We start from the raw sequence: 57,671 nt of genomic DNA on the forward strand, positions 1-57,671 counted from the left end.
GGGCAATCACCGCCACCAGGCTGCCGCCCACAGGTCTCCGGACCACCGGCATCGGCCACCACGACCACGCCATCGACCACGATCACCGTCCTCCGGGCAGGTGCCGCCGATCACGGCCACCAGGCCCCGGCCACCGGCCACCGGCCATCGAACGGCGGCCCGACCACCCGGCCACCGCCCACCCACCAGCAGCCACCGGACCACCAGGCCACCCACCCGTGCCGCCCAGCACGGACCACCAAGCACGGACCACCAGCCCGTACCCGAAAGGAACCCCACGTGGAACCGCAGCAGTTCACCCTCGACGACCTCAAGCGCATCCTCATCGAGGGCGCCGGCGCCGAGGAGAGTGTCGATCTTGACGGCGACATCCTCGACGCGGACTTCGAGCACCTCGGCTACGAGTCGCTGGCGTTGCTCGAGACCGGCGGACGGATCGAGCGGGAGTACGGGATCGTCCTGGACGACGACGTCCTGTCGGAGAGCAACACGCCGCGCGCCCTGATCGACGCGGTCAACGCCCAGCTGGGCGACGGAACCCAGGCCGCCGCCTGACGTCTCGTCGTACCCGACATTTCATGATCTCGCCGTCGCCGTCGGCGCATCCAGGATGTCGCCCGGCGGCGGCGCACCCCCCACACACAGTCCTCGTAGTGCTCCACCTTCAAGGGAGTTGGAAAAGCATGCCGCAGCACCAGACGCAGCGCGTCGCGCTGATCACCGGAGCCACCAGTGGCATAGGCCTGGCCGCCGCCCGGCAGCTGGGCGCCGCCGGGCACCGCGTGTTCATCGGGGCGCGTGACGCCGACAACGTGGCCGCGACGGTCAAGCAGCTCCAGGAGGAGGGCTTGGAGGCGGACGGCGCCGCCGTGGACGTCCGTTCGGCGGATGCCGTCCACGCCTTCGTGCAGGCGGCCGTCGACCGCTTCGGCGCCGTCGACGTCCTCGTCAACAACGCCGGCCGCAGCGGTGGCGGAGTGACCGCCGACATCGCGGACGAGTTGTGGGACGACGTCATCGACACCAACCTCAACAGCGTCTTCCGGATGACCCGCGAGGTGCTCAACACCGGCGGCATGCGCGGCCGCAGCTGGGGCCGGATCATCAACATCGCGTCCACCGCCGGCAAGCAGGGCGTCGTCCTCGGCGCCCCCTACTCCGCCTCCAAGCACGGAGTCGTCGGCTTCACCAAGGCCCTCGGCAACGAACTCGCCCCGACCGGCATCACCGTCAACGCCGTGTGCCCGGGCTACGTCGAGACCCCCATGGCCCAGCGCGTCCGCCAGGGCTACGCCGCCGCCTACGACACCACTGAGGACGCGATCCTCGAGAAGTTCCAGGCCAAGATCCCGCTCGGCCGCTACTCCACGCCGGACGAGGTCGCCGGGATGGTCGGCTACCTCGCCTCCGACACCGCCGCCTCCGTCACCGCTCAGGCGATCAACGTCTGCGGCGGCCTGGGCAACTTCTGACCCCGCCGGCTCCTGACGCCGACGCCCGCCTGCCGGACCAACACAGGAAGATGAGGACGAGGACGTGACCACGACGGAAGAGACAACCCGCGAGGTGGCGCACGAGATCACCGTCTCGGCCCCCGCCGACGCCGTCTACCGGCTGATCGCGGAGGTGGAGAACTGGCCCCGGATCTTTCCGCCCACCATCTACGTGGACCACCTGGAGAAGGGCGAGCGCGAGGAGCGCATCCGCATCTGGGCCACCGCCAACGGCGCCCCCAAGAGCTGGACCTCGCGCCGCACCCTGGACCCCGAGAACCGCCGGATCACCTTCCGCCAGGAGGTCTCCGCGCCTCCGGTCGCCGCGATGGGCGGCGCCTGGGTGATCGAGGAGCTGCCGGGCGGCGAGTCGCGGGTACGGCTGCTGCACGACTACCGCGCCATCGACGACGACCCCGAGAGCCTCGACTGGATCGACGAGGCCGTGGACCGCAACTCCCGCTCGGAGCTGGCCGCCCTGAAGGAGAACGTCGAGAGGGCCCACGCCACCCGCGAGCTGACCTTCTCCTTCGAGGACACGGTACTGATCGAGGGCTCGGCCAAGGACGTCTACGACTTCATCAACGAGGCCCACCTCTGGGTGGACCGGCTCCCGCACGTGGCCCGCGTCGGCTTCGAGGAGCCCACGCCCGGCCTCCAGGTGCTGGAGATGGACACCAGGGCCAAGGACGGCTCGACCCACACCACCAAGTCGTACCGGGTGACCTTCCCGCACCGCGCGATCGCCTACAAGCAGGTCACCCTGCCGGCCCTGATGACGCTGCACACGGGCCTGTGGACGTTCGAGGAGTACCCGCGCGGGGTCGCCGCCACCTCGCAGCACACGGTCGTGCTCAACCCGGACAACATCGAGCGGATCCTCGGCCCCGACGCGACCGTCGAGGACGCCCGCGAGTACGTGCAGGGCGCCCTGAGCACCAACAGCCGCGCCACGCTGGGCCACGCCAGGGACCACGCGGAGAAGAGCCGCTGACCATGGCCGACGACACCTCCCGGGCCACGGCGGACCGCACCTCCCGGGTCCCGGGCGACAACCCCTCCCCGGCCACCCGGGTCATCGTGGTCGGCGCGGGCCCCGTCGGCCTCTTCCTCGCCGGCGAGCTCCGCCTCGGCGGCGCCGACGTGGTCGTACTGGAACGGCTGCGCACCCCCACCACCGAGTCCCGGGCCTCGACGCTGCACGCCCGCACGGCGGAACTCTTCGACTGCCGTGGGCTCCTGGACGCGCTCGGCGACCCGCCGCGGGAGCCGCGCGGTCACTTCGGCGGCGTACCGATGGACCTGACCATGCCCGGCCCGTACTCGGGCCAGTGGAAGGTGCCCCAGACCAGGACCGAGGAACTGCTCCAGGACTGGGCCGGCGCCCTCGGCGCCGACGTCCGGCGGGGCTGGGAGATGCGCGAACTCGTCCAGGAGGACGGGTACGTGGAGGTCACGGCCGACACCCCGGACGGCGTACGCCGGCTGCGGGCGGCGTACGCCGTCGCCTGTGACGGCGAGGACAGCACCGTGCGGCGGCTGACCGGGGCGGCCTTCCCCGGCAGCCCCGCCGGACGGGAACTGCTGCGCGCGGACATCGCCGGGATCGACATCCCGAACCGGCGTTTCGAGCGCCGGGAGCACGGGCTCGCCATCGTGTCCCGGATGCCCGGCGGCGTCACGCGGGTGATGGTGCACGCCTTCGGACGGCCGGCCCGGCCGCGGACGGGACCGCCGGACTTCGCGGAGGTCGTGGACGTATGGCGAAGCGTCACCGGCGAGGACCTGAGCGGCGGACGCCCGGTGTGGCTCAACGCCTTCGGCGACGCCAACCGGCAACTGGAGCGGTATCGGCACGGGCGGGTGCTGTTCGCCGGGGACGCCGCCCACCGTCAGATGCCGAGCGGCGGCCAGGCGCTCAACCTCGGCCTCCAGGACGCGGCCAACCTGGGCTGGAAGCTGGCCGCGGTGGCCTGCGGCCGGGTCCCGGCGGGGCTGCTCGACACCTACCACGACGAACGGCACGCGGTCGGGAGCCGGGTGCTCGCCAACATCAGGGCCCAGGCGCTGCTGCTGCTCGGCGGGCCGGAGGTGGAAGCGGCGCGCACCCTGCTCGGCGAGCTCATCGCCGCGGGGCCCACGCGGGACCACCTCGTGTCGATGATCACCGGGCTCGACATCCGCTACCCCACGGGCGGCGGCACCCACCCGCTGCTCGGCGCCCGGCTCCCGCTCGGCACGCTGCCGACGCCGGACGGCCCGGTGGGCGTCGCCGAAGCACTGCGCGACGGACGCGGACTGCTGCTGGTCGCCGACTCCGCCCGGGCGGAACTGCGCTGGCTCGGCAAGGTCTGGTCCGACCGTGTCACTCCGGTGGCGGTACGACCGGACTCCGTGGAGCCGCTGCACGGGGCCGACGGGCTGCTGGTCCGTCCCGACGGCCATGTCGCCTGGGCGGGGGACGACCCGTGGGCGGCGTCGGCGGCGATCCGCCACTGGTTCGGACGGCCCGATCCCGGGCTGTGACCGGATGACGCGACACCGGACACCACAGTATTGGCAATTCAGATGAAATCATCTCAATTCAGGTTCAGAGAGGGAAGCGCTGTGGACACGGATGTGACGGACGTGATCGTCGTCGGCGCGGGGCCGACCGGCCTCATGCTGGCCGGGGAACTGCGCCTGGGCGGCGCCCGGGTCGTCGTCGTGGAGAAGCTGGCACGGCCGACCGGGCAGTCCCGGGGGCTGGGGTTCACGGCCCGCGCGATGGAGGTGTTCGACCAGCGCGGGCTGCTGCCGCGGTTCGGCGCGCTGGAGAAGAGCCCGATGGGCCACTTCGGCGGGGTGCAGTTCGACTACACCGTCCTGGAGGACGCCCACTTCGGCGCGCGGGGTGTCCCGCAGTCGCAGACGGAGGCCGTCCTGGAGGAATGGGCGGCCGAACTGGGCGCGGACATACGGCGCGGCTGGGAACTGGCCAAGCTGGCCGAGGACGGCGACGGCGTCGAGATCGTGGCGGTCACGCCCGAGGGCGAACAGCGGGTGCGCGGGGCGTACCTGGTGGGCTGCGACGGCGGGCAGAGCGTCGTGCGCAAGGCGGCCGGGTTCGACTTCCCCGGGCTCGCGGCCACCCGCCGGATGTACCTGGCCGACGTCACCGGCTGCGAGATCCGGCCCCGCTTCCTGGGGGAGCGGCTGGACAACGGCATGGTGATGGCCGCGCCGCTGGCCCCGGGCGTCGACCGGATCATCGTGTGCGAGGACGGCACGCCGGCCGGGGACCGCCCGGAGGAGGTGGAGTTCGACGAGGTCGCGGCCGCCTGGGAGCGCATCACCGGCGAGTCGCTGGCCGGTGGCGGCGCCGACTGGGTCAGCTCCTTCACGGACGCCACCCGCCAGGTCTCCGCCTACCGCAGGGGCCGGGTGCTGCTCGCCGGGGACGCGGCCCACGTCCATCTCCCGGCCGGGGGACAGGGGCTCAGCACGGGCGTGCAGGACGCGGTCAACCTCGGCTGGAAGCTGGCCTCGGTGATCCGCGGGGAGCTGCCGGACGCCTTCCTCGACAGCTACCACGACGAACGGCACCCCGTCGGCGCCCGGCTGCTGATGAACACCCGCGCGCAGGGGATGATCTTCCTCGGCGGCGCCGAGGCCGACCCGGTGCGCAAGGTGTTCGGCGAGCTGATGGAGCTGGAGGACGTCCGCCGCCGACTGGCAGGCGTGGTCAGCCACCTCGACATCACCTACGACCTCGGCCCCGGCACCCACCCCCTCGTCGGCCGCCGCCTGCCCCCGCGCCCGCTCCACCTGTCCGACGGCACCCGGACCACCACGACCGCCCTGCTGCACCCGGCCCGCGGCGTCCTGCTCGACCTGACCGACGACGCCACCGTCCGCGAGGCCGCGGCCACCTGGGCCGACCGGATCACCGTCGTCACGGCCACCCCCGAGCACTTCGGCGTCTTCGCCGGCGCGACGGCCCTGCTGGTCCGCCCCGACGGCCATGTGGCCTGGGCGGCCACCGGCGAGAGCACCGAAGCCTCCACGCGGCGCCGGGCGGCCACCGTGGGCGCCCCCGCCTCCGGCTCCGTGACCGCCGACGGCCGTGTCTCCGGTCCCGTGGCCGCGGACACTCCCGCTCCCGCTTCCGGTCCTTCGCCCGTCGCCGGTCGCATCCCCGGCCCCACGGCTGCCGACGGCCCCGTCGTCGGCGCCGAGGTCACGACACCCGAGGCCGACTGGCCGTTCGCCGACGACCCGACCGGCATCGAGGCCCTCGTCATCGCCCTGCACCACTGGTTCGGCACCCCGGAGGTGGCGTAGCACGATGGTCACGTCCCTGTCGGCCGGCCCGCGCGTGCGGCGGATCACGCTCGACGCCGCCGGGCACACCCTGTCGGCCCTGCTGAGCGCACCGCAGAGCACGCCGCCGCGTGCCACCGTGGTCGCGCTGCACGGGGCCGGGATGAGCGCGGGGTACTTCGACGGCGGGGCCCAACCGGACGCCTCCCTGTGCGCGTTGGGGGCGCATCTGGGGTACGCGGTCCTCGCCGTCGACCGGCCCGGCTACGGCGACTCCGCCGCCGGGCTCCCCGAAGGCCTGGACCTCGCCGGGCAGGCCCGCGTCCTGCGGGCCGCGCTCGACCACTTCGACGCCGAGTACGACATCGGCATCGGTACGTTCCTGCTGGCGCACTCCTTCGGCGGCAAACTCGCCCTCACCCTGGCCGCCGAAGCCCCGCCCGCCGAGCTGCTGGGCCTGGACATCTCCGGCTGCGGGCACCGCTACGCCCCGCGCTCCGCGGAACTGCTCACCGGCCCGGACCGGGCCCGCTGGAAGCACAACTGGGGCCGGCTCGGCCTCTATCCGCCCGCCACCTTCAAGCGCAGCGCCGCCTTCGTGAAACCCATCCCGGAACTGGAGCTGCGGGCCGCCTCCGACTGGCCGGACGTCTTCGACGCGCTCGCCCCGCGCGTGCGCGTCCCCGTACGTCTGACCTTCGCCGAGCACGAACTGTGGTGGCGGCACGACGCCGACGCCCTCGATGACCTGCGGACGAGGCTGAGCGCCGCGCCGCGCGTGGTCGTCGACCGGCAGCCGGACGCCGGGCACAACATCAGCCTGGGGCTGACGGCCCGCGCCTACCACCTGCGCGCGCTCGCCTTCTTCGAGGAGTGCCTGTACTTCGAGGAAGGCATGCCGGAGCGGGACGGTCCATGACCCCGGCCAGGACACCGCGCAAGACACCACGCAGGACGCCGCGCAAGCACCGACGACGACCCCGCCGACTGCTCGCCACCAGCCTGCGCTCCCTGACCGTACGCAACTTCCGTCTCTTCGCCGGCGGTCAGATCGCGTCCGCCACCGGCACCTGGATGATGGTCGTCGCCCAGGACTGGCTCGTCCTCGAACTGACCGGAGACTCCGGCACGGCCCTCGCCACGGTCACCGCGCTCCAGTTCACGCCGATGCTGCTGCTGACGCTCTACGGCGGCCGTATCGCCGACCGGTACGACAAGCGGGCCCTGCTGACCGGGGCCAACGTCGTCTCCGGCGTGCTGGCGCTGCTGCTCGGCCTGCTGGTCACCGGCGGCGCGGCCGAGCTGTGGCACGTCTACGTCTTCGCACTCGCCCTCGGCGTCGCGAACGCCGTGGAGGTCCCGGCCCGGCTGTCCTTCATCGCCGAACTCGTCGGACCCGACCTGGTGCCCAACGCCTCCGCGCTCAGCGGCGCCTACTTCAACATCGCGCGGGTGCTGGGCCCGTCACTGGCCGGGCTGCTGATCGAGGCAGCCGGCACCGGCACCGTGATGCTCCTCAACGCGGCGAGCTACGCGGCGACCGTGGCCGGGCTGCGCGCCATGCGGCCCGGCGAACTGCACCGGCCGCACCGCCCGGCGGCGGGCCCGGCCCGGGTCACCGAAGGGCTGGCCCATCTGCGGTCCCGGCCCGACCTGGTGGCGACGCTGGCCCTGCTCGCGGCGGTGTCGCTGTTCGGCCTGAACCTCCAGCTGACCCTGCCGCTCATGGCCCGTACCGTTTTCCACACCGACGCCGCCGCCTTCGGCCTGCTCACCGCGGCGCTCGCCGCCGGATCGCTGCTGGCCGCCTTCACCGGCACCCTGCGCCGGGGGCGGCCCCGGGCCCGCCTGGTCATCGGCTGGGCCTGCGCCTTCGGCGCCCTCGTGGCGGCCACCGGGTGGGCGCCGAACCTGGCGACGGCGCTGGTCCTGCTGGTACCGACCGGCTTCGCCTCCCTGTACTTCGCGCAGGCCGCCAACCACCGCGTCCAGCTCGGCAGCGACCCCGCCTACCGGGGCCGGGTCATGGCCCTCTACACCCTGATCCTGCAGGGCAGCGCCCCGCTCGGCGCCCTGTTCGTCGGCGCCGTCACCTCGCACCTCGGCACCCGTTCCGCGCTGTGGGCGGGCGGCCTGCTCTCCCTGACGGCCGCCCTCGTCGCGGCGGTGGCCGACCGCAGCGACGCACGGGCCGCGGCCACCACCCCGGCCGACCGGCCCCGGGAACACCCGCACCCCACGGACCTCACAACCGACCCCGAAACCGGACCAGCAACCGTCGACGAGCCCACATCCGAACCCACGCCCGGCACCGGGAGCCGCCCATGAACCTCCCCCACATACCGAACACCCCGCGCGGCACCCGGGAATTGGGCCCGTCGGACCTGCACATCTGGCTGCTGCCGCCCCCCGCCTCGCCCCGCGACGTCCCGGACGGCGAACTCGACGAGCACGAGCGGCGCCGCGCCGCCGCCTACCGCAGGCACAGCGACCGGCAGTTGTACGTCGCCGCGCACGTGGGCCTGCGCCGGGTGCTGTCGCTCTACACGGGCGTCGCACCCCGGAGCCTGCCCCTCGGCCGGGAGTGGTGCGAGGAGTGCGGGGAACGGCACGGCCGGCCGGTCCTGGTGGATCTGCCGGGCGCCCCCGAGTTCTCGCTCTCGCACAGCCACGGCCTGGCGCTGGTCGCGGTGGCCCGCACCCGGGTCGGCGTCGACGTGCAGGCCCTGCCGTCGCCGGAGACCGTCGACGCCTGTCTGCCCCTGCTGCACCCGGCCGAGCGGCAGGAGATCACCCGGCTCCCGGCCGACCGGCGCCGGACGGCCTTCGCGCGGCTGTGGTCCCGCAAGGAGGCGTATCTGAAGGGCCTCGGCACCGGGCTCGCCCGCGCCGCCGACCTCGACTACCTCGGCGAGGCCGCCGAGTCCTGGCGCCCGACCGGCTGGACGGTGCGCAACATGCCCCTGTGCGACGGCCATGTCGGCGCCGCGGCGCTGGCCGGCGACAAGGACTGGCGGACCGCCCTGCACCCGGTGCCCGCCGAGTGGCTCCACACCCGGGACGCCGGCCTGCGGATCTCCGCCGTCCAGCCGGCCCTGCGCACGGTGCTGCGCGCCCACGACCCGTCCGCCGTCCGGACGCACGCCCTCATCGACACCAGGAACAGGAAGGAAAGGGCCCAGGCATCATGACCGTCACCGTCACCGAACCCCGAGCTCCCGAAGCTCCCGTGCTCGACACCGCCCCGGACGCCACCGAGGCGGACCGGCTCACGGAGCTGCGGACCATCAAGGAACGCGCCCGCAACGGCCCCGACCCCAAGGCCACCGAACGGCAGCACGCCAAGGGCAAGCTGACCGCCCGCGAACGCATCGAACTCCTACTCGACCCCGGCTCGTTCACCGAGGTCGAGGCCCTGCGTCGGCACCGCGCCCAGGGCTTCGGCCTGGAGGCGAAGCGGCCGTACACCGACGGCGTCGTCACCGGCTGGGGCACGGTGGAGGGCCGCACGGTCTTCGTCTACGCCCATGACTTCCGCATCTTCGGCGGTGCCCTCGGCGAGGCCCACGCCCAGAAGATCCACAAGCTGATGGACATGGCCATCGCGGCGGGCGCACCCCTGGTCTCCCTCAACGACGGTGCGGGCGCCCGCATCCAGGAGGGCGTCTCCGCCCTCGCCGGCTACGGCGGCATCTTCCAGCGCAACACCAAGGCGTCCGGCGTCATCCCGCAGATCAGCGTCATGCTCGGCCCCTGCGCGGGCGGCGCGGCCTACTCACCCGCCCTGACCGACTTCGTCTTCGCCGTACGCGACATCTCCCAGATGTTCATCACCGGCCCGGACGTGGTCAAGGCCGTGACCGGTGAGGAGATCACCCAGAACGGCCTGGGCGGCGCCGATGTGCACGGCGGCATCTCCGGAGTGGCCCACTTCGTCTACGACGACGAACGCACCTGCCTCGAAGAGGTCCGCTACCTCCTGTCGCTGCTCCCCTCCAACAACCGCGAACTGCCCCCCGCCCACCCCACCGACGACCCCGCGGACCGCCCCGGCGACACACTGCTCGACCTGGTCCCCGAGGACGGCAACCGCTCCTACGACATCCGCAAGGTGATCGAGGAACTCGTCGACGACGGCGATTACCTGGAAGTCCACGCCGCCTTCGCCACCAACATCGTCTGCGCGCTGGCCCGTCTCGACGGCCATGTCGTGGGCATCGTCGCCAACCAGCCCGCCTCCATGGCCGGCGTGCTCGACATCCGGGCGAGCGAGAAGGGCGCGCGGTTCGTGCAGTTCTGCGACGCGTTCAACATCCCGCTGATCACTCTCGTGGACGTGCCCGGCTTCCTGCCCGGGGTCGACCAGGAGCACGAGGGCATCATCCGCCGCGGGGCGAAGCTCCTGTACGCGTACTGCAACGCCACCGTGCCCCGCGTCTCGGTCGTCCTGCGCAAGGCCTACGGTGGCGCCTACATCGTCATGGACTCCCGCTCCATCGGCGCCGACGTCGCCCTCGCCTGGCCCACCAACGAGATCGCCGTGATGGGCGCGGAGGGCGCGGCGAACGTCGTGTTCCGCCGGGAGATCGCGGCCGCCGACGACCCCGAGGCGATGCGTCGCCAGAAGATCGCGGAGTACAAGGACGAACTCGTCCACCCCTACTACGCGGCCGAGCGCGGCCTCGTCGACGACGTGATCGACCCCCGCGAGACCCGGCAGATCCTCAGCCGTGCCGTGGCGATGCTCGCCACCAAGTCCGCGGCCCTGCCCACCCGCAAGCACGGCAACCCGCCCCAGTAGGAGCCCACATGACCACGACCCGGACCCCGGCCACGCGCCCGTCCGCCTCCGACCTGCTCGCCGCCACGTCCTTCAAGGTCCTGCGCGGCGAGCCGAGCCCCGAGGAACTCGCGGCGTTCACAGCCGTCCTGACCCTGCGTCTGACCACCCCCGACGCCCCCACCCCGCAACGCCCCACCACGGCCCACTGGACCCGCCCGGAACGTCTGCGCACCTACGCCTGCCCTCGGGCCTGGCACAGCTGAGGCCTCAACTGGCCGCCCGTCGCTGTCCGTTGTCGCACGACAGCACGCCGTAGCCGGTATGGTTGCCCCCGTGACGCACCCGATGGGTGCGTCCTCCCTTCATTCCGGGCCCCACCTCGTCGGGGCCCGGCCCGACGAGAGCGGCTCCGGGACCGTGGCTGGCCGCCTCACGTCGAAGGGAGGACGCCCCCGGATGGGCGGTCACGAGGAGCAGAAACTGACTTTCGTCATGCGGCTGATCCGGCTTCTGCCGGAGCGAGCGGCAAGGCACGCGAGGAGGTGGCTGCTCTGGTGGTACAGCAAGTAGCCGGATATCCCCACAGCCACTGGGGACATCCGACAGGCTCTTGCTGAGCCGGGCCTCGCTCGAAGTACCCGCTTCGGGCGGGGCCCACTTTCATTGGTGGTACCGCAGGTAGCCGGATATCCCCAAAGCCACTGGGGACATCCGACGGGCTGTTGCTGAACTCGGGCCACCGTCCGTCCACACGGCCGGGCGAGGGCCCTTCTGCACCCAAGTACAGCACAACAGCCCCCCACCCGGCAGCACGATCACCCACTGTTCACGCGACCGCGCACCGAGCCGACGGCCCCTGTCGCGAGGGCGATGAGCAGTGCCGCGGCCGCCGCCGTGACCGACACGCCGTAGGCCGTCGCGGGGGAGAGGTGCTCCGCCAGCCAGCCGCCGGTCGCGCTGCCGCACGCGATGCCGCCGAGCAGGGCGGTCACCGCGAGGGTCATGCCCTCGTTGAGGCGGCCGTCCGGGGTGCGCCGCTGGACCAGGGCCATGTTGGTGATCATGGTCGGAGCCGTGGCCATGCCGGCGAACAGCAGCGCGACGCACAGTAGCGGGAGCGAGCCGGTGAGGGACGCGGCGAGCAGGGGCAGCGTCAGCAGCGCGGTCATCGCCGCCAGGCACCACGCGTAGCGGTACTCGGCGGGACCGGAGAGCCGCAGCCGCCCGTACAGCAGACCCGCCGCACAGGAACCCGCCGCCTGGAGCGCGAGCACCGCACCCGCCGCCGCCCGGTGACCCTGGGCGTCCGCGAACGCGATCGTGACGACCTCCGTCGACCCGAACACCGCGCCCATGGCGAGGCAGACGGCCAGCAGCGGGGGCATCCCGGGCGCGCGGAACAGCGAGGTGTCGGCCGTCCCGCCGGCGGGGGCACAGGGCGGCGGTTCCGTCGAGCGCTGGGCCGCGAACGCCAAGACGCCCGTCACCAGGAGCACCACCCCGACGAGCGTCCCCGCCTCCGGGAAGAACGTCCCGCACAGGAACGCCGCGAGCACCGGGCCCAGCATGAAGCACAGCTCGTCCGCGGCCTGCTCGAAGGAGTTCGCGGTGTGCAGGGCCTCGGCGTCGCCCTTGAGCAGGTGCGCCCAGCGGGCGCGGGACATGCCGCCGGTGTTGGGGGTCGTCGCGGTGGCGGCGTACGCGGCGAAGAGGGTCCAGGCAGGGGCGTCGTAACGCACGCACAGCACCAGCGCGAGGCTGCCCAGTGCCGCGCAGAGCGTGGCGGGTACGGCGACCCGGGCCTGGCCGTACCGGTCGACGAGCCGCGCCGTCCAGGGGGCGACCAGCGCCGTCGCCGCGAGGCCCGTCGCGGTGATGGCGCCGGCGAGGGCGTACGAGCCCCGGGCACCGGCGATCATCACGACCGCGCTCACGCTGAACATGCCCATGGGGAGGCGGGCGGCCAGGTTGGCGAGGGTGAAGGCGCGGGTGCCGGGGTGGGCGAAGAGCCGGCGGTACGGGTGGGAGGTGTGACCGGCGGAGGGTGTCGGGGTGTTCGTGGACGGCGATTGCGGCATGGCTCCACCGTCGCCCGCAGTGGATCAAGGGGTCCAACACCTGTTCGGGACGGATTCACGCACCTGTGTTGTGAGACGCGCGCGGGCTGTAGATTCCCCGCATGCCCGCTGCCGCCCCCGCCCACCTCGACCCCCGTCTCCTGCGTGCCTTCGTCGCCGTGGCGGACGAGCTGCACTTCACGCGCGCCGCGGCCCGTCTGTACGTCGCCCAGCAGGCGCTGAGCCGGGACGTACGGCGGCTGGAGCGGGAGTTGGGCGCCGAGCTGTTCGTGCGGACGACCCGGCACGTCACGCTGACGGCCGACGGCGAGCGGCTGGTGCCGTACGCCCGCCGTGCCCTCCAGGCCCAGGACGATCTGCTCGCCGCCTTCGGCCAGGCGCGGCCCCTGCTGGTGGACCTGAACTCGCCGGGCCTGGCCACCGGCCGCCGGGTCCTGCACCGCGCCCGCGAACTCGCCCCCGAGCACGAGCTGATGGCCCGCTACGAGAGCGGTCTGGCGGGAGCTGCCGCGGAGCTGGTCGCGGGGCGGCTGGACGCGTCCTTCGGACGGTTCGCGGGACTCGCCCCGGCGTTGCGGGCCGGCCTCGACCATCAGCCCGTCCGCTACGAGCCGATGGCGATCGTGCTGCCCGAGGACCATCCGCTGGCCGACCTCGAACGGGTGCCCCTGGCCGCGCTGGCCGGGGAGACCGTGTACGCCGGTGCCGGCAACCCCCGTACCCCGGAGTGGACCGACCTCGCGCACCGGCTCTTCGACGGGCGGGGCATCGAGGTCGCCCCGCCCGCGCCGCTCGCCGTCGGCGACGAGGAGTTCCAGCGGATCATGGCCAAGTTGCGCCACCCCGTCCTCGCCGTGGTCGACTTCCCGGCCATGCCCGGGACCGTACTGCGCCCCCTGACCGACCCCGTGCCCCTGTCGCCCGTGTCCCTGGTGTGGCGAAAGGGCCTGGCGCACCCCGCGTTCGACGCCCTGCGACACGCCGCGGCGCGACTCGCGGCCGAGGAGGGGTGGCTGGAACCGCCCGTCGATGGCTGGGTCTCGGATGTGGATTCGGCATCCTGGGCGTATACAACCAACGGCCCGACGTGCGCGTCTAAGGGGCTGGCGTGAGCGTCCGACGGCCCGAACGTGAGCGTCATCACTTGTACGCCAATGTCCCTTATTCGCCAATGTGCTGGGTCACATAACACTTTCCTCCGTGGAGAGTTTGTGAAGGGCGCTGGTAATTTGTAGGCGCGCTGGACTGTGAGGTCGGCATATATCGAATGCGAGGGGGAGGCAGTGGCGCTGAGGGGGCAGGGGGAGGAGCCTCAGGAGCGGGACGCCACCATGCAGCTGAAAGTGTCCGGTTTGTTTCCGGTGGACCAGACCGTTCAGTTGCGGGTGCCGTCACAACGCATATCCGATGGCGACAGTGAATCTGCGATATCCGAAATATCCGCTTCCGCGGAGGCGGACTCATCGCAGCGAATACCCGGCGATGACTCGCCCGACCAGCAGCATCGCCGCGGAAACCGGAACCGCCGCAAAGCCCCCAGCCCGCGCCTGGGCCCCCGCCTCGTAGCAGCGCTCCATCTGGCGCCCGTGCTGGCCTTCCTCGCCCCCCTGTCCGCTCGCCTCGCCTCCCTGGTCGCCCCCCTGGTCGCCCGCCTCGCGCCCTACGCCCGCCGGATGCGGCCGGAGTACCCCCGGCCCGGACGCACCGGCTGGCGCCGGTGGCTGCCCTCCTGGCGGCAGTGGCTCGGCGGCTCACTCGCAGGCGTGGGCCTCAGCAGCCTCCTCCTCGCCGTCGCCTACGCGGCCACCGACATCCCGGACAACCTCAACTCGTACGCCACCCAGCAGGACAACGTGTACTTCTGGGCCGACGGGACGCCCATGGCCCGTACCGGCTGGGTGCAGCGGCAGGCGATGCCGCTGAAGGACATCCCGGACGACGTGCGCTGGGCGGTCCTCGCCGCGGAGAACGCGTCCTTCTACAGCGACCCCGGCATCTCCGTCCAGGGCATCACCCGCGCCCTGTTCCGCACGCTGGGCCAGGGCGACACGCAGGGCGGCTCGACCATCACCCAGCAGTACGTCAAGAACGTCTACCTGAACCAGGACCAGACGCTGCGCCGCAAGTTCAGCGAGGCGATGATCGCCCTCAAGCTCGACAACCGGATGAGCAAGGACGAGATCCTCGAGAGCTATCTGAACACCAGCTGGTTCGGCCGGGGCACCTACGGCATCCAGCGCGCCGCCCAGGCCTACTACGGCAAGGACGTCAGCGAGCTCAACGCCAGCGAGGCCGCGTTCCTGGCCGCACTGCTCAAGGGCGCCGGCCTGTACGACCCGACCCTCAGCGGCGCCAACCGCGCCCGGGCCGTGGAGCGCTGGACGTGGACCCTCGACCGGATGGTCCAGATAGGCAAGCTCTCGCAGGCCGAGCGGGACACCTACAAGAAGTTCCCCGAGCCGCTGAAGCGCAACCCGCTGTACGACACCGGTGAGCAGAGCGACTACCTCGTCGAACTCGCCTCCCAGTACACCAAGAAGGCCGCCGAGATCTCCGACAAGGACTTCGACCTCGGCGGCTACCAGATCTACACGACCTTCGACAAGCGACGGGAGGACCAGCTCACCGAGGCTGTCACCGAGGCGCGCAAGAAGGCTCTGAAGGACGACCCGAAGGCCGCGAAGAGCGTGCACTACGGCGCGGCCTCGGTCGCCTCGGACGGCCGGATCCTCGCCATGCACGGCGGGCCCGACCACCGCAAGCAGGGCTACAACGAGTCCAACGCCACCACCGTCCCGGCCGGTTCGGCCTTCGCGCCGTTCGTGTACGCGGCCGGTCTGGAGCACGGTGTCCGCAAGACCCGCGGCGGGGAGACGACCTCCGTCACCGGGGACTCGATCTACGACGGCGACGACGACGTGCCGGTGACCACGCCGGAGGGGCCGTACTGGGACCGCAGCGGCCGTAAGGTGGCCGCCAGCAACGACGGCAACAAGTCGTACGGGCAGATCTCCCTGCACCGGGCGATGGCGCTGTCGGTGAACACGCCCTTCATGCAACTCGGCATGGACACCGGCCTGGACAAGGTGCGCTCCACCGCCGAGGCCGCGGGTCTGCTGAGCTCCAGCATCGGGGCCCAGGTGCCGGCGCTGGCCACGGGCAGCTCCACACCCAGCGCCATCCGCATGGCCAGCGGCTACTCCACGTTCGCCGCGGCCGGGAAGCACACCGAGCCGTACTCGGTGCGGCGGATCACCCACAACGGCGACAAGATCTCCCTGAACCTGCCTGACCCGCGCCGGGCGTTCGGCGCCGACGTGGCCGAGGAGGTCACCTCCGCGCTCACGGACGCCTTCCGGACCGCCCACCCCGACGCGGCGCCCGCCACCGCGCAGGTGGCCGGGAAGGCCGGGACGACGCCGAAGGACACCGCCTCCTGGTACGTCGGCACGCACAAGTCCGTCTCCACGGCGGTCGTCGTCTACCGCATCGACCTCGCCAAGAGCCTCGAACCGCTGCCACTGAAGGGCCTCGCCGGCACCGCCGACGACAGCGTTCCCTACGGCATCTGGTCCGGTGCCATGAGACCCCTCGGCTGACCACCGACCCGGTACCGCAGTCCAACCGTCAGGAGAATGAGCCGCACATGAAGCCACCGTCTGGGCGTCGCCGCAAGGCCCGGGCATCGCGCCGCACCGCCGCCGCCCGCCGCCCGGGGTTCCTGGCCCTCGCGGCGCTCCTCGTCGTCGCCTCGCTGACGGCGGGCTACCTGGTGCTGAACCGCACGGGCCACACCGAGCCCACCGCGTCCTCCGGGGAGCAGCGCAAGGGGGGCGGGTCCGCCGCCAAGGAGCCGCAGTGGGACGGCAGGACCAAGGTCCTGGGGGACGGTTCCACTTCCTACACCGGTCCGCAGAAGGGCCAGTTGAAGCCGGAGCGGCTCAAGCCCGGACAGAAGCCCCCGCAGTTCGTCGTCTTCTCCTGGGACGGCGCGCTGGAGGGCGATGACCGGCTCTTCTCGCACTACCGCGAGGTGGCGAAGAAGTACGACGCCCACATGACGTTCTTCCTCACGGGGATCTACCTGCTGCCGAAGGACAAGAAGGCGCTGTACGACCCGCCCCAGCACGACCGGGGAGCCGCGGCGATCAGCTACCCCACGGACGAGCACATCCTCACCACGGTGGAGCAGCTCGGCAAGGCGTGGCAGGACGGCAACGAGATCGGCACCCACTTCAACGGCCACTTCTGCGGCGAGAAGGGCGGCGGCGACTGGAGCGTCGAGGAGTGGAAGAGCGAGATCGACCAGTTCAACTCGTTCGTGTCGAAGTGGAAGACCAACACCGGCGCCACGGATCTCCCCCCGCTGCCGTTCGACGTCTCCAAGGCGATCACCGGCGGGCGTGCCCCGTGCCTGGAGGGCCAGAAGAACCTGCTGGAGGCCGCCAAGGACTACGGCTACCGCTACGACGCCAGCTCCGCGGGCGACTTCCAGATATGGCCGACCAAGAAGAACGGCATCTGGGACTTCCCGCTGCAGATGCTCCCCTACGAGGGGGGCAAGTACCAGGGCCTCTCCATGGACTTCAACTTCCTCTACAACCAGTCCGACGGCGAGACCGAGGGCGACCCGGCCCGGTACCCGGAGTGGGAGGAGCAGACCGTCGGCACCTACAAGGCCGGCTTCGACCGCGTGTACTACGGCAGCCGGGCCCCCCTGTTCATCGGCAATCACTTCGAGGACTGGAACGGCGGCATCTACATGCGGGCCGTCGACCGGATCATCGAGGAGGTGTGCACCAAGAAGGACGTCAAGTGCGTGTCCTTCAAGGAGCTCGCCGACTGGATGGACGTGCAGAAGCCGTCGACGCTGGAGCGGCTGCGCACCCTCGATCCGGCGCAGTCCCCGGACTGGTCGACCGTGGTGCAGTGACGTTCGCATAACTTCCTTGAATCACGCACGCATCCCCCTTCACAACAGCCACACATGTCATGCGAAGATGCGCTGCCCCCGGCATCCGTCCGCCGGGACAAGAGGGGAACCATTCAGTGAAGACAAGGAAATTGAGCCGTACGCGGCGACGCGCCACCATACTCGGCGCGGCGGCCGCCTCGGTCGTCGCCGGAGCGGCGATGCTGCCCAACTGGAGCGCGGGCGCCGCGGTCGTCGACGACCCCACGGTGGACGCCAGGACCAAGGCCACCTTCCAGCGGCTGGCGGACGCGGTCTTCACCGACCGCACGGACGCGCTGGTCGACGGCGGGCAGGGGAACCGGGAGAAGCCGCTGACCGACGGCTTCTCCGGGGACGTCCGGATGTCTGCGGGCACGGCCCGCAGCGAGGACGCCGCACTGTCCGCGCTGGACCGGCGCAAGGACAAGCTCGCCAAGCTGGGCGAGAAGTACAGCAAGGGCAGCACCACCGTCACTCTGGACGCCACCAGCGTGAAGGGCCGCAAGGCGAAGGTCGCGGTCACCGAGACCACCACCCTCACCTACGAGAAGGTCCGCGGCAGCGAGCCGGGGACCACCGGCTTCCAGGCCCACCACGAGCTGACCTTCAGCGCCGACCGGCGGGGCGACTGGCAGCTGACCGGGATCCGCGCGACCGACGAGGGCGACCTCGCCGTGAACTCGACGGCCAGGCCGGCCGTCGAGCCCATGACCGCGAAGGCCGCCAGCACCACGCCGTCGGCGCCCAAGGCATCGACCTCGTACCCCGGCCCGGCCAACCCGAAGAACTTCACCGCGTCCGGCCTGGACTACCCGGCCATGGCCACCTACGCCAAGCAGTACTGGTCCAACTACAACCCGGCCTACCCGAACTTCAACGGCCAGGGCGCGGGCGGCGACTGCACCAATTTCGTCAGCCAGTCCCTGAAGGCGGGCGGCTGGAAGCACGTCCCGGGCTACGTGTACGACTACACCAGGTGGTTCGGCAACGCCGACATTCAGTCGCACTCGTTCATCGGCGTCAACGAGTGGTCCTGGTTCGCCCAGAACTCGAAGCGCACGACCAGCCTCGCGAACGTCTACCAGATGGACGTCGGCGATGTCCTCCAGCTCGACTTCGACAAGGACGGCTCGAAGGACCACACCATGATCGTCACGTCCCGCAACCGCGGCGTGCCGTATCTGACGTACCACTCCACCAACACCTACAGCAGGTCGGTGGCGAGCATCATCGCGTCGTACCCGAACGCTCTGTATTACGCGTACCGCACCTGATCCGTGCCACCCCCCTGGCCGCCGGTGTCGTCCACCGGCGGCCAGGGGCCGGGTCATCCGATGGCGATGCGGGTCTTCCAGTAACTTGCCGAGCCGATGATCTCTGTGCCCGGCCCCGGCGCGACGGTGGCCTTGCCGCCCGCGTAGAAGCGCACGGATCCGTCGGACCGCACGCCCCATATGTCCGGGACGGCGTCACCGTTGGCATCGGGGGTGCCCATCAGCAGCGGGAAGTTGCTGACCGCCCACCCCGAGGCGCCGTACTCACTGTCATCGCCCCCGGCCGAACTTCCGGCATTGCCCAGTGACGTCAGGCTCACCCCGCCACCGGATGCGGCGATGCCCTTGCGCAGCAGGAGCCTGCCCGACGAGTCGGACCGGTAGACGAGGTCGGTGACCCCGTCGCCGCTGATGTCCAGCGCGCTGACGATGTCCCGGCTGGTCCAGCCCGAGGCCCACAGCCGGGTCGCCTGGTCGATGGTCGCTCCGTGGTATCCGGTGAAGACCCACAGCTCGTCGCCGATGGTGGCGAAGAAGTCGGTCCGGCCGTCCCCGGTGGCGTCGCCGGCCGACACGAACTGGGTCAGGTCGGCGGGGCTTGGGGCACCCTCCGGGAGGAGGATCTCGCGGCGCTTGTCGATGTTGACGGCGCCGTATCCGTCACCGGGGTACACCCACAGCTTGCCCCCGACGCGGACGACCAGGTCCTGGAGGCCGTCGCCGCCGTAGATGTCGCCGTTGTGGGTGATCAGGGCGCCCTTGAAGTGGCCATTGGGCGCGGCTGCATAGGGCGGCAGCTCGTCGCCGTTGGGGTCCTTGTCGGGGTTGGCCCGGTAGGCGCCGGGCATCGAGTAGTCCAGGTCGCCACTGCCCTTGGCGAGGTCGGTGGCGGTGGCCTGCGAGGGATACATGCCCAGATTGCCGGCCTCGGTGACCACCATCATGTCGGGCAGCTTGTCGCCCGTGAAGTCGCCGGGCGAGTCGGCCTGGTCCCGGGGAGTGACGTAGAAGAAGTACTTCGTGGCATCCGAGGGGTTGCCCGCGCTGTCCACGGCCCTGACGTAGAGCACGTTGGGCCCGGCCGTCGGCGGTTTGGCGTTGGAGATGATCGCGCTGACGCTGGTGGCCGTGCCGGCGTTGCGGGGGAGGCTGCCGGTGTAGCTGGCCGAGTTGAAGCCGTACTCGTAGCGCACGACGTCGCTGTTGAGCGCGCGAACCGTGAACGATCCGGGTGTACCGAACTTCTTCGTGGACCAGTTGGCGTCCTCGGCGTCGTTGCCGAACCCGTTCTCGCCGCCGTCGGCGTTGGGGAAGTCGGTGGAGCTGACCTTCGGCGGCTTCGGCACGGTGGTGTCGAGGACGAAGCGGCACGGCGTCTTGGCCGGTGCGAAACTCGAACTGACACCGGTGTCGTCGACGGCGCGCACCCGCCACGAGTACAGGGTGCCGTTCGTGAGCTTGCTCGTGGAGAAACCCGATGTCGTGCGCAGTGCGGTGCCCTTGTCACCGCCGACGGACACCTTGCCGGTGGAGCCCAGCAGATCGCCCTTCGTCTCCCACTTGCCGTGCGGCCACAGGTCGAAGTCGAGGTAGTCGAGGTTGTTGTCCTTGTCGGACGCCCGCGCGGTGAACGTCAGGTCGCCCGAGCCCATGCGGACGTACGGCTCGGTGGTGGTGCACTTGGCGTCGGGGCCGAGGTCGAGCGACTTCGAGTCGATGGTGGGCTTGCGGTTGTAGACGAGTTCGAGGACCGGCGCGTTGTCGCCGTTCGCCTGGAACTTCTTCCACGAGTACTGCGAGTGCTCGTCCCGTGCCCGCAGGCCGAAGGTGATGGTTTCCTTGCCCTGGTCGGCCCGCTTCTGTGCCGCCTTGCGCACGTCGAACGTCTCGTACGCGTCCCGGCATCCGGACTTGTACCCGTGCGCGAAGCTCTTGGTCGCGAACTTGTTGCCGTCGTGCAGTTTGGGGGCGTTCTTCCAGTTGGTCTTGCCGTTGATGGACCCGGTGAGGTGCACACTCATCGAACGGGCGCTGCAGGACCAGGAGTAGGTCTCCAGCACGCGCAGCTTCGCGCTGGTGATCTTCGTGCCCTTGAGGTCCTTGTCGAAGGCGATGTTGAAGTACGAGCGGGAGGTGCCCCAGGTGTCCGACTCGAAGCCGACACGGGCCTCGTGCGTGCCGCCCTTGTTGAAGCCCTTGCCGTTGTAGAACGTGGCGTTCGGATGACGGCTGTAGGCGGTGGTCCAGTTCTGCGTGTGCTTCTTCACCGACGGGTCGATGAAGACGGGGTAGGTGGTGGCCGGGTCGTCGAGGAAGGCCAGGTCGGGGGTGAGCTTCCAGTTCGGGCCCGTCAGGCTGGGCTCGACCAGCTCGCCGCGCGAGTCGGGCGAGGGACCGTCGAGCCCCGGAAGGCTGAGCGTGGCCGCCGAGCCGGTCTGCGAGGGCGCGGGCGTCGGTTCCGCCGGGGCGGACGGCAGCGGGGACTCCGGCACCGAGGGCTCGGGTCCGTCGGTGGCCGCCGGCAGCGTCTCGGGGGCGGTGTCCGCCTGCTCGTCGGTCTCGATGAGCTCCTCGGTGGGGCTCGGACTCCCGCTCGGCCCGTCGGTGGCCGATTCGGCCGGTGCGGGGCTCTCCGGCGCGGTCGGCTGGGCGGTGGCGCCGACCGATCCGTCGGTGACGGCCGGCCGGCCGCTGCTGTCCCACATCAGCGGGGTCGGCGACATCGCGACCTCGTTGCCGAAGACGTCCTCGGCGGTGAGGATGCCCGTGATCGGATCCAGCCGGAAGTTCAGCGTCGGGGAGGTGATGCCGTACGAGATCTGCCGGGCTCGCGGATCGGCCGCGGCCTGCCGGTTCTTGAGGACCAGCAGTTGGGCGAACCCGTCGTCGTCGGCCGTCAGCACCAGGTCGGCACCCGGGAAGATCTCGGGGTACAGGGCGCGCGAGCCGTCGATGATCGGAGCCGGGATCGTGCCCGGCCAGGTGAGCTGGATCTCCTGGCCGTCGGCGGTCAGGGTGACCAGGGGGCTCGCGGTCTCGTCAGCGGCGGCCCCGTTCAACCCCTGCACCAGAGAGGCCCGGCGCACGGTGGAGCGCGAGGCGCGCTGTTCTCCGCCGCCCGCCGCGGAGCCGGCCGAGAAGACGACTCGGGTGTTCGTGGCCCGGGGCTGCCAACCGGCCTTCGTGCGGTGGAGGTCGTAGTCGATCTCCCTCCATTCGCCGCCCACTTTGGCCCGGACCGGTGACGAGTACAGCTTCTTGGCCATCAGACCGTCGGGCCGAGCCCACGTGCTGGAGTGCGCGGTGCGCAGCGCGGTGACCTCCACGGACTTGCCGGTCTTCACCGCCCGCGCGACCGCGGCGGCCTCGGCCACGGGCTTCGCCTTCGCCTCTCGGACGGACGCGTCACGCGGACCTGGGTCGTCCGGGCCGAGGCCGACGAAGGCGATGCCGGTAGCGGCGAGGGCCGCGGTCACTATGGCGGCGGTGGTCCGCCGTCCGGGCGCACGGCGCCAGTTACGCGTCTTGCGCGTCATCGGGCGAGCTCCCCTTCCCCCTTGGAACCGGCGGCGGGACAGGGCGCGGCCGGGCGAGCCGATGATGACCCATGACCGGGCAGTCGTCACGCTTCGCGAGCGGTGAAGGGGTTTGAGCCGATCAACCTCGTGGGCCGTAAGGGTGGTTGTGCGTGGAGAGCAGTAACTCGGCCATGGCAGCACGGACTTGTGGATAAACCACCGCGAATCATTGATTAACGCGCTTGATTTGACTGCCATTTGCCAAGGGATTTACGAATCAGGCGGTTGATCGCGAAGGCGTAATACCTTCCGCTATCCCGGAAAGGTGCCAAACCCGGGCATCACGTACCGCTATGGATCGTTACGCACCGTGGTGATCATCACATCCGCACATCTGATCTAGCGGAACTCCACGGAGTGGTCACAAAATCTGCGCTATCTGATACGCCATCACGCGTGGTCCGAACCCGGTCCCGCCTCGGTGGTCCGGGGGGACTTCGTCGTGTTCGGTCGCTTTTCGCATGTCCGTCGCCGTCATCTGCGTCGTCTGCGCACGGCCGTCGTACCCGTCCTGGGCGCCGCCCTGCTGGTGGGCCTGCTGCCTGCGCAGTCGCTGGCGCTTCCGCCCGACCCGGCGGTCGAGGAGAAGGGTCGCGAGACCCTTGACCTGGAGACGCTCGACCAGGACGAGCCGGTCGCCGGTGAGACCTTCGAGCGGGACCTGGAGACCCTGAAGGCCGAGGTTCCGCCGGACCAGGAAGCGGCTCCGGCGGGCACAGCCACCGCTCCGGTCGCCGACTCCGGGACGGTCAGCTTCGGCTCTACGGCGTCTGCCACGACGCCGGCCTCGGCACGCGCGGGCACGACCGCCCGGCAGGTCGCCCTGACCCCTGTCGACGACCTTCCCGTCAGCCTCGGGCAGGCTCCGGACCAGCAGGCCCCTACGGGCGCATGGTCCGTCCAGGTCTTCGACCGCACCGCCCCGGTCTCCCAGGGGGTCGACGGCGCGGTCGTCAAGGTGCAAGCACCGGCGACCGGTTCGGTCCCGATCTCGGTCAAACTCGACTACGCCAAGTTCAAGAACCTGTACGGCGCCGACTGGGCCTCCCGGCTGCGTTTCGTCCAGTTCCCCGAGTGCTACCTGACCACGCCGGACAACGAGGCGTGCCAGGTGTACGAGGAACTGGAGACGACCAACGACACCAAGACTCAGTCGATCACGGCGACGGTCGACACGGCGGCGGACGGAACGGTGACCCCGGCCTCGGCCGCGGCCACGGACTCCGACGGTCCGCCCATTGCCCGGGCTGCGTACCGCTCATCGGCCACCCCCGTCGCCGCGACCGGAGACGCCGCGGTCCTCGGTGCGGTCGACTCCGGCCGCGGCGCTGGCGGAACTTTCAAGGCCACGCCCCTGGTCTCCAGCGGCAAGTGGGAGGCGGGCGGTTCCTCCGGCGGGTTCACTTGGTCCTACCCGCTGATGGTGCCTGCGGCTCCGGCCGGTCCCGCCCCCACCGTCTCCCTCAACTACAACTCCCAGACGGTGGACGGCCGTGTCGCGGTGTCCTCTCCCCAGGCCTCCTGGATCGGAGAGGGCTGGGACTACGACCCCGGCCACATCGAGCGCCAGTACCGAACCTGCCAGGACGACCGCAAGGCGCTGAAGTCCGGCACGCCCAACAACACAGCGAAGAAGGACAAGACGTCCGACCTGTGCTGGGTGTCGTACAACGCGGTCATGTCGCTGGGCGGGCGCAGCGTGGAGCTGGTGCGGGACGCGCCCGCCGGCAGCAACCCCGAGGCCGACACAGAGATCTACCGCCCCCAGAGCGACGACCGGACCCGCGTCGAGCGCCGGACGGGCGGCACCAACGGCGACAACAACGGCGAGTACTGGATCGTCACGCACAAGGACGGGACGAAGTACTACTTCGGCCTCAACCAGGTCGGCGGCGGTCACGCCGACACGAGCTCCGTTTCCACGGTCCCCGTCTTCGGCAACCACCCCGGTGAACCCTGCCACGCCACGGCCTTCGCCGACTCCCGCTGTGGCACCGGCAAGAAGCAAGCCTGGCGCTGGGGCTTGGACAAGGTCGTCGACGTGCACGGCAACACGATGGTCGTCAACTGGAAGCAGGAGACGAACTACTACGCCGTGAGGGAGAAGTTCAAGGCTCCTGAACAGTACGGCCGTTACGCCTACCCGACGTCGATCGAGTACGGCATGCGCCCGTCCGACCTGACCAAGCCGTCCGCCACCGTCGAGTTCGGCGTCAAGCAGCGCTGCCTGAAGTCGGAGACGGTCTGCGATGCCGCCAACTTCGCCAAGACAGATGACCCGGGCGCGTACCGCCCCTGGTGGGACACGCCCGGCAACCTCAACTGCAAGTCCACGTCGAAGCTGTGCCCGTCGTTCCCGTCCTTCTGGACGCAGATGCGCCTGGACTCGGTGACGACGAAGGCCGCCCGCGCAGGACAGACGGGTCTCGGCAAGGTCGACACGTACGAACTTCACCAGTCCTTCCCCGAGGACTGGTACGACACCTCTCCCGGCCTCTGGCTGAACTCGATCACCCGCCGCGGCTTCGCCCCCGGCGACACCACCGGCACCCTTCAGCACAAGGACGGCGTCAGCTTCGCCGAGTACTCGGTCGGATCCACCTCGCCGCTGCGGGGCCGCCTGAAGGACCGCCAGCTGCCGAACCTGGTGCCGAGCGGCCCGAACGACCAGCGTCCCGCGTTCACGCGCCCGCGTATCGGCACGGTCGCCACCGAGCACGGCGGTGACGTCGAGGTCGAGTACACGGGTGGCTGCGCCACCGAGCCGTCCGAGGACAAGGGCGAGAAGAACGGCACCTGCTATCCCGTCCGCTGGTCGCCCGACGGCGACGAGAAGACGCCCGCGAAGGCCTGGTTCAACAAATACGTCGTCGACTCCGTGACCGAGACCGACAAAGTCACCTCCCGCGGCAAGCCCGTCCGCACGACGTACAAGTACACGGATCCCGCCTGGGCCAAGAGCGACGACGAGTTCACCCGCCCGTCGCTGCGCACGTACAGCGTCTGGCGCGGCTACCGCCAGGTGGCCGTCACCAAGGGCAGCAGAACCAGCAATCAGAAGAACTTCCCGCAGGCCCAGTCGTACTCCGAGACCCGGTACTTCCTGGGGGTGGGCGGTGCGGTCAAGGACTCCACGGGCACGCACACGCTGCTTGCCGACGACGCGGTGCAGTACGCGGGAATGACCGCGGAGACGATCACATACCGGGACGCCGACAAGCGGATCCACAAGCGCACGCTCAACTACCCCTGGTCGAAGCAGACCGCGTCCCGCCAGCGGGAGGCCGAGAACGGCACCGACATGGATCCGCTGCTCGCGCACCGCACCGGTATCGAACGCACGGAGGAGATCCAGCCCGTCGACAACAGTTGGCGAGCCGTCCGGACGCTGACGACGGTCGACGACACGTACGGCCTGCCGATCCAGGTGGAGACCGCCGTGGTCAAGCCGAACGGCAGCACGGGTGAGACCCTCTCCGACCAGACCTGCACCAAGACGTCGTATGTGCACAACACATCCGCGTGGCTGATCGGCCTGCTGAAGGAGCAGCGCAGTACAGGCACGTCCTGCGCGGCACATGACACGGCCGACCCGGCGACCAAGCTCATCAAGGCGGGGCGGAACAGCTACGACGGTCTGGGATACGGCGAGACTCCGCCGAAGGGGCGGGTCACCTCCGCTGCCGGCGTCAATGGCGCCGGAACGTCGTACTCGGTCGTCACCAAGACCACTTACGACCCACTGGGGCGCATCCGCACCGTCACCAAGCCGGGCGCCGGCACCACAGAAACGCAGTACACGCCTGCGGACACGGGCGGGCCGGTCACCTCGGTGAAGACGATCAACGCCAAGGGCCACACCGTCACAACGAGCTTTGACCCCGGCCGTAGCCTGCCACTGACGGTCACGGACGCCAACGGACGGGTCACGCGCAGCGAATACGACGCCCTCGGCCGCATGGTGAAGGGCTGGTCGCCGTCGCGTTCCTCGGGCGGCAAGTCCCCGGACGTGGAGGTCGCGTATCACGCTGCGGTGGCCACGTCAGCCGAGACCAGGCCCGCCGCCGTCACCATGAAAACGCTGAAGGACGACGGCACGTACAGCCGTCAGGTGACGATATACGACGGCCTGATGCGCCAGGTCCAAACCCAGTCCGAGGCCCATGGTCCAGGCCGGATCATCACCGACACGAAGTACAACGACCACGGCCTGGTCGTCGAGCAGACGAGCGGCTATCTCGCGAAGGGCGAGCCGGTGGCCGAGCTGTTCGCGCCGAGATCGAATGCGCTGATCCCGAGCCGGGTCCAGCACATGTATGACGGTCTGGAACGCCCGTCGATCCAGTTGACGTACCACGGCGACGCATACAGGGGCGACTACCTCTCGTACACCTTCTACGACGACACCAGCGCCTTCACGGACCCGGCGGGTTCGACAGCGCCTCAGACGCGCACGTACACCGACGCGCTGGGCCGCGTTTCCGCGATCCGTCACTACAAGGACAATGTCGCCACGGCCAACTGGGAACCCGCCACCTCCGAGAACAGCGGCCGCAAGACGACGTACGAGTACGACGCCCGCGGCTACCGCACGAAGGTCACCGACCCGGCGGGCAACGCCTGGACCTACACGTATGACGCCCGGGGCCGCGTGACGTCGGCCACCGACCCGGACACCGGCAGGACGGAGACCTGGTACGACGACGCGGATCGCCCGGTCAAGACGACGGATGCCAAGTCGCGGTCGACGTACACGGATTACGACGAGCTCGGCCGGGTCACGCACGTCCGTGAGGGTTCGGCGACCGCCGCCCCGGTCAAGTCGTTCACATACGACAGTCTGCCGGGCGCGCTGGGCCAGCCGGTCGCCTCGACCCGGCACACACCGGGCGGCGACTACGTCAACCGGGTCACCGGCTACGACACCGCCTACCGGCCCACGGGCAGTGAGACGGTGATCCCGTCGAACACGCTGACAGCGGGAGTGTCGGGCACGTACGCCTCCGCGTACACCTACACCCCGACCGGCAAGCCGCAGTCGGTCACCCTGCCGGCCGTGGGCGGACTGGCGAAGGAGAAGGTCGTCACCCGCTACAACAGCGACGGCCTGCCCGAGTCGACTTCCGGCCTCGCCTGGTACACGTCCGACGCGACCTACTCGCCGTATGGCGAAGCCCTGCGCACGGTCTCCAGCTCCCAGCCCCACCGGGTCTGGACCACCAACTTCGTCGACCCGCGCACCGGCAGCCTCCAGCGCACGGTCACCGACCGCGAGACCTCCGGACCGCACCGCATCACGGACAGCTACTACTCGTACGACGCGTCCGGCACCATCACCTCGAACGCCCGAAAACTGTCGGCGGCTTCGGGTGATGCATGGGACACCCAGTGCTTCACGTATGACGTGATGGGCGAGCTGGTGAACGCCTGGACGTCGAAGATCACCCCGGCCGGCAACGGCACCGGGTGCAAGGCGTCGAACGGCTCGACGTGGGGCTATCGCACCGACTACCGGAACTCCTCCGGCCCGGTGGCCCATGCTCCGGACACCGCGAGCGACAAGTCGAGTCCGGACGCCTCCTTGTCGTCGACCCTGGCGGCCACGGCTCCCGACACGGCGACCGTCGCCACGGGCGCGACGGCGTACCGCCAGTCCTTCACTTTCGACTGGCTGGGCAACCGCGCCACACTGACGGAACACGACCCGGCAGACGCGACCAAGAATGTCACCTACACATACGGCTACGGCACCACCGCGCAGCCGCACACGATGAAGTCGATCAGCTCCAACCCGTCGGGCAAGGGCAGCACCTACACGTACGACGACGCGGGCAACACAGAGGTCCGCGACCTGCCCGCCACTACCCAGAACCTGACCTGGACGTCCGAGGACAAGCTCGAAACGATCACCGACGACGGCAAGAAGACGACGTACGTCTACGACGCCGCCGGTAACCGGATCCTGGAGAACTCCCCGTCGGGCTCGACGCTCTACCTGGGCGGGACGGAGGTGACGACGAACTCCGGGGGCGCGATCGCCAAGGCTTCCCGTTCCTACGCGCAGGCGGGTGCTCCGACGGTCGTCCGCACCGCGACGGGCGGCGCGACAACGGGCCACAAGCTGAACGTCCTGCTCGCGGATCACCTCGGCACGGCAAACACAACCGTGGAAGTGTCGAGCGGCCAGCCCGTCACTCGCCGCGAGTCCAAGCCGTACGGCGAGGCCCGAGGCCCCAAGCCGACCAGTTGGCCCAACAAGCGCGGCTACCTGGGCGTGGGCATCGACGACGCGGCCACCGGCCTGACCCACATCGGCGCCCGGGAGTACGACCAGAACGCCGGCCGCTTCCTGTCAGTGGATCCGATCATGGACATCGCGGATCCGCTCCAGATGAACGGCTACGCGTACAGCAACAACAGCCCGGTCAGCGACAGCGACCCGAGCGGCCTCTGGTGCTCCAGCTGCAACGACGGCCAGGGCTGGACCCGCCCCGATGGCGGTACCCAAGGGGACCCTGACGGCGGGCTGAACTCTGACGGCACGGTGCGGGGAACGCCGCACGGTGGTGGTGGCGGTGGCGGCACCGGACAGGCCGTAGTCGTCGACCTCGGCGACGGCAAGCCCACTCTGCCGCCGAAGAAGATCTACCAGGAGTTCCAGAGGAAGCTTCCCAGCATTGGCCAGCTTCAGCGGAACAACACCTACTTCAGCGATCTCAGCTACGAGCTGCTGGTGGAGCTCTATTTCCGAGAGCGATGCAAAGCCGGCACCAGCGCGATCGACGAATGCAGCGCACTGCGCAACTTCTACGAGGGCTGGAAGCACGTCGACGAGATCGACACCGTCGACACATGCCCGATATGCGGCAACGTCGGCTTCCAGTCGATCATGACTTATGTCGGTGCACGCGGGGTCGGGAAACTGAAGTGGCGCTGCAACCAGTGCTTCCTGGCCGGCACGGATGTCCTCATGTCCGACGGCACCACCAAGGACATTGAGGACGTCAAGGTCGGCGACAAGGTCCTGGCCACTGATCCGGAAACCGGTGAGTCGGGCCCCAGAAAAGTCACCCGCCTCATCGTCACCGAGGACGACAAGCACTTCAACGAGCTGTCCATCGCAACAGCGGACGGCATCGAGAAGCTGACGGCCACGCACGAGCACCCGTTCTGGTCTCCCTCAGAGCGCGAGTGGATCGAAGCGAGGGACCTCAAGCCGGGCTTGACGCTGCTCACCGACGAGGGCGACACCGTCATCGTCACCGCCAACCGCTCCTTCACCAAGCACGCCCGGACGTACAACCTGACGGTTGACGACCTGCATACGTACTATGTGCTGGCGGGCCAGACTCCGGTACTGGTTCACAATGCAAACTGTGGACCTCACCTGAAGGACCTGCAAAAGGACTACCCCCGGCGCACTGTGGGCATCCTTGACGTCGGAACTGATCAGCTCCCGATGATTAGCGGCCCAGGTGGCCAGTCGGGACTTCTCAAGAACCTCCCAGGTCGTACGAAGGCCAACGGGGAGCACGTGGAGACTCACGCAGCAGCGTTCTTGCGTATGAACCCGGGTGTCAGAAAGGCCGTGCTCTACATCGACTACCCGACGGGGACCTGCGGAACATGTAGAAGTACATTGCCTGACATGCTGCCCGAGGGTGTTCAGTTGTGGGTGATCTCGCCGCGTAGGACTGAAAAATTCACGGGACTTCCTGACTGAGTCAGGAAAGTAATCGGCGGCCGATCCACCTGGATCGGCCGCCGATTCGTGTTTCACTATCTACCAGGGCAGTGGTTCATCGGTTGTGTAGTCCTGAACGCCGGAGTATGAGCGCCACTTGACTCCTGGCATATTCTCCGCCCAGGAGAGATCGCCTGGCTCCCTCGCTGCGAGGGTGATGTCATGACCTGCGTCGGGATCGTCGCTCGGGTGGACGAGAGCCAGCCAGCTCTCGCCGAGGAGGATGCGCGAATCGCGGGCTGGCCAGTTCCACGCAGGGAAGGGGAGCTCATGGCTTCCTTCCCGAGACCAGAGCCAATCTGCCGGGACTCCTTGCGCGACTTTCGTCGCAGGAGCCCCCAGGATTGCCTCCAGGATTGTGGCGTGAATCAAGAAATCTGAGAGCCGCTCGCCAGTCCGTCTCCACGGGGTCGGTTCGTCGGACGGCTCTCGCTCATACACGGAGTAATCTTCACTTTTCGGGTCGAATGCCCAAAGCCAAGTTCCTTGGTTCTCAGCCCAGAACGGAATCTTTCCGTCTTCTGTTGCGAGTTCAGCGAGGGGGATGGCGTAGTTGTGTGAAGTGATCTCCCCGCCCCACTGGGCAGAGATTTCATGCCACTCGACAAGCTCCCTGGGCGCATCAGATGATTCCCCGAGTTTCACATTGGGTGATTTCGGGGCGCCGTACCACCTCCGCAGAAATCGCAGCAGGCCCGGGCTGTCCGTGGGGGCGAGAGAGTTCATGCGAGACATTATGCGCTACATGCCGGGCGTCGGCGTGGGCTGATCGGTAAATCGCTATAGCAAAACGGGAACCCCGTAGGTGGGGCTCCCGTGGGCCATGACGGCAGTAGTTGACGGCAACGTCAGCGGACGAGGGCGGTGCAGGGTGGCGGTTCGTCGCCGTCGGAGCGTGCCGTCTCGGTGGTCTCCCGGCCGACGAGCGCGGTGCCGAGGGTGTCGATGGCGTCGCGCTGGAGGCGGAGTCGGACGTGGGCGTAGACGGTGGCGGTGACGCCGATGTGGGCGTGGCCGAGGAGTTCCTTGATCACGACGAGTTCGACGCCCTGTTCCAGAAGCAGGGTCGCGGTCGAGTGCCTGAGGTCGTGGAAGCGGATGCGGCGGAGGCCAGCCTTGCGGAGGAGCGTGGTGAAGGCGCGGGTGAGGTTGGTCGGGTCGATCGGTCTGCCCTGCACCGTAGTGAACACGTGCCCGTCGTGCTGCCAGGTGGTGCCTGCGGCCTCGCGTTCGCGCTGCTGCTGCTCGCGGTAAAGCTTCAGCGAGTGGAGGCAACGGCTGGGAAGGGCGATGCGGCGCTCGGAGGCCCGTGTCTTGGTGGGCAGCGTGGTGAGCCCGCCTGCGCTGGTGCGCTGCAAGGTTCGGCGGATTGCGGCGGTGCCCGCGTCGAGGTCGAGGTCTTCCCAGCGCAGGCCGAGGAGTTCGCCCTTGCGGAGTCCGGTGTGGAGGGCGAGTTCGAACAGCGCGTGCAGCCGGTGTCCGCGCGTGGCCGCGAGGAACTGGCGGGCTTCGTCGGTGGTGAGGGGTTCGAAGCGTCGGGGCCGGGGTGTGCCGGTGCGGACGTTGCGGGCGACGTTGCGCGGGATCTCTTCTTCGCGGACGGCGTGCTCCAGGGCGGACTTGAGGACGGAGTTGATGTAGGTGAGCGTCAGCGGGGAGAGCAGCTTGTGGCAGCACTGGCCGGCGGCGCAGCAGCGGGGCTGGTCGCGCCGGGCGTCGATGCCGCGCGTGCAGCACTGGCAGGTGGTGCGGAGCTGGTTGAGCCAGGTGCGGACGTCCTTGGCGGTGAGCTTGGTGAGCTTCTTCTTGCCCAGGCCCGGGATGAGGTACCGGTCGACGCAGGTGGTGTAGCGGGTGTGGGTGTTCTCGCGGAGCTGGTGAATGGCGACGTTCTCCAGCCAGTACGTCAGGTACGCGGCCACGCTGCCCTGCGCGGAGGGGACGGGAAGGCCGCGGTTGCTGGCGGCGATCTTCTCGGTGAGCTTGGCCAGGGCTTCCTTGCGGGTGGTGCCGTAGACGCGGACACGGCGACGGGTGTTGCCGGGGGCGAGGACGTATCCGGCGGCTTCCCAGCGGCTGTCCTTGCGCTGGTAGACGGTTCCTTCTCCGTTGGCGCGGATGCGGCGGGAGGCAGGGGTGTCGCGGGGTGTGGTCATCAGGCGGCGGCTTCCTGGTCGAGGCGGGTGCGGATGAAGTCGGCCAGCGCGTGGGCGGGGATGCGGCGGGCGCGGCCGAGGGTGATCGAGGCGAGCTGGCGGGTGCGGAGCAGGTCGTAGACGGCGGAGCGGCCGAGCTGGAGGCGGGCCATGACCTGGGGCACGGTTAGCAGCTCTTCCGGCGTACTCAGTCCCCGCCGGGTCGGGGCGGGTTCCTGCGCGTTCATCCGCAGCCCCCTTCGGCGATGAACCGGCGTTCCAGTTCCCGGCGGTGCCAGACGGCGGCTGCGAGGAGCGCGCTGCCGGGGCTGTAGCCCGAGCCCTGGTAGGCCCAGTGGCCGACGACGAGGGTGGTGTCCGGGTCGGGCTCGCGCAGGCCGGCGTGGGAGCGGGCCTGTTCGGTGCGCCAGGCGCGGCGGGCGTCGCGCAGCGCGCCGATGGTGGTGGAGTAGCGGCGGGACTTGGTGGAGAAGTGGCCCCGGAAGCCGAGCATGTGTGCCCACTTCCAGAGCTTGAGGTGGGCGAACTCGGGCAGCCTGCCCAGCTCCCAGCAGGTGCGGATCATCTGCCGCACGTGCCGGGCGACGGCGAGCCGGGGCAGGGGCCGGGACTGTCCGGTTCCGTCGCAGGCGGTGCAGGGGAGCGGGGTTCCGTGGGGCAGGAGGGTGGCGCCGCGTCCCTGACAGGGGCGGCAGAACAGGGCGCGGTCGAGGGCGCCGGAGGCGTCGGCGGACTTGGTGGCGTACTTCGCCACGTAGGCGGCCACGGCCTGGTCGGTGAGTTCGGTGTCGGTGTCGAAGGAGGCGATCTCGCGGACGTCGAGCTGCTGACCCCAGGTGAGTTCGCGTTCCCCGACCGCGTCCGAGTTGACGGAGATGCGGGCACGAGGCGCGGCGGCCCTGATGGCGTCGGTGAGCACGGCGACGGTGGCGTACGAGGGCGGGGGCTGGGTGCTGCCGCCGGGGCCGTCGAGACGGATCACGGCGTGGAAGTGGACCAGGCCACGCTTCTGGTACTCGGCGACCTTGGCGAAGGACACCCGCAGGACCGCGTGGGCGGCCTTCTGGCTCATGCCGAGCCGGGCGGCGATCTCCCGGCGCAGGTAGGTGGTGAAGCGGGCCCACAAGGCGGAGGCGTGGGCGTTGAACAGGACCGCGCCCGCGTAGTCGTACGTCGCCGGATTGAGCGGCGTGCCCAGCAGTGGGTCCGTGGGTTCGTGGCGGATTCCGCAGCGGCAGGGCCGGGCGTCGGGGCGGTTGTGTACGGGTCCGAAGGAGGGGGCGGTGAGGGTGGCGAAGACGCGGGGGTGGGTGCGGACGGTGTCGGGGACGGTCTTTCCGCCGGAGAGGCCGGCGCGGATGAGGTGGTAGGTGTCGGCGGCGTAGAGGCGGGAGCAGGTTGGGCAGCGTGAGGAGCGGCGGTTGCCGCATGTCGTGAGCAGGCTGCCTGTGGGCTCGTCGGACGTGGTGTAGGAGCGCAGCACCTCCCCGGTCGTGGTGTCGAGGGTGGTGGTGTGGCCGGTCAGGCGGACGGGTTCGGTGCAGCCGCCGAGGCGTTCGATCTGCTGCTGTGCGCGGTCGAAGTCGGGGTGGTTGACGAGGTGGAGCAGGTCCCGCACGGCGGGGCTTGCCACGTGGCGCAGGTCCAGGGTGACCATTCGGGGCGTGTCCCTTCTGTCGGGTGGGCGGCCCCGAGCAGCAACCAGCCTGGCAAGAAGGCGCGTTGGTACTGCTCGGGGCATGACGAACCAGGCCCATCGGGGGGCGTGGGTCTCGGGGAGGGGGAATCCGGCCGGAGGCCGGTGGCTCAGAGCTGAGCGAGGGCGGCGGTAGCCACCGGAAGGGCGATGCCCATGCGCGCGCCCAGGTGGGCGGCGGTGATCGGGGTCCCGTGCTCGGCACGGTAGGTGTCCGCGATGCGCCGGGCCGCGTCCAGCAGGGCAGCGGGCAGGGCCGGGCCGGAGGTGGGTCGGGCCGTCTGGGTGACGGCGACGGGAGCCGGGTCGGCCGGCGGTTCCTCGGTCGGCGAGGTGACGGCGACCGGGACGGGGGCCGGGGGTGCTGGTTCGGGTGCGGGTGCTTCGTCGGGCACCGGCTCGGAGACAGCAACGGCGGGGTCTTCCAGGCGCGGGGTGGGGGCGGTGGGGGTGTGGAACTGGGCGAGGAGGGCGGGGCCGACGTGGCCCCAGCCGAGGAGCAGGAGAGGGGCGACGGTGTCCAGGCAGGCCCGACCGTAGCGTCCGGCCAGCAGTGGTTCGGCGGTGTTCAGCGCGAGAGTGAGCAGCCCGCACAGGTGCAGCAACCGGGTGCCGGCCCGCAACTCCGCCTTGGGCACCCCGCGCAGGGCCAGGAACCGCAGCGCGACCAGGAGGCCGACGACGGACAGGTCCACCATGGGCCCGATCAGCGGCGCGATCGGACGGGGGATGCCGAGCCGCAGGGCGAGCGCCCAGACGTTACCGAAGGAGAAGACGAAGGCCAGGGCCGCGATGACCGCCATGACCACGGTCACGGTGCGCCGGGTGAACCGTTCCTCCGCCATGATCTCAACCTCCTTTCTGGTGTGGGCGTTTCGGGATCACTTGGTGAGTGAGGGCGCGGGCGATGCTGTCCGGCCGGTCGAGCGCAGGAGGGCATCCAGGCACAGGTCCGGGTCGGCGGTCAGGTGCGAAGTGGCGTCCGCGACGCGGGCGGCATCGGCATCCGGGACGTAGGGGGTGCGGATGCGGGCGTAGCCGGGCCGGCCCTGCATCGCCATCACCGCGACCCCGACGTAGGCGGGGTCCTGCAAGGTCACCGGGCTGGCATCGGGCCAGTTGCGGATGTCCTCGCCCAGCGCGGCCACCGCTGCCTCCACCGTCTTCTGCGCGAAGGACAGCCCGACGGGGCACACGTCGCGGATGAAGGTCGGGATGGCGTCGCCGGTGGTCTTCTGGCTGATCAGGATCACCAGGATGCCGACGCTGCGGCCCTTCTTGACCAGGTCCTCCACCAGCCGGGCGTTCTCCGCCGTCAGCGCGGCCAAACGTTTCGTCTCGGCGTCGCTGCCCTTGTACTCGCGGAAGTACGTGTGGGCCTCATCGATGATCAGGACCGTGAGCGGCCACTGTGGTGAGGGGCCGACGTGCCACATGTTCTTGACGCCCAGCACGTCGCGGATAGTCGCAGAACGCCGCTTGCGCAGCTCTACCAGGCGCTTGAACAGCGCGTTAGCTTCGTCGAGGTCATCCCCGCAGAATGCGAACATCCGCTTGACGAGGTCGGCGTAGTCGCCCTCCGAGGCCCGTGACACCTTGCCGTCCGTACCCGCTATCTGCACGGCCGGTGAGGGCGCGAAGTCGCAGACGAACCTGTTGACTGCCGAGGTCTTGCCCGCACCCGGGGTGCCGGCCACGGTCACTCCGGGCACGTTCGCCAGGGACACGCACACCTGCGCGGCGTACTCGTCCACCCCCAGCTCCCAGCGCGTCAGGTCCGCGGGAGGGCGGCCAGTGGGCCGGTGCTTGGCGGGCGTGGTCAGCGGGTCGGAGCGCACGCCCCGGATCACCACCCGGCCGGGGCCGTCCGGCAGCACGGAGACCCGCGTGCACCGCCAGGCGTCGGCCAGGAAGCGTGCCGCCTTCTGGTACTCCTCCAGTCCGACCTGCGGCAGCGTCCTGGCCCGGACGATCACCCCGAAGGGGTCCGGCTTGACCTTGATCCTCGGGGTCAGCACCCGGGGCGCGGGGGCGGGACTGTCCTTCTGCGCGGTGATCTGCGCGAGCAGGCCCGGGGTCTTGTCGGTGACCGTCAGCCCGGCCATCCGCGCGAGCCGCACCCAGCCCCAGCGGACTCGCACGGCCTGCCGCATGCTGACCCGCGTCCCCCGGTCGGCCCGCACGTAGCGCACGACGCCCCAGCACAGCCAGACGCCCGCCAGCACGGCCACGACCAGCAGTACGTGCGGTGCGTGATCGGTCAGGTTCTCCATGGTCAGTCCCCCTCGCTTGCGCGTATCAGGGGCAGCACGTCGGCCAGGTCGAGCCCGGCCGCGTCCGCCGGGGCCAGGCCGAGCCGGGCGAGCACAGCGCCGGAGACGGAGAACGTCGCCTTGCCCTCGGTCCCCGGCAGGGGCCGGAGCGGGTGCAACTCCCGCTCCGGCGCGGAGTTTTCGAAGCGGATCACTGGGCTGCCTCCGCCGTCACCAGTTCGAGGCGGGCGGCGCGGTAGGCGACGCCGTCGGAGAGCTGGCCGTTGAAGATCCGCGCCCACGGGGTGGCGAACAGCTCCACCGGCCGCACCATCACGCCCGGCTTCAGCCCGGCCGCCAGGCCCGTCTCCGGGACGGTGATCTTCAGGACCTCGGCCCGGCCGTCCTCCATGAGCATCACCGTCACCGTGTACAGCGACGCGCCGGTCTCCCGGTCGGTGGCGACCTCCCCGGTCTGCTGGTCCTTGATCTTCAGCACCGGCTCGGTGCCCGCGATGCACACCGCCGACGGCAGCAGAGCAACCCGGATTCGAGACATGGCCATGCCATCACACCCCTTGATCGATGGAGCCGCTTGATCGGCTCGCAAGGAGCATAAGGAGATCATCGCTCAACTTGCAAGGTCGATTAGATCGTGAAGTCGATCAGGTTGTGAGGCGATCAGGCGGGGAACGCGTGGATGTGCCTGTAGCGCTACGGCTGGCTGGCGATACCGTGGTGGCATGACCCTGCCCTTGGACGAGGACTCCCGGCCGCCGTATCTCCAGGCTGCCGAGGCGCTGCGGGACGCGATCCTGAACGGCGAGTTCCGCCCCGGCGAGCGCCTGCCCTCGGCCAACGTGCTGCGGGACCGCTTCGGCGTCTCCAGCTCCACCGTCCAAAACGCCCTGCGCGTGCTCAAGCAGGAAGGACTCGTCTACTCCCAGCTCGGTCGGGGCAGCTACGTCAGCGTCTCCGCAGGCCAGAGCGCCGGCCCAGATGACGACGACCACGGCGACGCCGAGTCCGAAGGCCCGGACTGGCCGGTCGACCTCATCCGCAACGAAGACAGCCGCCCGCCGTACGTTCAGGTGGCCGACATCCTCCGCCGCGAGATCGAGGAAGGCACCTATCCGCCCGGCTCCCAGCTACCCCCGGCCCGTGAGATCCAGGAGCGGTTCCAGGTCGCCAACTCCACCGCGCAGAACGCCTACCGGAGCCTCAAGCAGGCAGGACTCGTGTACGCGGTCAAGGGGCGCGGCGTCTTCGTACGCCCGACTCCGGAACCTGGCAAGCACCACGGGCCGATCACCAACTACCTGCTACGGGAACAAGTCGACCGCGAGGCCCGCGCCTCCGCCGCCGAGTTCGCCGACCTCACCGATGACGACCTGCTGGAACGGGAAGCGGAGCTGGACCAGCGATTGGCCACGATCCGCGAGGAGCACCAGCGAGTCTTCAACGAGCGCCGGAAGATCAAACGCGAGAAGAGCCGACGCGGCCTGTTCCTGCCAGCCCTCCACGACGACGATGCGGACCCGGACATGTCGCCACGCGAGAAGCTGGAGGCCGCACTGGCCGAGTCGAGGAAGCGGCGACAGCAGCGCCCTTGACGGGAAGTCCGGCAGCTCAGCCAGGGGAGTTCCATGGGACGAGCTGTTCAGAGTTTCTTTACTTGATCAAGGCGGCCCGCTGTCGCGGGCCGCGCGCGCTCCGGCCCTGCGGGGCCGCCGCCCGCTCCTGTCTCCGCCCCGCTTGGCGACGGCCCCGCCGGTCCGGGCGCGCAACAGCCGTACAGCGAACCATCTGGGGCTCTGCCCCAGACCCCGGCCCTCCCTCTGAGGGGCAGCGGGGCCGAGTGCGGGTGCGGCTTCGTCGTGGTGAGTGGTCGCGGGTCGCGGGTGGGGCCCCTCGCCGTTCGGTCACCGGAGGCGTACCAGGAACCCCCGGGGGCCGCCAAGGCCGAGCGCACGCGTCACGGGGTGAGCCTTGGCGGCCCCCGGGGAACCCTGGTCCGGCGAAGCTGCCCGACCGACGAGGGACCCCACCCACTCAGGCCCCGGTTCTGCCGGAGGTCCGGCCCGTCGCGGGGTGGGGCACCTTTGTGGGCGGGTGCCTGTCGGATCACCCCGATTGATGTGCCGGCCGGGCGTACCGTGGAGTGGGAGGTGGTGAGTTGATGACCACGGAGCTGGCTGACAACGTCCGCAAGTACCGGCGTCGCGCGGGGATGAGCCAGGAGGAACTCGCCCACGCCGCAGGCGTATCGCCGGGCACCGTGCGCAAGGCCGAGCAGGGCGGCACCATCCGTATGGAGACCTTGCACACGCTTGCCCGCGCGCTGGGGGTGACCACGGCCGCGCTGATGGCCTCGGATGCACCGGAGCCCGTCGGGCGGGCCGAGGAGCCGAACCGGGTCAACCTGATCCAGCTCCGTGCCGTCCTCACCCCGGCCGTCGGGCTCGTGGACCAGGACGCCGAAGCCGTGGCCGAGGAACCGAACCTGCGCATCTTCCGGCGGACGCTGCAAGACGCACGGGTGTTGTACTTCTCCGACAGCTACAAGAGCGTCGCGGCCCAACTGCCGGGCCTGCTGCGTGATGCCGCACAGGCCGTCGCCTACTACGACAGCGGGGACGAGCACCGGCAGGCCCTGCTGGCCCGCGCCGAGGCGCTTCGTCTGGCCGGCACCTACCTCACCCAGGTACGGCAGTACGACATCGCGTATGCCGCCGTGCGCGGCGCCATCATGGACGCCCGTCAGGCCGGAGACATGCTTTCGGCGGGCTCCGGTGTCGGCTGCATGTGCTGGCTGCTGGTGAGACAGGGAAGGCTGGACGAGGCGGAACAGGTCGCTGCCCAGAGCATGGACGCGGTGGAGCCGAAGATCACCGGGGCTGAGCCGGACCACTACGCGGTGTGGGGCGGCCTAGCGATGGAGGCCGCCGCCGCAGCCGCGAGGAACAACCGTCCAGACGAGGCGAAGGAGTACCGTCAAGCCGCCCGGGTCGCGGCAACCGCAGTCGGGACGGCGCATCGCAACGTCTCCCGGCACTGGTCCGTCTTCGGGCCGGTTACAGCCGCGGTCAAGGCACTCGAAGACGACATGGTCGTCGGCGACGCCCGCGCGGTGGTGCGCAAGGCCAGCGAGCAGGAGGAGTTGTCGCCCAAGGCGTGGAAGCGCTTGGGCAGGCCCAGCACCAACGACGGGAACCGTTTCACCCTCGATGTGGCGCGCGCCCACACCCGGACCGGCGACCTTTCAGCCGCCATGGACGAGTTGACCCGTGCCAGGGAAGCCGCCCCGCAGTGGCTGCGGCACCAGAACGGGGCCGCCGAGACCATGCAGGAGATCCTGCGCAAGCGCAAGCGCACCCTCACGACGGAGATGCGCGAAATGGCCGACTACCTGAGCGTCGTCGGGTAGCTACCACGCAGCGTGGCAGTTCGTGAACCAAGAGTCGCGAACTGCCATGACACCCGCCTGGGGTGACGATCAGTCAGTGCCTACGGTCAGTGAGTCCACCGTCAGTGACCCAGGCCGGGGGTGCCCAGTGAGCCAGCCCAGGAGCGATGCCGACCGCATGCGTCGCAGAGAGCTGTACGACGCCGCGTCGGGTGGGGGAGGTCCCCGCTTACTGCCGTGGACCAGCCCTGAGGGGAAGCCCTGCTACCTGAGCAGCGACGGCCGGGGCTACCTCTCCACCCTCGCCGACAGCATCGAGACGGTACAGCTCAGCATGGGCCAGGAACTGTTGGAGTACGCCCGCGACGCCACGGTACCCGGCGCAAAAGCCCTGTCGGCGACCGAATACCGCTGGCTGGCCCGCCGGTTGACCGAGGCCCTGGCGGACGTGCTCAGGGTCGCGGAATCGCGCGGGCAGCGCATCCCGGATCAGGAAGAGGCGGCCGAGGATGCCTGACTCTCCGAACGCCGGCGCACCAGTACGCAACGCCTCTCGGGGGCGCTACCGCTTCCGCGAGTACCACGTCACCACCGTTCCCGACCCTCTGGCGCTGCCGATCATGGAGGCGGTCTGTGTCACCGGCGATGAGCGCAACTGCAGAGCCACGTCAGGCACGCTGCACACCCCGGACGAACTGACCCGCTGGATCGCCGGACACTGCGCCCAGAGCGGCCACGAACTGTACGAGCAGACCGTCCGCGCTCTCGTCCGCGCCGAACCCGGCGCATGGCAGTAGAGTCCCCCTGTGCCGACACCACGCCAGCGACAACGCGACCGTGTGACCCAAGCCGCTGACGGCAGTAGCGACGGCAACAACCACGGATTTCCACGCACAACCACGGACACCAGTGGAACGCAAATCACGCGCTGACCTGCGAAGAAGCAGGTAGAGGGGTGCCGCGCAGCACACGTACTATGTGCTGGCGGGGAAGACTCCGGTCCTGGTTCACAATTCAGGCTGTGGAAGCGCTGACCCCTTCAGCTTTAGACGTACTGAGGCGCTGTCTGGCAATGCCTCCAAGAGAAATGTCGATTCACTGACGGCATCGATGAAGGAAAACGGCTGGCAGGGCGATCCGATCTCGGTGGGGAAGATCGGAGACGACCTCTATGTCCTTGATGGTCATCACCGGGTCGCTGCCGCGAAGCGTGCAGGCATCGACGTGCCGTACCGGATCCTTCCGGACTCTGAAATCCGGGCCAGATATCCTGGGGGTGCCGATGACATCACGACCGCCTGGGCTGAGGTCGGGCCGGACAAGCTAGTGAACAAGTACAGGAAGCCGGGGTATCGATGACAGGCGAGCCTTTGAGTGAAGTCGAGGCGTACTTGCAAGCCCTGTCCCGGGTGCGCGGCGCTGTTCAGCGCTGCCACCCGGGGGGCGAGGGGTTGGTTAGCCTCCTCCGCCTGTATCGGTCGCGAGCCATGGAAAAGACCGGAATCCTCTGTGAGGGTCTTGAATACAACTTCCATGGTTCTGGATGCCTTTTCGTTGAGGTCGGCGGTGCTGAAGTTGACGTCGATTTTCTTGAGGAGAAGCTGGAGGTCTTTGACCCCTGGCGGGTCAGGCGATTTTCGATGAGCGTCGAAAATGAGCCTTCAGGAAGCCTTGAAGGGATCGCTGAAGCCTGTCGATCCTTGGTTTCTCAGGGGCGATTGACGGAGCCGCGCAGTGGATGGTTTTCAATAGCCGCGTAACGCCGTTGCTGGATTGCGGCGGAGAGTAAATCGTCCCCTATATTTGGGGCCGTAGAAACTGTCGAGGCCCCCTCTCCTGTATTCCTCGGAGAGGGGGCCTCGTGGCGCGTTGACGGCAACGCTGACGGCAACGTCAGCGGACGGTGGCTGCGGCAGGTAGCTCGTCGGGTTCATCGTCGGTCGGGCCGAGGGCGTTGCCGAGGGAGTCGATGGCCTGGCGTTGGAGGCGGAGTCGTACGTGGGCGTAGACGCCGGCGGTGACGCCGATGTGGGCATGGCCGAGGAGTTCCTTGATGACAACGAGGTCGACGCCCTGTTCCAGGAGCAGGGTCGCGGTCGAGTGCCGGAGATCGTGGAAGCGGATCGTTCGGAGTCCTGCGCGGCGGCGGAAGCGGCGGAAGCGGCGGCTCAGGTTGGCGGGGTCGAGCGGCATGCCCTTCGGGGTGGTGAAGACGAGTCCGTTGTCCGTCCAGCCCGTTCCGGCCGCCTGGCGCTCTTCCTGTTGCCGTTCCTGGTGGATCTTGAGGGAGCTGATGCATTCGGCGGGGAGGGCGATGCGGCGTTCGGAGGCCAGGGTCTTGGTGTTCAGGACGGTCAGCCCCTGACTGCGGGTGCGCTGGAGGGAACGGTGGATGCTGGCGGTACCTCCGTCGAGGTCGAGATCTTCCCAGTGGATGCCGAGGAGTTCGCCCTTGCGGAGTCCGGTGCGCAGGGCGAGTTCGTACAAGGCATACAGCCGGTCGTTGCTGGCTGCGTGGAGGAACTGCCGGGCCTCTACCGCTGTGAGGGGTTGGAAGCGCCTGGGCCGGGGCGCGGCGGTCTTGACGTTCCGGGCGACGTTGCGCGGAAGCTCGTCCTCGCGGACGGCGTGTTCCAGGGCGGACTTGAGGACCGCGTGGACGTACGTCACGGTCAGCGGGGAGAGCCGCTTTTCACAGCACTGGCCGATGGCGCAGCAGGATCGCCGAACGGAGTCCCGTTCCTGGGCGCAGCACTGGCAGGTGGTACGGAGCCCGTCGAGGAAGGTGCGGATGTCGCGGGCGGTGAGCCGGGCGACCTTCTTGGCGCCGAGGCCGGGATTGATGTGGAGGCGGATAGCGGCCGCGTAGCGGGTGTGGGTGTTCTCCCGCAGGTGGTGGACGGCGACGCCGTTCAGCCAGTACGTGAGGTAGGCGCTCACGGTGCTGTCGGCTGCCGCGACGGGGAGGCCGAGGTTGCTGGCGGCGATCCTCTCGGTGAGCTTGGCCAGCGCGTCTTTACGGGTAGCGCCGTAGACCCGGACGCGCTTGCGGGTGTTGCCAGGGGCCAGCACGTATCCGGCGGCTTCCCATCGTCCGTCCTTGCGTTGGTAGACGGTCCCGTCTCCGTTCGCACGGGTGCGGGAACGGTGGGACGAAGCGGGGCGGGCTGTGGTCATCATGCGGCTTCCTGTTCCAGGCGAGTGCGGATGAGGTCGGTGAGGGCGTGTGTGGGGATGCGGCGGGCGCGGCCGAGGGTGATCGAGGGGAGTTGGCCGGAGCGGAGGAGGTCGTAGACGGCGGAGCGGCTGAGTTGGAGGCGTTCCATGACCTGGGGGACGGTGAGGAGTTCGGTGCCGGCGGTCACGCGACGGCCCCTGGCCGGTCGGCACTGGTCGGCCGATCAGTGGAGTGACCGACCGGGTGACTGGCGTGGTCGCCGGAGCGCTTCGAGCGCCGGGTTCGGGTCGGTTGCTCGGGTCGGGTCTGCCGTTTTGCGGCCAGGAGGTCGGCGAGGTGGGCGAGTTCGGGCAGGAGGCCGGTTCCTGCGTACTGCCAGTGGGAGATGACCAGCGTCGGGTCCGTACCGTCGGGCTGTGCGGCGATATCGCGGTGACCGGGACGGTGACCTGTGGGGTGACCGTGACCGGGTCGGTGACCGGCGGCCAGGTCAGTGGAGTGTCCGGCGCGGTCACCGACCGGACTGCCGCCCATCTGGCCGGCCTGCGTCTCAGTCGATGCCGGGGCTGGGGTCAGGGGGTCGGGTCGGCCGGTTCGCCAGGCGGTGCGTTCGGCTTGGAGGTGGGCGAGGGTGGTGGAGTAGTGGCGTGTGCGGGTGGAGAAGTGGCCTCGGAAGCCGAGCATGTGGGCCCATTGGCGCAGGCGGAGGTGGGCGTGCCGGCGGTTGGTGGCGAGGTGCCAGGCGGTGTGGATCATGCGGCGGGCGTGGTCGGTGATGTCGTGGGTGGCGAGTTCGGCGAGGAGGCGGAGTCGGCGGTCGAGGGTGCCGGTGGTGGTCTCGGCTCCCTTGGTGGCGTACTTGGCGATGTAGGCGGCGACGTGCCGGTCGGTGACGGGGCCGTCTCCGGTGAAGTCGGTGCCGCGGATCGCGCGGACGTCGATTTGCCGCCCGAACCGGAACCTCAACCGCCCTGCCCGGTCTGAGTTTTGGGGCTGGGACGCGGAGATGTCCCCGGCGGGCTGCGGTTGCTTCGGCGGTTCGCCCTTGTGGTGGATGCGGGTGCGTGCGGCGGCGGCGCGGACGGTGTGGTTGAGGAGTTGGCTGGTGGCCCAGGCGGGCGGTGTGCTGCCGGGGCCGGTGGGGCCGTCGAGGCGGATGACGGCGTGGAAGTGGACCTGGCCGCGTTTTTGGTACTCGGCGACCTTGGCGTACGAGAGCGTGGCGTGGTCCCGCAGGTTTCGCTGCGTCACCCCAGCCGCCTTGGCGATCTCCCGCCGCAGGTGGGTGGTGAAGCGGGCCCACAGGGCCGGGGCGTGCGCGTTCCACAGGACCGCGCCCGTGTAGTCGTAGCGGTCGGGGTCGAGCGGCGTGCCGAGGAGCGGGTCGTCGTCGGGGTGAGTGTGGCCGCAGTGGCAGGCGCCGGTGTCGGGCTGGTTGTGGACGGGGCCGAAGCCGGGTGCCGTGAGGGTGGCGAACACGCGCGGGTGCGCGGCCACGCTGGTGGGGACGGTCTTGCCGCCGCGTAGTCCGGCGGCGATGAGTTGGTAGGTGTCGTAGCGGTAGACGGTGGAGCATGCGGGGCAGCGGGTGGCGCGGCGGTTGCCGCAGCGGACCAGCAGTTCGCCCGCCGGGAGTTGGCCGGAGTCGAAGTGGTCGAGGACCTCGCCGGTCGCGCTGTCCAGACGGGTGCGGTGGCCGGTGAGGCGGACCGGGTGCGCGCAGCCGCCGAGGGTGCTGATCTGTCGTGCGAGGGGTGCGAGGTGGCCGGTGGCGGCGAGCTTCGCCAGCTTGGCGGTGAGCCTGGCGCGGCGCTCCAGCGCCGAACGCCGACCGGCGGACGCGTCGGTGGTGCCGTGTGTCGGGGTGGGCAGCGCGGTTGGTGCGGCGTGCCTCCAGGCGGCAGGCAGTGTGCTTGCGGGGGGCGGGAGTTGGAGCTGTGCGGGCATGGGTTGATGGCCTTTCGGCGGAAGGCGGAAGGCGGAACGTGAGAGGGGCGACGCGGGGTGCGTGAGCAGGCCGAAGCGTTCGGCTCACAGGGGAACGGGCGCCTCGTGGGTGGGCGCGGACGCCGGGACCGGCGGGGTCTGGGCGGCGTGGGCGCGGTGGTGATCACCGGCGGGTGCGTGACGTTAACATCGCCCCACTGGCGCATTCAAGTGCATCCCTCCTCATTCCTTTCTGCGGGCGGTGGGACGCGGGTAGTGTGGGGCCGGTTTCCCGGTTTGGACGGGCCGGAAATAGCTGATAGTGCGCGCGGAAGGCGGCGAGGTGGCGGGCGTGATGGCGACGCGGCGCGGGCGCAGGCCGGCGGACGGCGGGGTGCGGTTGACGTTCGAGGTCATCGCCGAGACCCTGCGGGAGCAGATCCACTCCGGGCGGCTGAAGCCGGGCGACGCGCTGCCGACGCAGACCGCGTTGATGCGGGAGTTCGGGGCCTCCAGCCTGACCGTGCAGAAGGCCATGGCCCTGCTGAAGCAGGACGGCTGGGCGGTATCGCGCCCCGGCAAGGGCGCCTTCGTCGCCCACCACGACCACGCCGCCGACGACGCTGATGACCTCGACGGCCCGGAAGTGACCGCCCCCGCAGGCGGGACGGCGGCCCGCGTCGAGGCCCTGGAGCAGGCGCTGGCCGAGGCGGTCGAGCAGCTCGCCGAGCTCCGCGCCCGCGTCGCAGTTCTGGAAGCGGGCAACGACGAGCCCGGCCGCTGACCCCGTTTCGAGTAGACCTGGGCCTGCGTCCAGATTTTCTGTACGAGGTTCAAGGCGGGCCCCGCTCGCCGGAGCGGGCCGTCATCGCCGACAAACCCTCGCCACTGGCTCCCACGACCAGGCGCCGCTGGAGGCGCTGAGCTGACGCGGTAGCCGGGCGGCGGGAGCGGTGACCGGCTGGCTGACCGTAACTGGGCTCCTGGCGGAGCAAGTTGTCGCCGACGACCGTCCTACGGCCGGATCGCAGGCACAGGGACGACCAGGGGGCCGACCCTTCATGTCTGTCACTGGGCTCACCGAGGGCGGTGGCCGGCGTCGGCGGCCGGGCGCCCGAGAGGCCGCCCGGCGGGTTCGTGCCGTCCCGGACGCCCATGCTTGCCGCCTGGCGGGGCCGTGACGATGGAGAAAGCTGGGCTGATGCCGGTGCGGGGTTGAGTGAGACGCACGTGGCGGGTGATCGGTCGGCACGCCCGCCGTCGTGGCTGACTTTCTGTGGCTGGGGCCAGAACCTCATGGCCATGGGCCAGGCACGTACGTGAGGGCCCGTCCCTGCCGGGGCTGACGAGGACGGGGAAGCCTCGATCGACTGTGCCCGGCAGGGACGGGGGTCGGGTGGGTCAGCGCGGTACGGTGCGTGGGTCACCGGGGCGGGTCACGTCTGCCGCCAGCTCCTCCAGTGCCGGGTGATGATCTCTCGGTAGGTGTGGTGGGACGGGTTCTGGCCGCAGTGCCGCAGCACCCAGTCCTGCGGTTCGGCGAAGTCCTTGCTTGTCGGTGAGGTCTCTCCGTCCACGGCGCACTGCATCGCGTACAGGACCGGCTCCGCGTCCGGTTCGCGGTCGGGCTGGAGAGTCCAAGTCTCGTAGCGCAGGACCGAGCGAGGGGTCACCGTCCCCACCTCTGATTGGCCACGGCCACCTTCGCGCTCAATTCCTCGCCTGGGGTCGGCGGACGTACATCCTCGGGCGGCACGTCCCACTCCCGGCCACCACACGGCGGCCGAAGCTGCACATACGTCCCCACATGCCCCATCACCACGCCGACCTTGCCGTTCCGCCGGTCGACCACCAGGGCGCCCACACCGAGCGAGGCTGTGCGCTCCGCGTCAGGGTTGCGGGCCGTCATCGCGACCACCCCGGCGAGGCGGACCGCGACCAGGCATCCAGTCGCAGGAAGGGAACACAAGTGGTCGCGCTCTTTCGCACGTTGGCACTCCTCGACGGCGTGAATCCGTGCCCCCGGGCGTATCGGTGCCACAGGGTCGACCCCGATCCTCACGCCGGTCACCGGGACGAAGGAACCTCCACCAAACCCCACTCCGGGACGTCCCACGCCATGTAGAACGTCCCTAGTGCCGTCCCGAGACCAAGAGGGAGACTCGTGCCGAACGAGAGACTACGAGCCGTCATGGCAGCCGGAGGCTGGACGTACGCTGCCCTCGCCCACGAGGCCGAGATCGACCCCAAGTCGGTCGAGCGCTGGGTGAACCTCGGGCGCACCCCACGCCGTGCCACAGCCCTCCAGGCGGCCAAGGCCCTGGGAGAAGACGTGCACGCACTTTGGCCGGCCCTGCGCCAAGCCCGCCCCGCCCGCGCCATCAGCCCCGAACTGGTCGCGCTCTACGAGCAGCGGGCCGACCTCCCTGTCTCGACGTTCACCGACCTGATGGCCCAGGCCCGGGAACGGATCGACATCCTCGTCTACGCGGCCGTCTTCCTCCACGAGGCGTACCCGCGGCTGAACGAACTCCTCACCGAACGCGCCGCCGAAGGCTGCGCCGTCCGCATCGCGATCGGGGACGCCGACAGCGACAACGTCCAAGCCCGAGGCAAGGAGGAGCGGTTCGGCCACGGCATCGAATCCCGCTGCCGCCTCGCGCTCATGCACTACAGGCCGCTCGCCGCCACCTCGGGCATCGAAGTCCGCTCCCACGAAACCACGCTCTACAACTCCCTTTACCGCGCCGACGACCAGCAACTCGTCAACGCCCATGTCTGGGGCGTCAACGCGTACGCCGCCCCCGTATGGCATCTTCGCCGACACGAGACAGGCGGCATGTTCGACACCTACGCCGAGAGCTTCGACGGTGTGTGGGCGACGGCGATGCCCGTACGAGAGGAAGGCTGACCGTGGCCCGCACCGAGTACTACGACGACCCGAACGCGCCCAAGCCGAACAGCATGGTCGTCGCCGCATCCGCCGTCGTCACCGACGATCACGGGCGCATCCTCCTCCAGCGCCGCCGCGACAACGACCTATGGGCCCTGCCCGGGGGCGGCATGGACCTCACCGACTCCCTGCCAGGCACGGCCGTCCGCGAGGTCAAGGAAGAGACCGGCCTCGACGTAGAGATCACGGGCCTGGTCGGCACCTACACCGACCCGAAACACATCATCGCCTACACCGACGGCGAGGTCCGCCGCCAGTTCAACGTCTGCTTCACCGCCCGCATCACTGGCGGCCAACTGGAGATCTCCGACGAGTCCACCGAACTCCGGTTCGTACCGCCTGAAGAGATCGAGCAGCTGCCGATGCACCACACCCAACGACTCAGGCTCCAGCACTTCCTGGAACAGCGCGAGAAGCCGTACCTGGGCTGAACCGTCTGACGGCAGTAGCGACGGCAACAACCCCGCACAACCACGGACACCCACGCACTTCACCGGACCAGCAGACCGCACTTGACCTGCGAAAAGGCAGGTCAAAGGCTTCGCGCAGCACACGTACTATGTGCTGGCGGGCGAGGCACCGGTCCTCGTGCACAACTCAACTCCCTGTGGTCCGTCTGCCGGAGCAGGCGCGAACCTGGCGAATCTCACGGGAGCGGAACGAACTCGAATCCAGAACGCCGCGAACCGAATAGGGAAGCCGATATCGGTCGTCGGTAGCCGGACGCTGGGGCCGCAGTCGTTGTCGAATGCGAAGGGATGGCACAGCGAGTCCGACTGGGACTACGTGATCACGGGCGTCAACAGCCGTACCAAGCACTCGGTGTCCAGCTCTCTACCAAAGGCCGACGTCACGTTGGGCGCCGGGCGGCGGCAGGACATCTTCACCGGACCGCTCGACACCACCAGGGCCCACATCACCTTCTATCCACAGGGTTAGTGATGAGCGAACAGGAAACCTCCGCCACGGTGCTGGCGGTTTCGGGAAACTACGCGGTGGTCCGTCTGCCGCACCGCCGGTATCCGGCACTGGCCGTACAGGGAGACTCCCTAAAGGTCCTTCAGGAGGCCGTCGAAGAGTTGGCAGAAAACCTGGGTTCGGGAGAATTGGAAGAGGCGGGTTTCTCCCTTGGGGAGATCCGGTCGACGGTCTCGGCGATGCTGTCGACGTATGAATCGGCTTCGAGTGAAGCCGGATTTGACCTCCCCTACATGCGCTGAGACGGGATCCACTTGTCACGGACGCCTTGCTGGATTCTTCCGGTTTCTTCCGGCGAGGTCTCCTCGGCTCTTGGCTACGGTGGTGTGGAAGGGGCACGTCAGCGCATGGTGCGGCGCCTGCGGGTGGCCGCACCAGGGTGCCGTCGGCGAGGGATACGGTGGAGCCCCTGGCCGCGAGGTACACGGTGGTGTCGCCGTCACGGGCCTCACGCTCCTCGGTGCGCGGTGAGTACGACACCGCCACCGGCCGCTTCTTCCGGCTGCCCTTCCGAATGATCTTGTGAGAGTGCAATTGGACAAGCTGGGGCAGCCGGATACAGCTGAGTGATCGGCATCGTCGATCCCGGGATGTCGTGGACGCATCCGCAGTTCCTCCTGTCGGCCCGGCATGCGGTCAGCGGCCCCGCGCGGGGCCTGAGGAAACCAGCCCGTCCTGGGTCCCTGCGCTTCAGAGCAGCCGCTGCACGCGGAGCCGCTCGGTCTCCCTCTGCACAGGGACCCGCTACCAGAACCTCTCACCCCCCCACCCCCCACCGTGAGAGCAAAGTTCCTTTCCGGTCACCCGATGCCACAGCCCGGAAACGAGCCCTCCCTACCTTCGGGATCAGCCACTCGTAGCGCGACCGAGTAGCGCGACCGAGCCCCTGAGTACCGTGGAGGCGTCATGACAGCCCCGAACACAGCCCCCGCCGAGAGCAGGGGAGGCCGCTGGATCGATCACTGGGACCCCGAGGACGAGGCCTTCTGGGAGGAGACCGGGGAGAAGGTCGCCCGGCGGAACCTGTTCTTCTCCGTTCTCTCCGAGCACATCGGGTTCTCGATCTGGACCCTGTGGTCGGTGATGGTGCTGTTCATGGGGCCGGAGTACGGCCTGACCCCCGCGGACAAGTTCACGATCGTCTCGATGGCCACGCTGGTCGGCGCCATCGTCCGCGTCCCGTACACCTTCGCCGTCGCCGTCTTCGGTGGCCGGATGTGGACGGTCGTCTCGGCGAGCCTGCTGCTGGTGCCCACGGTCGCCGCGTTCGCCGTGATGGAGCCGGGGACGTCATTCACGACCTTCCTGGTGTGCGCGATGCTGGCCGGCGTCGGCGGCGGGAACTTCGCCTCCAGCATGACCAACATCAACGCCTTCTTCCCGCTCCGCAAGAAGGGGTGGGCGCTCGGCCTGAACGCCGGTGGCGGCAACATCGGCGTGCCCGTCGTGCAGCTCGTCGGCCTCGCGGTCATCGGCGCCAGCGGCGGGCCGCGCCTGCTGCTCGGGATCTACATCCCGTTCATCGTGCTCGCCGCCGCCCTCGCGTGGCTCAAGATGGACAGCATCTCGTCCGTCAAGAACGACACCGGCGCCGCCAAGGACGCCGTCAAGGACGCCCACACCTGGATCATGTCCTTCCTCTACATCGGCACCTTCGGATCGTTCATCGGGTACTCCTTCGCCTTCGGGCTGGTGCTCCAGACGCAGTTCGGCCGTACGCCGCTCCAGGCCGCCTACGTCACCTTCATCGGCCCGCTGCTCGGCTCCCTGATCCGGCCCGTCGGCGGCTCGCTCGCCGACCGGTTCGGCGGCGCGAAGATCACGCTGTGGAACTACGTCGCCATGGCCGCCGCGACCTCGGTCATCATCGTGGCCTCGATGCAGAAGTCGTTGCCGCTGTTCACCACCGCGTTCATCGCCCTGTTCGTGCTCAGCGGCCTCGGCAACGGCTCGACGTTCAAGATGATCCCCGGCATCTTCCACGCGAAGGCCCTCGCCAAGGGGCTGGAGGGTGACGAGGCGGCCGCCTACGGCCGCCGGCTCTCCGGCGCCTCCATGGGTCTCATCGGCGCGGTCGGCGCGCTCGGCGGCCTCGGCATCAACCTCGCCTTCCGCCAGTCCTTCCTCACCGTGGGCTCCGGCACCGGCGCCTTCGTCGCCTTCCTGGCCTTCTACGGCCTCTGCTTCGCGGTCACCTGGGCCGTATACCTTCGCCGCCCGGGGGCCGCGCAGGCCGACTCGGCGCCGGCCACCGAGGCAAAGCCGCAGCTCAGCTACGCCGAGGTGTGACGTAACACCACCGACATCAAGCCGAACCGAGCCTGTCACGCACCGTTGACAGGCTCGCTCGGCATACAGGTGTAACCCCGATGGGCGAGAGACCCTGGTACAGGCACCACAACTCGAGTGCGGGACGAGAGTTATGTACGACAAACAGCAGCAACCCGAACACGGGCCCCTCGCGGGGTTCACCGTGGGCGTCACCGCCGCGCGCCGCGCCGACGAGCTCGGGGCGTTGCTTCAGCGGCGCGGCGCCGTCGTGCTGCACGCCCCTGCCCTGCGCATCGTGCCGCTGGCCGACGACAGCGAACTGCTCGCCGCCACCAAGGAGATCATCCAGCGGACGCCGGACGTCGTGATCGCCACCACCGCGATCGGCTTCCGGGGCTGGATCGAGGCCGCCGACGGCTGGGGGCTCGGCGAGGACCTGCTGGAACGGCTGCGCGGCGTCGAGCTGCTCGCACGCGGGCCCAAGGTCAAGGGCGCGGTACGGGCCGCCGGGCTGACGGAGGAGTGGTCGCCGTCCAGCGAGTCCATGGCAGAGGTGCTGGACCGGCTGCTGGAGGAGGGCGTCGAGGGGCGCCGGGTCGCCATCCAGCTGCACGGTGAGCCGCTGCCCGGCTTCGTGGAGGCCTTGCGGGCCGGGGGAGCGGAGGTGCTCGGGGTGCCGGTGTACCGGTGGCTGCCGCCGGAGGACATCGGGCCGGTCGACCGGCTGCTGGACGCGGCCGTCTCCCGGGGCCTGGACGCCCTCACCTTCACCAGCGCCCCGGCCGCGGCGTCCCTGCTGTCGCGGGCCGAGGAACGCGGGCTGCTTCCCGAACTGCTCGCCGCCCTCAGCCACGACGTCCTTCCGGCCTGCGTCGGCCCCGTCACCGCACTGCCCCTGCAGGCGCTCGGCGTCGACACGGTCCAGCCCGAGCGCTTCCGGCTCGGACCGCTGGTCCAGCTGCTGTGCCAGGAGCTGCCCGGGCGGGCCCGGTCGCTGCCGATCGCCGGGCACCGGGTGGAGATCCGGGGCCACGCGGTCCTGGTCGACGGGGCGCTGCGCCCCGTACCGCCCGCGGGCATGTCCCTGCTGCGGGCCCTGTCCCGACGGCCGGGCTGGGTGGTGCCCCGCGCGGAGCTGCTGCGCGCCCTGCCGGGCGCCGGCCGCGACGAGCACGCCGTGGAGACGGCGATGGCCCGGCTCCGTACGGCCCTGGGGGCGCCGAAGCTGATCCAGACGGTGGTGAAGCGGGGGTACCGGCTGGCGCTGGACCCGGCGGCGGACGCGAAGTACGCGGACGGGTAGGTCCTCGCCCCTCAGACTCCCCCGGAGGGGACGCCTCCGGACGGGCTGAGCGGCGCTGACCTGCGCTGGGAACGCCCGTGTTCCACCAGCGCCCGCCCCAGGCACCCCAACGCCACCGTCGACAGCACCGTCCGTACGACATTCCACGCCAGCCACGGGTCCTCGAACTCCTCCCGCAGGGCGGCCGGATCACCGGCCCCCTTCAGGCTGTCGTTCAGCGGGACGTTGAACAGGACGGTGACCACGAAGGCCAGCCCGTACGCGGTCGCCGCCGCCCATACCCACCCCCGGTGGGGCGCCCCGCGGACCTGCCACGCCGCTACGCCCGTCAGCACCAGCGCCCCGAAGAAGCTCAGGAAGAACACCGGGTTCTCGAACGCGTCGTTGATGTCGCGCATGACCTCGACGTACACCCGGTCGTCGCTGCGCGCCAACCCCGGCATCACCCCGCAGGCGAAGATGTAGAAGGCCCCGGCGATCAGGCCCATCGCGACCGTGGCCGCGCCCAGTACGGTCCCCACGACTTTGCTGTTCCGTGTTGTGGTCATGCTCTCCAGTCAACGGACCCGCACGCACCCCGAACATGGCCGTCACGCGCGGGCCCATACGCGGACGTCCAGGCCCGCAGGCGGTACGAGGGGTTCCGGCCCCGCCACCGGACAGGCACTGTTAGGGGGAACGGTTCTCCCTGCTCCTCCTCGCTTCTCCCTGCTCCTCCCAGCTCTCCTCACGGCATCTCACCGACCCCTCATGACCGGGGTGACCCCTAGGCGGTGACAGGCACATGGCACTGGGTACGGCCACGGGCGCGTTCGAGCTGCGGTTCGACGCCGGGCGGATCTGTCTGGATCTCCTCGCGACCACGCACCCCGAGGAACGGTTCGACTCCGTCGAGGTGTTGTGCGCCTGGATAGTCGGGGCCGGCCTGGTCCCGCCGGGCACGCCCCTGACCCACGCCGACGCCTCCTGGCTCGCGGGCTTTTGCGAACTACGGGGGCGTATCGGCCAGTTGGTGCGCGGCGGACTCGCCCCCGAGCGCTGGACTTCGTACGACAGACCGTCGTACGACATCGCGCTCGCCCGCGTGAACGACATCGCCCGCGTGGCGCCACCGGCCCCCCGTGCCGTCAGGGGGGAAGACGGCACCCTGGTCCGGCAGTTGGATCACCCGCCCGAGTGCGCCGCCCTGCTCGGCGCCATCGCGCGGGACGTCCTGGAACTGCTCACCGACCCGGCCGCGCGAGCCGGACTGCGGGAGTGCGAGGGCGACAACTGTCCGATCGTTTATGTCGATACGTCCCGGGGGCGCAGGAGGCGCTGGTGCTCCAGTGAGGTCTGCGGGAACCGCGAAAGAGTGGCCCGGCACCGTCGCCGCGCGGCACTCACCCGAGCCTGACAGTCCGTTATGCGGCTTCTGTGAAACGGCTGTCGAAGTGATTTCGATTACACGTCGTTTACCTACGGGACCGTAGGGAAGCCCTCCTTCGATCTTGCCGATGTGACGGAAATGTAAAGATCGCACGGTGGGAATGTGCTGCCATGTCCCGCTCGTCACGTCACTCCGAAGAAAACTGTCGCCTCAGTTTGAACACTCAAAGCGCCGCTTGCGTACGGGTGGTCGAGCGACCGACTGGGGGAACCCCCGGACATCGGAGGTGGGCGTGCGCAAGGATTCCGTCGTGGCCAATGAACGTGGATCGAGGGCCCGACATCGCATGTCCCAGCCCTCGGAACCTGATGAGGAGCTGATGCGTGCGCTGTACAGAGAGCACGCCGGACCCCTCCTTGCGTATGTCCTTCGACTGGTCGCCGGTGATCGGCAACGAGCAGAGGACGTTGTGCAGGAGACGCTCATCCGTGCCTGGAAGAACGCCGGACAGCTCAATCGAGCGACCGGATCGGTACGCCCCTGGCTGGTGACGGTCGCCCGGCGCATCGTCATCGACGGCCACCGCAGCCGGCAGGCCCGGCCGCAGGAGGTCGATCCGTCGCCGCTGGAGGTCATCCCCGCGGAGGACGAGATCGACAAGGCGCTGTGGCTGATGACGCTGTCGGACGCACTCGACGACCTGACGCCCGCCCACCGGGAAGTCCTGGTCGAGACGTACTTCAAGGGGCGTACGGTCAATGAGGCGGCCGAGACGCTGGGCATACCCAGCGGCACTGTTCGCTCAAGGGTCTTCTATGCCCTGCGGTCGATGAAGCTGGCACTGGAGGAGCGGGGGGTGACGGCGTGATGAGTGTTTACGGGGGAAACCAGGGATTCGGGATGGGCGGTTCGGGTATGTCTGGACCCATGACGGGACATCCGGTTCCGAGCGAACACGAGACCGTCGGCGCCTACGCCCTCGGGATTCTCGACGACGCCGAAGCAACCGCTTTCGAGGCACATCTCGCGACCTGCGAGTGGTGCGCCCAGCAACTGGACGAACTCGCCGGGATGGAGCCGATGCTGGCCGCGCTCGCGGACCTGCCGGGCTCCGGTTCACCCGCGATCGGCGAGTCCCTGTCGGCGAAGCCCAGCCCGCGCCTGGTGAACAAGCTTGTCGACGAGGTCGCCGAGCGCCGCGCCCAGAAGCGCCGACGCAGCTTCTACATGGTGGCCGCGGCGGCCGCGCTGATCGTCGGCGGTCCGTTCGTGGCCGTGGCGACGAACGGCAGCGACTCGGACGGCGGCGGCAGCCCCGGTCAGACACTCGCGGCCAACCCCGCCAAGGACCTGTTCACGGGTAGCGAGAACAAGGTCTCGGGGGCCGACCCGACGACCGGCGCCAGCGCGACCGTCGGCATGTCGGAGAAGGCGTGGGGCACCGAGACCGCCCTCGAACTCAAGGGCGTCAAGGGTCCGCTCAAGTGTTCCCTGATCTTCGTCAGCAAGGACGGCGAGCGCGAGACGGCCGCCTCCTGGTCCGTCCCGAAGTGGGGCTACGGCATCCCGGACGCCAAGACCGAGCAGGCCAGGAACCCGCTCTACGTCAGCGGCGGCGTGTCCATGTCCATGGACAAGGTCGATCACGTCGAGGTCATGGACTTCGACGGAAAGAAGATCGTCGAGGTGGACGTGTAGTCGCCGTAGCAATTCCGGGTCCCCTTCGCGTACGGTTGACGGCTGCCCAGCACGTCAGAAGGGGGCCCGGTGGCCGCTCAGGCTCCACAGGAAACCGCGCTCGAAGACTCCTTGAGAGACCGGGAGATCGGCGTCGAACAGGTACATCTGGACCGGGTGTACCAGCGCCTCGAGGAGAAGATCCACGAGGCGGAGTTCCTCATGAACGACGCGGCCCAGCGCGGCCAGGTCGGCACGCCCGGTGCGCTCGCCGAGCGGGACGCGCAGGTCTTCCGCGCAGGTGTCCACCTCAATCGGCTCAACAACGAGTTCGAGGACTTCCTCTTCGGACGTATCGACCTGCTGCCCGGCAAGGACGGCAAGAAGGGGCCCGACGGCGCGTACACCGCCGTCGAGCCCGCCGAGGGCGCGGTCCGCGAGGACAACACCGCCGACATCGCCGAGACCCTGCACATCGGCCGCATCGGCGTGCTAGACCAGGACTACGCCCCGCTGGTCATCGACTGGCGGGCCCCGGCCGCGGCACCCTTCTACCGCTCCACCCCGGTCGACCCCGGGCGGGTCGTACGGCGCCGTGTCATCCGCTCCAAGGGGCGCCGGGTGCTCAGCGTCGAGGACGACCTGATGCGCCCCGAGCTGAAGGCGTTCCTCGGCGGCGACGAGCTGCCCGTCATCGGTGACGGCGCCCTCATGGCCGCCCTCGGCCAGGCCCGCAGCCACACCATGCGCGACATCGTGGCGTCCATCCAGGCCGAGCAGGACCTGGTCATCCGGGCGCCCGCCGCCTCCGTGACGTACGTCGAGGGCGGACCCGGCACCGGCAAGACCGCCGTCGCCCTGCACCGCGCCGCCTACCTGCTCTACCAGGACCGGCGCCGGTACGCGGGCGGCATCCTGATCGTCTCGCCGACCCCGCTGCTGGTGGCGTACACCGAGGGCGTGCTCCCGTCGCTGGGCGAGGAGGGCCAGGTCGCGATCCGCGCGATCGGCTCCCTCGTCGACGGTGCCGAGGCCGCGCTGTACGACTCCCCGGCCACGGCCCGCGCCAAGGGCTCGTACCGCATGCTCAAGGTGCTGCGGAAGGCGGCGCGGGGCGCGCTGGAGCTGGGGCCGGGCAGTGGGACCGACGCTCGTCGGCCCGCAGTGGGCGACACCGCGGCGAACCGGACCGGACAGCTCGCCTTCGGCGACGACGACGCCTCCACACAGATTCCCGCCGGACTCCCCACCCGGCTGCGCGTGGTTGCCTTCGGGCGCCGTCTCGAGCTGGAGGCCGACGCGCTGGAACGTATCCGCCGCACCGCGCTGGGCGGCACCGCACCCGTGAACCTGCTGCGCCCGCGCGCCCGCAAGCTGCTGCTCGACGCCCTGTGGGCACAGTCGGGCGGCGCCACCCGGCACACCGACCCCGAGCTCGCCGCCGAGCTGCGCTCCTCCTTCGACGAGGACGTGATGTCGGAGGACAGCTTCATCGCCTTCGTCGATGCCTGGTGGCCGGAGCTGACGCCGAAGGCGGTCCTGACGGCGATGGCCGACGAGCGACGCCTCGGCCGCTGGGCCCGCCGGATCCTCAACCCCGGCGAAGTGCGCAAGGTCGCCCGCTCGCTGAAGCGGGACGGGTACTCCGTGCACGACATCGCCATGCTCGACGAGCTCCAGTCGATCCTCGGCACCCCGGCCCGCCCGAGGAAGAAGCGCGAGCTGGACCCGCTCGACCAGCTCACCGGCCTCGAGGAGCTGATGCCGGTGCGCGAGGAGTCGCAGCGCGAGCGCGCCGAGCGGCTGGCGGCCGAGCGCACCGAGTACGCCCACGTCATCGTCGACGAGTCCCAGGACGTCACGCCGATGCAGTGGCGCATGCTCGGCCGCCGCGGCCGGCACGCCACCTGGACGGTCGTCGGCGACCCGGCCCAGTCCTCCTGGTCCGACGTCGACGAGGCGGCCGAGGCCCGCGACGAGGCCCTAGGCACCCGCCCGCGCCGCCGCTTCCAGCTCACGGTGAACTACCGCAACCCGGCCGAGATCGCCCAGCTGGCGGCGAAGGTACTGGCCCTCGCCATGCCGGGCTCGACGGCCCCGTCGGCGGTGCGTTCGACCGGCGTCGAGCCACGCTTCACCGTCGTCCGGGACTCCCTCGCGCAGACGGTCCGCGAGGAGGCCGCCCGACTGCTGGACCGGGTCGACGGCACGGTCGGCGTCGTCGTCGCCATGCAGCGGCGCGAGGAGGCGGCCAAGTGGCTCGCCGGGCTCGGCGACCGGGTCGTGGCGCTCGGCAGCCT

The 57,671-nt window shown here is 69.9% G+C and carries 48 protein-coding genes (1 of these 48 cut by a window edge); 32 read left to right on the forward strand and 16 right to left on the reverse strand.

All coding sequences use genetic code 11. The features are described from left to right. Positions 1–279: 279 nt before the first annotated feature. From ACWGDB_RS11845 to ACWGDB_RS11890, 10 genes are all read left to right on the forward strand, one after another. Positions 280–555 carry an acyl carrier protein gene (locus ACWGDB_RS11845; RefSeq protein ID WP_453822289.1) on the forward strand — a complete coding sequence of 92 codons (276 nt, stop codon included), beginning with the start codon at positions 280–282 and terminating at the stop codon, positions 553–555. 128 nt (positions 556–683) lie between these two features. Then, positions 684–1,472: a 3-oxoacyl-ACP reductase FabG gene (fabG, locus tag ACWGDB_RS11850; protein ID WP_453822290.1), complete on the forward strand. Its 789-nt coding sequence runs from the start codon at positions 684–686 to the stop codon at positions 1,470–1,472. Positions 1,473–1,536: 64 nt separating this feature from the next. Beyond that, positions 1,537–2,487, forward strand: coding sequence for an aromatase/cyclase (locus ACWGDB_RS11855; RefSeq protein ID WP_453822291.1), 951 nt, complete (start codon positions 1,537–1,539; stop codon positions 2,485–2,487). A gap of 2 nt (positions 2,488–2,489) precedes the next feature. Continuing rightward, a complete protein-coding gene (locus tag ACWGDB_RS11860) occupies positions 2,490–4,019 on the forward strand; it encodes an FAD-dependent monooxygenase (protein WP_453822292.1) in 1,530 nt (509 codons plus the stop codon). An 81-nt stretch (positions 4,020–4,100) separates the two neighbouring features. Continuing rightward, positions 4,101–5,816, forward strand: a complete 1,716-nt coding sequence (locus ACWGDB_RS11865) for an FAD-dependent monooxygenase (protein ID WP_453822293.1) — start codon at positions 4,101–4,103, stop codon at positions 5,814–5,816. A 4-nt stretch (positions 5,817–5,820) separates the two neighbouring features. Beyond that, positions 5,821–6,714, forward strand: coding sequence for an alpha/beta hydrolase (locus ACWGDB_RS11870; protein ID WP_453822294.1), 894 nt, complete (start codon positions 5,821–5,823; stop codon positions 6,712–6,714). Further along, positions 6,711–8,123: an MFS transporter gene (locus tag ACWGDB_RS11875; RefSeq protein WP_453822295.1), complete on the forward strand. Its 1,413-nt coding sequence runs from the start codon at positions 6,711–6,713 to the stop codon at positions 8,121–8,123. Before ACWGDB_RS11870 ends, ACWGDB_RS11875 begins: the two co-directional genes overlap by 4 nt. Next, positions 8,120–8,986 (forward strand): 4'-phosphopantetheinyl transferase family protein, encoded by an 867-nt coding sequence (locus ACWGDB_RS11880; RefSeq protein WP_453822296.1) that lies wholly within the window; start codon positions 8,120–8,122, stop codon positions 8,984–8,986. Before ACWGDB_RS11875 ends, ACWGDB_RS11880 begins: the two co-directional genes overlap by 4 nt. Beyond that, positions 8,983–10,596 carry an acyl-CoA carboxylase subunit beta gene (locus ACWGDB_RS11885; protein WP_453822297.1) on the forward strand — a complete coding sequence of 538 codons (1,614 nt, stop codon included), beginning with the start codon at positions 8,983–8,985 and terminating at the stop codon, positions 10,594–10,596. Before ACWGDB_RS11880 ends, ACWGDB_RS11885 begins: the two co-directional genes overlap by 4 nt. A gap of 8 nt (positions 10,597–10,604) precedes the next feature. Next, positions 10,605–10,841: an acyl-CoA carboxylase subunit epsilon gene (locus ACWGDB_RS11890; RefSeq protein ID WP_453822298.1), complete on the forward strand. Its 237-nt coding sequence runs from the start codon at positions 10,605–10,607 to the stop codon at positions 10,839–10,841. Positions 10,842–11,393: 552 nt separating this feature from the next. On the opposite strand, the gene ACWGDB_RS11895 is transcribed toward ACWGDB_RS11890, so the two are convergent. Continuing rightward, a complete protein-coding gene (locus ACWGDB_RS11895; RefSeq protein ID WP_453822299.1) occupies positions 11,394–12,656 on the reverse strand; it encodes an MFS transporter in 1,263 nt (420 codons plus the stop codon). A gap of 101 nt (positions 12,657–12,757) precedes the next feature. Between ACWGDB_RS11895 and ACWGDB_RS11900 the strand changes: the two genes are divergently transcribed. From ACWGDB_RS11900 to ACWGDB_RS11915, 4 genes are all read left to right on the forward strand, one after another. Continuing rightward, the gene (locus tag ACWGDB_RS11900) at positions 12,758–13,768 is read left to right on the forward strand and encodes a LysR family transcriptional regulator (protein WP_453822300.1); all 1,011 of its coding nucleotides are present in this window, start codon (positions 12,758–12,760) and stop codon (positions 13,766–13,768) included. A 219-nt stretch (positions 13,769–13,987) separates the two neighbouring features. After that, positions 13,988–16,255, forward strand: a complete 2,268-nt coding sequence (locus tag ACWGDB_RS11905; protein WP_453822301.1) for a transglycosylase domain-containing protein — start codon at positions 13,988–13,990, stop codon at positions 16,253–16,255. 47 nt (positions 16,256–16,302) lie between these two features. Next, positions 16,303–17,589, forward strand: a complete 1,287-nt coding sequence (locus tag ACWGDB_RS11910; RefSeq protein WP_453822302.1) for a hypothetical protein — start codon at positions 16,303–16,305, stop codon at positions 17,587–17,589. 116 nt (positions 17,590–17,705) lie between these two features. Next, the gene (locus ACWGDB_RS11915; RefSeq protein ID WP_453822303.1) at positions 17,706–18,884 is read left to right on the forward strand and encodes an amidase domain-containing protein; all 1,179 of its coding nucleotides are present in this window, start codon (positions 17,706–17,708) and stop codon (positions 18,882–18,884) included. A gap of 53 nt (positions 18,885–18,937) precedes the next feature. On the opposite strand, the gene ACWGDB_RS11920 is transcribed toward ACWGDB_RS11915, so the two are convergent. Next, positions 18,938–22,420: a DNRLRE domain-containing protein gene (locus tag ACWGDB_RS11920; protein ID WP_453822304.1), complete on the reverse strand. Its 3,483-nt coding sequence runs from the start codon at positions 22,418–22,420 to the stop codon at positions 18,938–18,940. 484 nt (positions 22,421–22,904) lie between these two features. On the opposite strand from ACWGDB_RS11920, the gene ACWGDB_RS11925 reads away from it, so the two are divergent. Next, positions 22,905–30,185 (forward strand): polymorphic toxin-type HINT domain-containing protein, encoded by a 7,281-nt coding sequence (locus ACWGDB_RS11925; RefSeq protein ID WP_453822305.1) that lies wholly within the window; start codon positions 22,905–22,907, stop codon positions 30,183–30,185. 60 nt (positions 30,186–30,245) lie between these two features. Here ACWGDB_RS11925 and ACWGDB_RS11930 read toward each other — a convergent pair whose 3' ends face one another. The 8 genes from ACWGDB_RS11930 to ACWGDB_RS11965 form a co-directional block, all read right to left on the reverse strand. Further along, positions 30,246–30,932, reverse strand: coding sequence for a hypothetical protein (locus tag ACWGDB_RS11930; protein ID WP_453822306.1), 687 nt, complete (start codon positions 30,930–30,932; stop codon positions 30,246–30,248). A 122-nt stretch (positions 30,933–31,054) separates the two neighbouring features. Continuing rightward, the gene (locus ACWGDB_RS11935) at positions 31,055–32,362 is read right to left on the reverse strand and encodes a tyrosine-type recombinase/integrase (protein WP_453822307.1); all 1,308 of its coding nucleotides are present in this window, start codon (positions 32,360–32,362) and stop codon (positions 31,055–31,057) included. Then, a complete protein-coding gene (locus ACWGDB_RS11940) occupies positions 32,362–32,589 on the reverse strand; it encodes a helix-turn-helix domain-containing protein (protein WP_453822308.1) in 228 nt (75 codons plus the stop codon). Before ACWGDB_RS11940 ends, ACWGDB_RS11935 begins: the two co-directional genes overlap by 1 nt. Continuing rightward, positions 32,586–34,019: a replication initiator gene (locus ACWGDB_RS11945; RefSeq protein ID WP_453822309.1), complete on the reverse strand. Its 1,434-nt coding sequence runs from the start codon at positions 34,017–34,019 to the stop codon at positions 32,586–32,588. Before ACWGDB_RS11945 ends, ACWGDB_RS11940 begins: the two co-directional genes overlap by 4 nt. 149 nt (positions 34,020–34,168) lie before the next feature. Beyond that, positions 34,169–34,903, reverse strand: a complete 735-nt coding sequence (locus ACWGDB_RS11950; protein WP_453822310.1) for a DUF2637 domain-containing protein — start codon at positions 34,901–34,903, stop codon at positions 34,169–34,171. A gap of 36 nt (positions 34,904–34,939) precedes the next feature. Then, positions 34,940–36,331 (reverse strand): FtsK/SpoIIIE domain-containing protein, encoded by a 1,392-nt coding sequence (locus ACWGDB_RS11955; protein ID WP_453822311.1) that lies wholly within the window; start codon positions 36,329–36,331, stop codon positions 34,940–34,942. A 2-nt stretch (positions 36,332–36,333) separates the two neighbouring features. After that, positions 36,334–36,525, reverse strand: a complete 192-nt coding sequence (locus ACWGDB_RS11960; protein WP_067400517.1) for a hypothetical protein — start codon at positions 36,523–36,525, stop codon at positions 36,334–36,336. Further along, positions 36,522–36,875, reverse strand: coding sequence for an SCO3933 family regulatory protein (locus ACWGDB_RS11965; protein ID WP_054102840.1), 354 nt, complete (start codon positions 36,873–36,875; stop codon positions 36,522–36,524). Before ACWGDB_RS11965 ends, ACWGDB_RS11960 begins: the two co-directional genes overlap by 4 nt. A gap of 178 nt (positions 36,876–37,053) precedes the next feature. Between ACWGDB_RS11965 and ACWGDB_RS11970 the strand changes: the two genes are divergently transcribed. From ACWGDB_RS11970 to ACWGDB_RS11995, 6 genes are all read left to right on the forward strand, one after another. Then, a complete protein-coding gene (locus tag ACWGDB_RS11970; protein WP_453822312.1) occupies positions 37,054–37,923 on the forward strand; it encodes a GntR family transcriptional regulator in 870 nt (289 codons plus the stop codon). 566 nt (positions 37,924–38,489) lie between these two features. Next, positions 38,490–39,737, forward strand: a complete 1,248-nt coding sequence (locus tag ACWGDB_RS11975) for a helix-turn-helix domain-containing protein (RefSeq protein WP_453822313.1) — start codon at positions 38,490–38,492, stop codon at positions 39,735–39,737. 157 nt (positions 39,738–39,894) lie between these two features. Next, positions 39,895–40,233 (forward strand): hypothetical protein, encoded by a 339-nt coding sequence (locus ACWGDB_RS11980; RefSeq protein WP_453822314.1) that lies wholly within the window; start codon positions 39,895–39,897, stop codon positions 40,231–40,233. After that, positions 40,226–40,513, forward strand: coding sequence for a DUF7848 domain-containing protein (locus ACWGDB_RS11985; RefSeq protein WP_453822315.1), 288 nt, complete (start codon positions 40,226–40,228; stop codon positions 40,511–40,513). Before ACWGDB_RS11980 ends, ACWGDB_RS11985 begins: the two co-directional genes overlap by 8 nt. 181 nt (positions 40,514–40,694) lie before the next feature. Then, entirely contained in the window at positions 40,695–41,075 is a 381-nt protein-coding gene (locus ACWGDB_RS11990) for a hypothetical protein (protein WP_453822316.1), read from the forward strand. Beyond that, a complete protein-coding gene (locus ACWGDB_RS11995; protein ID WP_453822317.1) occupies positions 41,072–41,476 on the forward strand; it encodes a DUF6896 domain-containing protein in 405 nt (134 codons plus the stop codon). Before ACWGDB_RS11990 ends, ACWGDB_RS11995 begins: the two co-directional genes overlap by 4 nt. A 133-nt stretch (positions 41,477–41,609) precedes the next feature. On the opposite strand, the gene ACWGDB_RS12000 is transcribed toward ACWGDB_RS11995, so the two are convergent. The 3 genes from ACWGDB_RS12000 to ACWGDB_RS12010 are packed head-to-tail and all read right to left on the reverse strand — an operon-like array spanning position 41,610 to position 44,841. Next, entirely contained in the window at positions 41,610–42,893 is a 1,284-nt protein-coding gene (locus tag ACWGDB_RS12000) for a tyrosine-type recombinase/integrase (RefSeq protein ID WP_453822400.1), read from the reverse strand. Next, positions 42,893–43,081 (reverse strand): helix-turn-helix domain-containing protein, encoded by a 189-nt coding sequence (locus tag ACWGDB_RS12005; RefSeq protein WP_453822318.1) that lies wholly within the window; start codon positions 43,079–43,081, stop codon positions 42,893–42,895. The genes ACWGDB_RS12000 and ACWGDB_RS12005 overlap by 1 nt, the downstream gene beginning before the upstream one ends. Then, a complete protein-coding gene (locus ACWGDB_RS12010) occupies positions 43,078–44,841 on the reverse strand; it encodes a replication initiator (RefSeq protein ID WP_453822319.1) in 1,764 nt (587 codons plus the stop codon). The genes ACWGDB_RS12005 and ACWGDB_RS12010 overlap by 4 nt, the downstream gene beginning before the upstream one ends. Positions 44,842–45,175: 334 nt before the next feature. Here ACWGDB_RS12010 and ACWGDB_RS12015 point away from each other — a divergent pair, with 334 nt between their 5' ends. Beyond that, positions 45,176–45,604: a winged helix-turn-helix domain-containing protein gene (locus ACWGDB_RS12015; protein WP_453822320.1), complete on the forward strand. Its 429-nt coding sequence runs from the start codon at positions 45,176–45,178 to the stop codon at positions 45,602–45,604. Between the two features lie 652 nt (positions 45,605–46,256). Here ACWGDB_RS12015 and ACWGDB_RS12020 read toward each other — a convergent pair. Beyond that, on the reverse strand, positions 46,257–46,502 hold the full coding sequence (locus ACWGDB_RS12020) for a DUF7848 domain-containing protein (RefSeq protein ID WP_453822321.1): 246 nt from the start codon (positions 46,500–46,502) through the stop codon (positions 46,257–46,259). Continuing rightward, complete coding sequence (locus ACWGDB_RS12025) at positions 46,490–46,729, reverse strand: hypothetical protein (RefSeq protein ID WP_453822322.1); 240 nt, start codon at positions 46,727–46,729, stop codon at positions 46,490–46,492. Before ACWGDB_RS12025 ends, ACWGDB_RS12020 begins: the two co-directional genes overlap by 13 nt. 282 nt (positions 46,730–47,011) lie before the next feature. Between ACWGDB_RS12025 and ACWGDB_RS12030 the strand changes: the two genes are divergently transcribed. The 6 genes from ACWGDB_RS12030 (at position 47,012) to ACWGDB_RS12055 (ending at position 52,325) form a co-directional block, all read left to right on the forward strand. Further along, positions 47,012–47,731 carry an XRE family transcriptional regulator gene (locus ACWGDB_RS12030; protein ID WP_453822401.1) on the forward strand — a complete coding sequence of 240 codons (720 nt, stop codon included), beginning with the start codon at positions 47,012–47,014 and terminating at the stop codon, positions 47,729–47,731. Between the two features lie 2 nt (positions 47,732–47,733). Then, the gene (locus ACWGDB_RS12035; protein ID WP_073501604.1) at positions 47,734–48,204 is read left to right on the forward strand and encodes an NUDIX domain-containing protein; all 471 of its coding nucleotides are present in this window, start codon (positions 47,734–47,736) and stop codon (positions 48,202–48,204) included. A gap of 310 nt (positions 48,205–48,514) precedes the next feature. Beyond that, entirely contained in the window at positions 48,515–48,712 is a 198-nt protein-coding gene (locus tag ACWGDB_RS12040) for a hypothetical protein (RefSeq protein WP_453822323.1), read from the forward strand. A gap of 2 nt (positions 48,713–48,714) precedes the next feature. After that, positions 48,715–48,993: a DUF6959 family protein gene (locus ACWGDB_RS12045; RefSeq protein WP_453822324.1), complete on the forward strand. Its 279-nt coding sequence runs from the start codon at positions 48,715–48,717 to the stop codon at positions 48,991–48,993. A 664-nt stretch (positions 48,994–49,657) separates the two neighbouring features. After that, positions 49,658–51,040, forward strand: a complete 1,383-nt coding sequence (locus ACWGDB_RS12050) for an MFS transporter (RefSeq protein WP_453822325.1) — start codon at positions 49,658–49,660, stop codon at positions 51,038–51,040. Positions 51,041–51,173: 133 nt separating this feature from the next. Next, positions 51,174–52,325, forward strand: coding sequence for a uroporphyrinogen-III synthase (locus tag ACWGDB_RS12055; protein ID WP_453822326.1), 1,152 nt, complete (start codon positions 51,174–51,176; stop codon positions 52,323–52,325). Positions 52,326–52,336: 11 nt separating this feature from the next. Here the strand turns inward: ACWGDB_RS12055 and ACWGDB_RS12060 are convergent, their stop codons facing one another. Further along, on the reverse strand, positions 52,337–52,873 hold the full coding sequence (locus tag ACWGDB_RS12060) for an anthrone oxygenase family protein (RefSeq protein WP_453822327.1): 537 nt from the start codon (positions 52,871–52,873) through the stop codon (positions 52,337–52,339). 236 nt (positions 52,874–53,109) lie between these two features. Between ACWGDB_RS12060 and ACWGDB_RS12065 the strand changes: the two genes are divergently transcribed. From ACWGDB_RS12065 to ACWGDB_RS12080, 4 genes are all read left to right on the forward strand, one after another. Beyond that, positions 53,110–53,721, forward strand: a complete 612-nt coding sequence (locus tag ACWGDB_RS12065) for a CGNR zinc finger domain-containing protein (protein WP_453822328.1) — start codon at positions 53,110–53,112, stop codon at positions 53,719–53,721. A gap of 319 nt (positions 53,722–54,040) precedes the next feature. Next, on the forward strand, positions 54,041–54,562 hold the full coding sequence (locus ACWGDB_RS12070; protein WP_010039908.1) for a sigma-70 family RNA polymerase sigma factor: 522 nt from the start codon (positions 54,041–54,043) through the stop codon (positions 54,560–54,562). After that, the gene (locus tag ACWGDB_RS12075) at positions 54,562–55,392 is read left to right on the forward strand and encodes an anti-sigma factor family protein (protein WP_453822329.1); all 831 of its coding nucleotides are present in this window, start codon (positions 54,562–54,564) and stop codon (positions 55,390–55,392) included. Before ACWGDB_RS12070 ends, ACWGDB_RS12075 begins: the two co-directional genes overlap by 1 nt. Positions 55,393–55,461: 69 nt before the next feature. Next, positions 55,462–57,671: the 5' portion of a HelD family protein gene (locus ACWGDB_RS12080; RefSeq protein ID WP_453822330.1), read on the forward strand. Its footprint extends 187 nt past the window's final position; only the first 2,210 of its 2,397 coding nucleotides appear in the window; the start codon lies at positions 55,462–55,464; its stop codon lies off the right edge, out of view.

It is taken from the genome of Streptomyces sp. NPDC055013, from assembly GCF_053608645.1.

Coding starts and splice junctions, on each gene's coding strand:
- fabG (WP_453822290.1), top strand. CDS start 684: ATGCCGCAGCACCAGACGCAGCGCGTCGCGCTGATCACCGGAGCCACC.
- ACWGDB_RS11860 (WP_453822292.1), top strand. CDS start 2,490: ATGGCCGACGACACCTCCCGGGCCACGGCGGACCGCACCTCCCGGGTC.
- ACWGDB_RS11870 (WP_453822294.1), top strand. CDS start 5,821: ATGGTCACGTCCCTGTCGGCCGGCCCGCGCGTGCGGCGGATCACGCTC.
- ACWGDB_RS11875 (WP_453822295.1), top strand. CDS start 6,711: ATGACCCCGGCCAGGACACCGCGCAAGACACCACGCAGGACGCCGCGC.
- ACWGDB_RS11880 (WP_453822296.1), top strand. CDS start 8,120: ATGAACCTCCCCCACATACCGAACACCCCGCGCGGCACCCGGGAATTG.
- ACWGDB_RS11885 (WP_453822297.1), top strand. CDS start 8,983: ATGACCGTCACCGTCACCGAACCCCGAGCTCCCGAAGCTCCCGTGCTC.
- ACWGDB_RS11890 (WP_453822298.1), top strand. CDS start 10,605: ATGACCACGACCCGGACCCCGGCCACGCGCCCGTCCGCCTCCGACCTG.
- ACWGDB_RS11895 (WP_453822299.1), bottom strand. CDS start 12,656: ATGCCGCAATCGCCGTCCACGAACACCCCGACACCCTCCGCCGGTCAC.
- ACWGDB_RS11900 (WP_453822300.1), top strand. CDS start 12,758: ATGCCCGCTGCCGCCCCCGCCCACCTCGACCCCCGTCTCCTGCGTGCC.
- ACWGDB_RS11905 (WP_453822301.1), top strand. CDS start 13,988: ATGCAGCTGAAAGTGTCCGGTTTGTTTCCGGTGGACCAGACCGTTCAG.
- ACWGDB_RS11910 (WP_453822302.1), top strand. CDS start 16,303: ATGAAGCCACCGTCTGGGCGTCGCCGCAAGGCCCGGGCATCGCGCCGC.
- ACWGDB_RS11920 (WP_453822304.1), bottom strand. CDS start 22,420: ATGACGCGCAAGACGCGTAACTGGCGCCGTGCGCCCGGACGGCGGACC.
- ACWGDB_RS11930 (WP_453822306.1), bottom strand. CDS start 30,932: ATGAACTCTCTCGCCCCCACGGACAGCCCGGGCCTGCTGCGATTTCTG.
- ACWGDB_RS11935 (WP_453822307.1), bottom strand. CDS start 32,362: ATGACCACACCCCGCGACACCCCTGCCTCCCGCCGCATCCGCGCCAAC.
- ACWGDB_RS11940 (WP_453822308.1), bottom strand. CDS start 32,589: ATGAACGCGCAGGAACCCGCCCCGACCCGGCGGGGACTGAGTACGCCG.
- ACWGDB_RS11945 (WP_453822309.1), bottom strand. CDS start 34,019: ATGGTCACCCTGGACCTGCGCCACGTGGCAAGCCCCGCCGTGCGGGAC.
- ACWGDB_RS11950 (WP_453822310.1), bottom strand. CDS start 34,903: ATGGCGGAGGAACGGTTCACCCGGCGCACCGTGACCGTGGTCATGGCG.
- ACWGDB_RS11955 (WP_453822311.1), bottom strand. CDS start 36,331: ATGGAGAACCTGACCGATCACGCACCGCACGTACTGCTGGTCGTGGCC.
- ACWGDB_RS11965 (WP_054102840.1), bottom strand. CDS start 36,875: ATGGCCATGTCTCGAATCCGGGTTGCTCTGCTGCCGTCGGCGGTGTGC.
- ACWGDB_RS11970 (WP_453822312.1), top strand. CDS start 37,054: ATGACCCTGCCCTTGGACGAGGACTCCCGGCCGCCGTATCTCCAGGCT.
- ACWGDB_RS11975 (WP_453822313.1), top strand. CDS start 38,490: ATGACCACGGAGCTGGCTGACAACGTCCGCAAGTACCGGCGTCGCGCG.
- ACWGDB_RS11980 (WP_453822314.1), top strand. CDS start 39,895: ATGCGTCGCAGAGAGCTGTACGACGCCGCGTCGGGTGGGGGAGGTCCC.
- ACWGDB_RS11985 (WP_453822315.1), top strand. CDS start 40,226: ATGCCTGACTCTCCGAACGCCGGCGCACCAGTACGCAACGCCTCTCGG.
- ACWGDB_RS11995 (WP_453822317.1), top strand. CDS start 41,072: ATGACAGGCGAGCCTTTGAGTGAAGTCGAGGCGTACTTGCAAGCCCTG.
- ACWGDB_RS12000 (WP_453822400.1), bottom strand. CDS start 42,893: ATGACCACAGCCCGCCCCGCTTCGTCCCACCGTTCCCGCACCCGTGCG.
- ACWGDB_RS12010 (WP_453822319.1), bottom strand. CDS start 44,841: ATGCCCGCACAGCTCCAACTCCCGCCCCCCGCAAGCACACTGCCTGCC.
- ACWGDB_RS12015 (WP_453822320.1), top strand. CDS start 45,176: ATGGCGACGCGGCGCGGGCGCAGGCCGGCGGACGGCGGGGTGCGGTTG.
- ACWGDB_RS12025 (WP_453822322.1), bottom strand. CDS start 46,729: ATGACGGCCCGCAACCCTGACGCGGAGCGCACAGCCTCGCTCGGTGTG.
- ACWGDB_RS12030 (WP_453822401.1), top strand. CDS start 47,012: ATGGCAGCCGGAGGCTGGACGTACGCTGCCCTCGCCCACGAGGCCGAG.
- ACWGDB_RS12045 (WP_453822324.1), top strand. CDS start 48,715: ATGAGCGAACAGGAAACCTCCGCCACGGTGCTGGCGGTTTCGGGAAAC.
- ACWGDB_RS12050 (WP_453822325.1), top strand. CDS start 49,658: ATGACAGCCCCGAACACAGCCCCCGCCGAGAGCAGGGGAGGCCGCTGG.
- ACWGDB_RS12055 (WP_453822326.1), top strand. CDS start 51,174: ATGTACGACAAACAGCAGCAACCCGAACACGGGCCCCTCGCGGGGTTC.
- ACWGDB_RS12060 (WP_453822327.1), bottom strand. CDS start 52,873: ATGACCACAACACGGAACAGCAAAGTCGTGGGGACCGTACTGGGCGCG.
- ACWGDB_RS12065 (WP_453822328.1), top strand. CDS start 53,110: ATGGCACTGGGTACGGCCACGGGCGCGTTCGAGCTGCGGTTCGACGCC.
- ACWGDB_RS12070 (WP_010039908.1), top strand. CDS start 54,041: ATGTCCCAGCCCTCGGAACCTGATGAGGAGCTGATGCGTGCGCTGTAC.
- ACWGDB_RS12075 (WP_453822329.1), top strand. CDS start 54,562: ATGAGTGTTTACGGGGGAAACCAGGGATTCGGGATGGGCGGTTCGGGT.